A 57,671-nucleotide genomic window follows, 5' to 3' on the forward strand; every position below is an offset into this window, starting at 1 on the left:
AGTAATAAGTCCATAAGAATAATTTGGTTCAGCTTCAATTAAATCAACACAGAACTCCTGGGCCTGGGCAAAACGATCATAGGGTTTTTTATTCGTAATAGGATGGGCAAAGGTGTCACCGGCTACCATACTCGAAGAACCATCAATAAGTAGAACAATATTACCCTTTATCGTATCAATTTTATAAACAGAAGGAAGCATTGGACCTGTGGCTGCAATAAGTAGGAAAATGCCCATCAGGTATAAAAGCAGAAGATGAGATACTATGGAACGTTTATCTTTGTAACGAGTAAGGGTTTCTAAAAATCGATCGGATATGTTTACCCTAAGCCAGCGAAGAGCTGATTCCTGCACTCCATAAAGAAAGAAAAATAAAATAGTCCAGGGAAGTATCAGAAGAAACATATAAGGAAAAGCAAATTGAATCATCTCATGGGTCTCCTGATAAAAAAGCCATCAAGAATTAGCCAGATAGAAAATAATAAAAATATTCCAATAGAAATATGGGGAACGTAACTAATCTTATCACTGAGCTTTTTTATCTCTATAGGTGTTCTTTCCATTCGGCTTAATTCATCAAATATTTGTTCCAGGACTTTGGAATTCTTTGCTCTATAGAACTTTCCTCCGGCTTCTCTTGCTATCGTTTTTAATTGGGTATCATCTAAAGATGTTATAAGGGTTTCACCGGAAGGAGTCAGATAAGGAGAGCCATCTACATAGACCGGAACCGGCTCTTCTCCTGCTACTCCGACTACATAAAGACGAATATTTTTAGATTTCGCATAGTGCGCAGCGAGAAGAGGATCTACACCGTGAGAATTTTCTCCATCTGTTATTATAATTAGAACCTGATCTCTGCCTTCTTTTTTATTTTTGATAAGAGAATCACTGGCAGCGAGGATTGCATCTCCGATGGCGGTTCCTCCGCTTTCATTATGATCAATTACCGCAAAACCAATCCCTTTAATCAAATCCTGCAAAATACTATGATCAGTTGTCAGGGGAGTTTGGGAAAACACATCTCTTGCAAAGATAAAAACGCCGATTCGACTTGTATTATTTCTTTCAATAAAGGATGAGCTGATCTTTTTCAGAAATTCCAGTCGATTCGGTGGAAAATCGGCTGCCTGCATACTGGCCGAGACGTCCAGTGCCATGACTATATCCAGACCACGATCTATAACCATATTTCTTTCGAGAAGTTTATGAGGTTCTGTTAATGCAAGAAATACAGCAAAAAGAACCAGGGCTTCTATAAACAATTTTACATGCCGGAGGGGAAAGCGTATTCTTGCGGGTTTCTTGTATTGTAGAGGAGCATATGGAACTGCGTCATTTTTCTTGAATCGAAACCTGTAATAAACATACAGAAGCAATGCAGGGCTTAAAAACAACCAGTATATAGTATCAAACTTTATCATGACTTACTTTTAGAACGATTAAATTTTTTAAGCGAATCAATTGAATTCTGAACCTGATGATTAAATTCATTTTCATCAGGTTGTTGTATACCGAATTGTACAGATCCCATTCCTCGAAATAGTGATCCGAGTTCCTTACTTTTCAACCTCTCTTCGATTTCTTTTGAAGTCATTTCCTCGACCTGCATACCACTTTTCGTTTCAAGATAAGATCTTAATGCAGAAGAAAGTTCATGAAGTCCTTCCCTGTATTCCTTCGATTTATGATATTTTTGTTTGAGTATATTAATTTCATCGTATATACTCCTACTCTTGGAACGTGCCGGAAATTTTGTTGGTTTGGGAATATAGCCGGGAATTTCTTCACTCTTCTTTACAAGCTTATACATGATGTAAGATACGACTAAAGATACTAATAAACTTATAAGAGCATATTTTAATGAATTAAAAAACCAGGGAGGGATTAAGTCGAGAGGAGGAATTACTTCTCCCGGTAAACTCTGGAGTAAGAATATACTCATACAAGACTTTTCCTTTTATTGTGAAATAACTCTCTTAAACACCTATCTACAGGCTCTTTTGTGCTAAAACTTCCAAAACTCAATCTAAACCTCTTGCATTCATCATCCAGGTATTTACGAATAGATTCCAGACTATCCGGTTCTCCCGGATAAATAGAATAATCTCTTCTTTCTCCCTCCGGAGCATAGGCATCAAAAAATACTTCTTTAGAATAGGTATATTCAAAAGGATCATAAATGTGGAGAAGGTTTAAGTCATGAACCGCCCGTATGTATTTCAAATCATCCGGCACATCCTGATCAATAAAATCAGATAAGATAAAGATAATGAATCGTTTCCCCTGAAACTGCTGTACTCCGTGAATCGCTGCACGTATATCGGATTGTTCACAGAAAGGTGCTTCTTCCATTTCTGAGTATTTTAAAAATGCTTTCAAAGCTCTAAAAAGTTGTATTTTTCCTGCCTGAGGGCGAACTACCTCAAGAGTCTTATCATTAAAAATAATAAAGCCCAGTTTATCTCTGGATTGGATGGTGGATACGGCAAGGGTAGCTGCCATTTCAATAGCATACTCCAGCTTTGTTTTTTCCTGCCAACCGGAATACATAGAAGGACTTACATCTAAACAAACAAAAACTTCTCTTTCTCTTTCATCCTGAAAAACTTTAACATAAGGTTCTCCAAGTCTGGCTGTCATATTCCAGTCTATCATACGTATGGGCTCTCCCAATACATATTTTCTCGCTTCATGAAATAGAAGTCCTTTACCCGGAAGTGTTGTCACATATTCTCCGGAGAGAAGAGAATACGCATTTTTCCTGGCTACCAGTTCCAGTTCTTTTACACTTTTTAATAGTCCGGCTAAATCACTCATAATTATGGAACTTTAACTTTTCCGAGAATTTCCTTAATAATTCCTTCAGGCCGAATTCCTTCTGCATCTGCATAATAAGTCAGAATCACTCTGTGTCGTAATACATCATAAGCGATATCCTTAATATCTTCCGGAATAACATTTTTCCTGCCTTCCATGACAGCTTTGGCTCTAGCTACCATAGCTAAAGAAATAGAAGCCCTGGGTGAAGCTCCTATCTGGATAATGTTTTTCATATCGAGATTATACTTTTCCGGTTCTCTCGTAGCAAAAACAATGTCGGTAATATATTTTATGATTTTATCTTCAATAAAAACTTTTCTGGCTTCATCCTGTAAATGAAGTATATCTTCTGCTTTTAAGAGACAACGCATATCCGGAAGTTTGGTTTCCTGCATAACCATTTTTACGACCTGTTGCTCTTCTTCAGGACTGGGATAATGAACAATTAACTTCATCATGAAACGATCCAATTGAGCTTCCGGTAAAGGATAGGTTCCTTCCTGTTCAACCGGGTTCATGGTTGCAAAAACAAAAAAAGGTTTGGGAAGTTTATGGGTCTCATCTCCAATCGTTACCTGCTTCTCCTGCATGGTTTCTAATAGAGCAGACTGAACCTTTGCCGGTGCCCGGTTAATTTCATCTGCAATAATAAAATTTGCGAAAATGGGTCCGAGACTGGTTTCAAAACTTGCCGTATTCTGGTTGTAAATCCTCGTTCCGATAATATCAGCCGGTAATAAATCAGGGGTAAACTGTAATCTCTTAAAACTCACCTCACAAATATTGGCCAGAAGATTTACCGCTCTTGTTTTAGCAAGACCCGGCACTCCTTCAATCAGTAAATGCCCACCTGCAATAAGCCCGAGGAGAAGCCCGTCCACCAGCCTCTCCTGTCCTACAATTCCTTTTTTAATTTCCTGCTTTATACTTTTGATGATAGTTTCAGAACTTCCTGCCATTCAAGTCCTCCAGAATAATTTTACAATAATAGGCCTTTTTAGTATTTCAAGTTTTTTCTTTATTATGCAAAAAAAACCAGCTACAGAACCCTGAAAATTTCAATCGCAAAGAAATAATTCTTGAATATTTTTCTTATTATTCCATCTTGCTAACCATGTTTTATCAAACTTTTGCAAATAAAGCAGAACTTCTCCTAAATACCAAAGATATAAGAAATTGTCCCAGGGAAATCTTGCATTTTTTAGAAGAAATGGCTTATAGTGCGAAGAATAATTCCGAAAAAAACCTCGATTTCTTTCAGCAAATGCTTTTTTATCTGGAAAATGTTCAGGATATAATTTTATGGATAGATAAAAGAGGGCAAATTATTTATTCAAACTCCTCGGCAAATACCATTCTAGGTTACCACGCAGAGGAACTAAGGAAGCTTTTTATTTGGAATATTGAATCTAAACAGAGTCCTAAAAAATGGAGAAACCTTTTTTATGAATTGAGAGAAAAACAAGATCAAACAAAAGAGGTGTATTTTAAAACATGGGATGGCTCTTATCAACCGCTTGAACTCAGTATAGTCCTTTATCAGAATCATTCTGAAGAATACATTTTTTATTCAGCCAGGGATAATAGTCAGAGAAAAAAAATTGAAGAAGAACTCAGGCAATCTCTTACCCAACAAAAAATCATATTAGAAAATGTGGCTTTAGGAATATGTTTTATTCGAAATCGAAAAATAATCTGGATGAATCACAACTTTGAAGAAATATTAGGATATAATTTATTAGAATTAAATTCTCTTCTGATAAGCCATCCCGGAAAATCAGAAAGTCCCCTATCTGAAATAATCCTCGAAATGGAAAAAAAAGTTCGAGTAGAAAACTATTTTAATCGTGATGCCTATTTGCTCAAAAAAAATTCCTCCCGCATCTGGTGTAATATAACCGCTAAAGCGATTGATTCTCATGATTTGGGTGCAGGAATTATTTGGATAATAAAAGATATATCTCCAAGAAAGCGATACGAAGAAGAATTAGAAAGAGCAAAAATGGAAGCAGAAGATGCAAATCGGGCAAAAAGTTTATTCCTGGCCAATGTCAGTCATGAAATTCGAACTCCCATGAATTCCATTATTGGTTTTACCCAGCTTTTAGAAAGACAGGTTTTTGATGAAAAATCGGAACGGTATATATCCCTGATAAAGTCCAGTAGTCACACTTTATTGAATCTGATTAATAACATTCTTGAACTTTCCAGAATAGAATCAGGTAAATTAGATATTACTAAAAAACTAATAAATCTAAATAAATTACTTTTAGAAATTCAAAATCTTTACCAAAAACAAGCCAAAGAAAAAGGCCTTTCTTTTAGTATACAATACGATGACAAGCTACCCCAATATATTGTACTCGATAAAAATCGTCTTCGACAAATTTTAATTAACCTTCTAAGTAATGCAATTAAATTCACCCAGAATGGCTCCGTTCAACTCATAATTCACTTTGAAGAGGAAAATGTTGAGAAGCTAAAACTTCTTCAATTTCGGGTAGTTGATACAGGACCCGGAATTCCTGATGAGGAGTGTAAATATATATTTGATAGTTTCAATCATAGAAAAATATCGGGTTCGATAGGACTGGGCCTTGCAATTTGTAAAAAAATAGTTGAAAAAATGGGAGGCCAGATTTATCTCGAATCTATCGAGGGAAAAGGAAGCACGTTCATTATAGATCTTTTTGACATCCCCGTCCAATACGGAAACGTCAGAAATGATTCCGGAAACCCTCCTACAAATATAGAATTACTTTCGGAAACAACCAGAAACGATGCAGACAATATATCTGAGGACAAAAGGAAAAAGCTTATATCTATTTTAAACTCAGATATGTATGAGAAATGGAAGAGAATTAATAGAGGTTTACATTTTTCGGCTATAGAATCCTTTATAAGGGAACTATCCGAAATCTTACTTGAATATGACGTACCTATATTAAGAAACTATGTAACATCTTTTCAAAAAGCTTTTAAAGCTTATGACATTAAAGATTTATCCGGTTTGATTTCACAATATCCGGTAATAATTAAGAAATTAGCAGGTAAGGAAAGTAATTAAGAATAATGTCAAATACTAAAATACTGGTAATAGACGATAATCCAAAAAATGTGCAACTCCTCGTAGAAATACTACTTAAAAATGAATATGATATTATGGCTTGCATGAGTGGTGAAGAAGCATTAGAAGTGCTTCATGATTTCCAACCTGAACTTATCTTACTTGATATAATGATGCCCGAGCTGGATGGTTTTGAAGTATGTAAAATTCTAAAGAAGCAAGAGGATACAAAAGAAATCCCTATAATTTTCATTACAGCGAAAAATGAGATCGATGATATTATTGAGGGATTTAAACTCGGAGCAGTTGATTATATTACAAAACCTTTTAATACAGAAGAACTTCTTGTTAGAATACAAACCCAAATAAAAATTTTAAAACAGCAGGATAAAATTCAAAAAATAAGCCAGGAAAGGGAAAGTTTGCTTCAGATTCTTTCTCATGATCTGGTGAATCCACTGGGAACCGTTAGAAATTTTTTAGGTTTGTTAGAGACTGGAAAAATACAGTTTAATCCCAGAATCTTGAAGGCGATGTCAGATGCAATTAATAATGCCTACGATACAATTGAGCTGGTAAGACAACAAAGAGCTATTGCATCAGGGAAATTTAGTCTTAACTTAAAACCGGTTTACTTAAAAGATATGCTGACTAAATCTCTGAATCTTTTAAAAGAGCAAATTGATCATAAAAAACTGTATGTTAAAGTTGATGTAGAACCAAATTTACTCATTAAAGTAGATGAAACAAGTTTTGTAAATACGGTATTAAACAATCTCCTGACTAATGCAATAAAGTTTTCTTATGAAAGTGGAGATATAGAAATCAGAACCAGTAAAGGAAACAAACCCAATAAACTTTTACTGGAATTAAAAGATTATGGTATTGGAATTCCTCAAAAACTGCTTCAGGATATATTCGATCCAACAAAAAAAACTCACAGACCCGGGACCTGGCAAGAAAAAGGCACAGGTTTTGGAATGCCCCTGGTAAAAAATTTAATGGAGGCATACGGAGGAGAAGTACAGTTAGATTCCAGATCAATCGAAGAACATCCGGAATCACACGGTACCAGCGTTTTTCTTCATTTAGAAGTGGACTCGCTCTATAAGTAAGGTATAAGCTTATATTATTCTTTTATTTGTAGAACTTAATTCTTAATCAAATCGCTCTCGGCTGAATTTTCTAAATACAAGAATACTTAATATAGAAAGTAGTAAAATGGTGAGTAGAGTTAATTTACCTCTATCTCCAGAATCACTGAGATAAGCTAAGAGCTGGCTCTCTTTACCAGTCCTATTTTCCGGTCTATAGAAAAGCTCAGTCCTTGTTATTTTTATTTTTGAAGTATCTTCATTGCTCAAATCTTTATTGTCTTTTGACGACAAAACTCGAAAAACTAAATAGGTTTTCTGGAAATTATAAAATGTGTTTTGTGAACGGGATATAAATAGGTCTTCTGAGGTCATAGTCCAACCTTCAGCTTTGTATTCCAGGCCGGAAATCGGGTTAAAAGGCGGATTTATACTTCTCTGGTAGTATAATTCACATTCTCTACCCGGTATGTCATAAACTCCAAATGCTTGCTGGAGTATATATTTTGTATCGGAAACTGTCTTTTGGAATTCAAGATGAAAATTAGAGGATGATTTATGATTCCAGGAGAGTAATACCACATTACCCCACTCGCTGTCCTTAATTAGAGTCTCCTGTATAGAAAGATTTAACACCTCACCCGGATTTTTAGCCTGCAAGACTTTTACTTTCTGCAAATTATGGTCTTTGCATAAATCACGAGCTGCAAAAAAAAGATGAGCTGAAAAAATCTCATTCCCTTTGCAATCCTTAAAAGCAAAACGATAGGCTTCTTTTGGATCAGGAGAAATTTGAGGGATGAAAACATAATTTTTCTTCCCTGTTTCTTCGAGTAATAATGATTCTTTTAGTGGAATCTCTTTTCCATTTAGACTTTGCAATTCCGCATATCCATATAGTGCGTTTTTTTCCTCAACTTTTACTAGCTCAGGATACGACTGATGTAAATCAGAAGCAGAAATACTGATAAGCCCCTTTCTTACTTTTAATATAGGATGCTCACTTAAACCTTCCGGTCCTTTTTGCTCATCCCAAAAATTTGTATGTTTTTTTTTCTCTGTGGATTGGATTTTATTCTTACCGCAAACCAGAAACTCTTTAGCCGGTTTTGAAGCAATGATTGAATTATCATGAGAAATATCATATGTTAGATTCTGAATATACTTATAGGGATTTTTATGATTTTTTAAAAAAAATGGATTCTTTGATTTTTTTTCTACACTTTTCCCTTTATAAGGAGTATTATTTATAGTTGAAGGAGCCTTTCCGGAAAAAAAGAAGGAAAAAAAAGCTGCTTTATCTCTACAGGACTGCAAAGATAAAACCATAAAAAAAGTAGTTACAATTAGTACAATTATCCGAGCCATTTTCATCTCCCCTATTTCTTTCAAAAAAGATACATTTCGCTTACTATATAAGACGAAATCATATTCCCAAAAATACTTATGTATAGTATTTAGACTACAAAAAATTCTAAAAAAAAAGGGAGCATCTGATTCGATGTCCCCTTTTTTACAGGAAAACGGCTCTATTCTTTTATTAATAATTTTTCAAATTATAAAATTCCTTTCAAAACAGTCTTCGCGTCAGAACTTATATACTGAAATATTGAGAATTCTTCCGGCTTCTCTGTTGCTTCCATTGAATATTGCTTTCGAATTCCTTCTCTGAGACTGGAAAGAAATGCGTTCAAATCACTTTCCAGTTCTTTGTTTCTTAGAGAAGCCAACTCTTCCTGTAATAGGTATACTTTGTTTTGGTACAAACTATCTACAATTTCTTTCAAACGATTTATACGTGTATCTTTTTCTTTTCCTAATAATAAATAAGAACCTACACCCATTAAATCTACATAGAAATTTACAATCTGAGTAGCCATGATTTCATTCTTTAGAGGATGCTTAAATAGCATATTCCTGTATTTCTCACCGAGTTTTTTTGGAAAATAGGATAGAAACATTTCCGGATAATCTTCTGCTTTAAAAAGCTGATATTTTAGAGACTCTGAATATAAGTCCATCTTTACGTATCCAAAAAGTACACAAAGAGCGGGTCTTGGAATCGCATTTCCTTTTGCCTTCCATTCCTGCCACTCAGACTCAGAACCCGGGATTGTTTCATTTTGTGGATTTAGTATTTTTTTGGATATAAGATGATCAGCTGTATCTGTGAATAAACGCCATCCTTTTTTTATCGATTCATAAGAATCAACGTTTACGGAGAGACTTTGAGAGGCATTATGCAAAAGGACTTTTTTTACAACATCTGCTACAATATCTTTCATGATTTCATCTCTTTCATCTTCACCCCGGATAAGTCCCTCTTCAATAAGGAGATTAAAGAAAAGTTTTAAATTTACTTCGTGATCGGATAAATCAACACCACCCGAATTGTCCATAGCATCCGTAAAAATAAAGCCACCATTTCTATCAAACTCTATTCGGCCTTTCTGAGTCAGACCCAAATTACCTCCTTCTGTAATTACCTTTGCTCGAACTTCTTTTCCATTTATACGCAATTCATTGTTAGAAGGATCCCCTACTTCATTATTATCTTCTGTACTCGCTTTGATGTAGGTACCAATTCCTCCATTATATAACATATCTATCGGAGCTTTTAAAATTGCGCGAATTAATTCTGTCCCGGATAAGGAATCGGCTGTAATCCCCAGTGCTTCCTTAACTTCTGCTGAAATAGTAATAGCCTTTTCCGTTTTATCAAAAATCCCACCACCTTTCGATATCAGGTCTTTATTATAAAAGTCCCAACCGGAATCTTTTGAGAAGAAAAGTCGTTTTCTTTCTTCATAACTTTTATTGGAATCCGGATTTGGATCTAAAAATATATGCTTATGGTTAAAAGCTGCGATTAATTGAAAATGCTGACTTTCTAATAAACCATTGCCAAATACATCTCCTCCCATATCACCAATTCCTACCAATCGAATTGATTCTGTTCTGAAATCGACTTTGAGGTTTCGAAATAATCTATCTCCGGTAACGAGAGCACCCTTTGCTGTAATGCCAAGTTCCTTATGGGAATATCCTCTCGAACCACCTGAGGCGAAAGCATCTCCCAGCCAGAAGCCCCTTTCAATCGAAAGTGAATTTGCAGTATCTGAAAGTTGAGCTGTTCCTTTATCCGCAGCCACAACGAGATAGGGATCCGCATCATCATAAGCATAGGGTCCGGAAGTTTCTGCAAAGGGAATTAGCTCACCTTTTTTACGATTATCCGTAAGGGCTAAAAGGGAATTAATGTATTTCTTATAAGCTTCTACCATCGCTAGAGGAGTCTTGGAATATATATTTTCAGATAGAATAAAACCTCCTTTGGAACCCACAGGAACAATAAGAGCATTTTTTACCATCTGGGTTTTCATAAGAGAAAGAATTTCGGTTCGATAATCCAAATTTCTATCGGAAAAACGAAGACCTCCGCGGGCCACCGGACCTCCTCTTAAATGAATTCCCTGGAACTCAGAAGAATAAACAAATATTTCCCGATAAGGCCTCGGAGAAGGAAGATATGCGGGTATAGAACTATCTATTTTAAAAGCAATAGAACCTCTATCCAAACCTTTAACTCCTTTTTTATTACTGATAATCTCTTTACTTCCCAGACTAAAAAAATTAGTTCGAAGTATAGACAAAACAGAAGTACGAAATGCCGTTAGTGATTCATCTTCTTTGATGGTTTTGGTTTTATCTGCCAGTTCTTTCATTCGATTCACCTGAGGTATATTACCTTTTTCAAATTTATCACAAAAGTATTCCCAGGTAGACACACAAAATTCGGGATAGGTTAATAAAGCACTATTAAATACCGGGATATGAAAAGCCGGATTAGATTGTAAGCAATAATCTCGAATCGCCTTCAAAAAGAAAAGTCCATGAGCATCCAGATTTGTATGTAAAAGTAATGAGGAAAGTTTATCAGAAGGGAGAAGGCCTTTCATGGTAAAGGTAAAAGCAGTTTTTAGTCTTTGATACAAATCATTTCTGTCCTCCATCTCTTCGAGGAAAAACTCAGATTTTGCATATAGAACATTTTCATAATAAAACCGATATACCCTCTGTGAAATCGGAGAAAGTCCGAAATTCGCCAGGGCCTGAACCCACAGAGACAAAGAAAACTCCCGATCTCTTGTAATGGCTTCTATTATAGTAGCCTCATTTCTGGATACAACATTACAAATAAGCCTCTCATGCCCCATCTTTAGAAGAAGATCCAGATCATGTATGGCCATTTCCGGACTATGAGTCGCAGAATAATCTTTACGAAATAAAATACTTTCAGGGTATGGAATATCTTTGTATCTATCTTCCCATTTATATCGAAGGTTGTCGTCCCAGGTACGAAAACTAAATTCTATTCGAGAAGCTACTTCAAATAGTTGTTGCTTACCAATATTTTTTCCGCGTATAATATGATATCCTTCAATATGTCTATCTTTTAAAACATGATAAGCCTTGAAATTTTTTGGAGAAAGAAACTCTTCTACAATTTTATCGGTTCCTTCCCATACTTCCTCCGACCAATTTTTCTCAGGAATAAAGGATATAATCAGAGAAATATCCTCTGTTATTTGCATTCCGGTTACACCTAAATTTGTTTTGAGAGATTGATCCATAATCGCTGTATAGATAGGGTGATATGCATTAAAAGGAATTATAAACAGTAATTCGGTTGGAATAAAGTTAAACGTCATTCGAACGGTTCTTCCGAGGCCGGAAAATTCCTGAATTTTTTCTGTTACATATAATTTATCTAAATTAGCTTTTAAAATCGGTAAATCTTTTAAACCGGAGTAACGGGCTACCTCATTTAAAGAACCGCTCAGTAAAAGCCTATTTTTTCCAGTAATGAAAGCAAAATAAAATAATTCACCATCGGCTAAAAATGCAGTATCTTTACTTTCCAGGGCAAAAAAGCGTTCCTCATCAGACTCAGGAAGAGACAAAAACCAGTCTTTCGCACCGACCCAATCATCTACTTCACCATATAGTGTTTCTCTCGCCTCTATAAGCTGCAAACTTCCTTCCCACACATAACTCTTGTCTAAAAGCCATTCAATCAGAGGTGCATGTTTAGGCCAGAGTCCTGACCATTCGGCTCTTTTTACTTTAGAAAAGGTGTTAAAATCAGCGGTTAATTTTAGAATTCGATAATAAAACTGCTCTAAGTCCCGGATGGCTTTTTCTATAATCTCTCTTTGGACTTTATGTATTTCAATATAATACAATTCTTCCGTTTCGGATGGATGAAAATGCAGGCTACGATTAATAGATAAATCTTTACTATTCTTAATATACCTTCGAATCGTTGCAGTAAAAAAAGGAAGAGAATTGCAGGTAATTATTATACAATCCAATCTCAATCTTAGCAATTCATCATTTTCTCCTGGTATAAAATAAGAAACATGGATTCCTTTATTTTCAGGTTTTTCTTTATATTTACTTTTTAACTCATCAATTAAAAGAGTGATTTCTTTTTCTGAATAAAAGTCTTTATATAAATCCCCCAGAGACCTTAAGAAAGATTCTTTAAAAAAAGCTTCGTCTAATGCTGTCATTCCATAACTCCCAATAAGAAGGGTTTCGCTTTTTTTAAGATACGTCAAAGAAAAAATAGATTTTTCCGTATAGAAAAATCTTTTAAATTTAATCAAAAAATTTCCGAAAATGCTTGACGAAAAAATGAGCCGGCCTCAAAGAATCTCCTTAATATTTTCCTAATAAGGAGCTTTACACGAATGAAAAATGTTTTAAAAAGCCTGCTGATCCTTTTTACAGCCTTAACCTTCTCCTTTGGCCTTTTAGCTGATAAAAAAGCTGAGCCTGCCGACAAAAAAGCCGCTGCTGCCGCAGAAAAAAAAGCTAAGGCTGACGAAGCTAAGAAAAAAAGAGAAGAAGCTCAGAAGAAAAGAGACGAAGACAAGAAAAAAAGGGACGAAGAAAGAAAAGCTAAGGCTGAAGAACAAAAAAAGAAGCAAGCTGAAGCAAAAGCAAAAAGAGAAGCTGCTGCAAAATGTAACAAGGACTGCGGTCAGAAACTTAATGCTTGTAATAAAGAAACCGGTAAAATCGATAAAAAAGATACAAAAGCAAGAAAGGATGCCCACAATAAATGCCAGGCAGACCACAAATCTTGTAAAACCGCATGTAGTAAATAATGCTTAAGGCCTATTTGTAAAGCCTGCTAATTCAAGGGCGAGTTACCAAACCCGCCCTTGGTCTTCGACTTCTAAGAATCAAACATAATCCGGAAAGAGAGTTTTTATTTTCTCTACCTGTTCAGGGTTTCGCTTATCGGGAGCTGTAATAATAGCCCCTTTCATACTTCCCTTCAGGCTTTTATCTTCTCCCTTGCCCAGTAAGGGTAACATAGCTTTAATTAATTTTTTTGCATTTCCTGCATTTTGATTTAGATTGGCAATTACCATTTCCACGGTTACCGGTTTCTCGTGTTCCAACCAGGAATCATAATCCGTTGACATACAGACCATCTGATAGGCAATTTCTGCTTCACGAGCTAATTTAGCTTCCGGTAAGACAGACATATTAATAATGTCTCCTCCGAGCATCCTGTACATATTGGATTCGGCACGGGTGGAAAATAAAGGCCCTTCCATACAAATCAAAGTTTTATCTGTATGCATCTTCAGACCCTCTATCTTTGCAGAAGCTTCCCTGATTCGATTGGAAAGAACTGTGGAAAAAGGAATTCCAAAAGTTGCATGAGCTACCAGACCATTTCCAAAAAATGTAGATTCTCGAATTCCTTTTGTCCTATCAATAATCTGGGAAGGAAGCACAAAATCACAGGGAGCAATTTCCTGCCGTAAGCTACCTACTGAACTAAAAGCTACTATTTCCTCTACACCAAGGGCTTTTAAAGCAGCGATATTGGCAAGATTCGGAATTTCGGAAGGAGAAATGAAGTGCCCCCTGCCATGTCTGGGTAAAAAAGCTACCTTTCTTCCTTCATAGCGGGCAATCGAAATCACATCAGAAGGTTTTCCCCAGGCTGTATCCGGAAATACCTCTTCCAGTAATTCCATTCCCTCTACATTATAAAGACCGGTTCCACCAATGATCCCAATTTTAACATCAGAAGCTGACATCAGGCCTCCCACCTTTTTAACTCTTTTTCCAGATTCTCGGATATGCTCTGGAAGGCTTTTGCAATGACTCCCTGTTTATCCTTTTCGACCACAGGAATCCCTTCCTCACCCGCTTTCATTAAATCCATCGTTAAAGGAACCTGTCCCAGAAGCACTGATTGAAAGGTTTGAGATAACTTATCTCCTCCACCGGAGGAGAAAATCTGGCTGCCCTTTCCGCAATGCGGACAAATGAACTCGCTCATGTTCTCCACAACGCCAAGGATAGGAACTTTCACCTGCTGAAACATAGCCGCAGCCCTACTGGCATCCAGAATGGCAATATTTTGGGGAGTAGTTACAATAACCGCCCCGTCGAGGTTAATAAGTTGAGACAATGAAAGCTGAACATCTCCCGTTCCCGGAGGTAAGTCTACCAGGAGAAAATCCAGTTCTCCCCAGACGATATCATAAAGAAATTGTTCAATAGCTTTTCCCAGCATGGGGCCCCGCCAGACTACCGGTTGATCCTCATTCAAAAGAAAGGAAAAGGACATGATCTTAAGCTTGTTTTTTTCCAGAGGCCAGATTCTTTCTTCGTCCGCCTGTAAAGGAACCCTTCCCTGCACTCCGAACATTTTTCCCACAGAAGGTCCGTAGATATCTGCATCCAGGATACCGACCCGGTATCCTCGTTCTTTCAGTTGTGTGGCAAGGTTCACAGTAATCGTGGATTTTCCCACCCCACCCTTTCCGGAACCAATCGCAATAACCTTTTTTACACCGGGAATCCGGTTTTCATCTGCGGCCTCTAAAGAAGGGTCTACTTCAAATTTAATGATTAATTTTCCGGGAAATAAGCCTTTGAGTTGCTGACGAACCTGTGCTTCAAGTCCTATTTGTAGTTTTCTATCATTAACCGGTGTTTTTAAAAGAAGGGTTATTTTCCCTTCTTCCTGTTTAATTTCCCCTATCATCCCGAGACTCACTATGTCTCTTTTATTTTCCGGATGTTTGACTTTAGCTAATTCTTTACGAATAAATTCTTCCTGAACCACTTAAATTATTCCTTTTTGTAGGTCTTCTACCAGTTTATGGATACGAGCCACACCTTTATCAATGTCTCCCTGGGATAAAGCATAAGAAAGACGAATTCCATCATCATCTCCAAAAGCAGAACCCGGAACCACAGCTACTTCGTATTTTGATAAAAGATGGTCACAGAAAATTTTACTTTTAGAAGTTTCTTTTGTATTTTGTAAAAGCTTTTGGAATCCATCCAACTCATAAACCTTCTGAATATACGGAAACACATAAAACGCTCCCTGGGGAGTATTACAGTCCACACCGGGAATTGCGTTCAAAAGGCTCACAATGGATTTTCTGCGCTTATCAAAAGCCTGACGCATTTCTTCCACGCATTCCTGACTTCCATTTAGAGCTTCTTCTGCTGCATATTGAGCAATGGAAGTTGCGTTAGAAGTAGATTGACTCTGCATGGTGGAAATATTATTAATGATAGTTTCATTTCCGGCTCCGTAACCAATCCTCCAACCGGTCATAGAATAGGTTTTAGAAACTCCATTGGCTATAAAAGTTCTTTCCTTTAATTCAGCCGAAAGCATAGCCGGGTTGAAAAACTCAAAGCCATCGTAAATAATTTTTTCGTAGATATCATCTGTAAAAATTAGGATTTCCTTCTGAAGTAGAACTTCGCAAAGCTTTTCCTGCTGGGCCTTTGAATAGGCAGCCCCGGTTGGATTGGAAGGAGAATTAAACAAAAATACTTTTGTTCTGGGAGTAATAGCCTGCTTCAATTCTTCCGGAGTAATTAAAAAATTATTTTCTGCCTTTGTTTTCACAATAACAGGAACACCCTCGGCCAACTTCACTATATCTGCATAACTTACCCAGTAGGGAGCCGGGATAATCACCTCATCTCCCGGATTTAAAGTGGCCAGAAAAAAGTTATAAATAACCTGCTTTCCACCTACTCCTACTATAATATTATTTCTTCCATACTTAAGCTGGTTGTCTCTCTCGAACTTTCGGATAATGGCATCCTTGAGAGAAACCGTTCCGGCTACCGGAGTATATTTCGTTTTTCCGGCCTCCATAGCCCGAATGGCTGCCTTCTTAATATGTTCCGGAGTATCAAAATCGGGCTCTCCGGCTCCGAATCCGATTACATCCTTACCTTCCGCTTTTAAAGCATTGGCTTTGGCAGTAATTGCCAGTGTGGGGGAGGGTTCAATAACATCTAAACGTTTGGCTTGAAGAATCATGCTTTCTCCTATACTTTCGCTATTTCTTTTTCCTGAAGCTCTTCTTCGACCATTTCTCTAAACTGGTCGTAAGTGTAAATCGAATACTCATATCCCTGCTCGGTCAAGAAAAGCTGACGATTCTGGCCGAATCTCTCCTCGCTGGTATCACGAGAAATAAGGGAATAAAAAATCGCTGTATTATCATTCTGCTTGGGACGAAGCACTCGACCCAGCCTCTGGGCCTCTTCCTGCCTCGAACCAAAAGTTCCGGAAACCTGGATAGCAATATTAGCATCCGGAAGGTCAATCGAGAAATTGGCTACCTTACTCACGACCAGTGAGTTAATTTTACCGGTTCGAAAAGCATTATACAGTTCCTGCCTTTCACTGAGTGGTGTTTTTCCTGTAATTAGAGGAATTTTAAACTTTTTCGAAATCGTTTCTAACTGATCGATATACTGTCCGATGATAAGCAAATTGGAATTCGGATGTCGTCTGATTAAAAGATCAATAGCTTTGAGTTTTTCCTGATTTTCGGAAGCAATACGAAATTTTTCCCTATCATCAGAAACAGAGTATTTCAGGCGGAGATCATCTTCCATAGAAACCCGAATTTCAATACACCTTGCTTCGGCAATCCAGGACTTGGTTTCCAGCTCTTTCCAGGGAACATCGTATTTCTTGGGCCCTATCAGGCTGAATACATCCTCTTCGAGACCGTCTTCCCGAACCAGGGTTGCTGTGAGACCGAGACGACGTTTGGCCTGAAGCTCGGAAGTCATCCGAAAAACAGGTGCCGGAAGGAGATGAACCTCGTCATAGACAATGAGTCCCCAGTTATTAGCCGAGAAAATATGAAAGTGGGTAAAATCGTTTCCCTTTTTCTTTCTGTGGGTTAGAATGTTATAAGTTGCAATGGTAATGGGCTTAATCTCTTTTTTTTCACCGGAGTATTCACCAATATCTTCTTCCGGAATGTCGGTTTTATCGAGGATCTCATTTTTCCACTGACGGATAGAGAGGGTGTTTGTAACAAGAATCAGGGTTTCTGCCCCGATAATCTGCATCACTCCAATTCCTACGATTGTTTTTCCGGCACCGCAGGGAAGAACGACTACTCCTGAACCACCCTCGTTGGTGCCACCGGCATGGAATACTTCTACAGAAGCTCTCTGATAGTCCCTCATGCCAAATTTATTCCCACCTACGGTTTCCGGTCGCAGGTTGAAGGGGAATTTATTACCTTCATCATAGCCGGCAAGGTCTTCTACAGGAAAACCTATTTTTATCAGGGCCTGCTTAATGTGTCCCCTGTACTCTTTCTTTACATGAATCTTATCGGGTCCTATTCTTTCCTGTATATAGGGTTGAATGGAACGATGAGCCCCTATTTCCTGGATAAAACCTTTTTCATTAGAAATAATGGCCAGCTCGCCGGTTTCATCTTTCACCAGCTTTACCTTACCGTAGCGACTGATTTGCTCCTGAATTTCATTGATCACGTTTTTGGGAACGGAATAACGGGCATACTTATGAAGGGCTTCTACAATTTCTTCCGCAGACATGCGGGTAGAAGCAGCATTCCAGAGAGAAAGAGAAGAAATTCTATAGGTATGAAGGTATTCCGGACTCTTTTCGAGCTCGGCAAAACGGGATATCACATTACGACATTCTTCGAACTCCTGGTTATCCACTTCCAGAAGCATAGTTTTATCACTCTGTACGATTAAAGGTTTACTCATCTATACGGTTCTCCCCATTAAAAAAAGCAAGGATAGATTGCTAAACAATTTCGTATTGTCAAGTAGAAAACTACTTCCAGTTCGAGAGAAAACGAGTAAGGCTTATAAGAGCCTGTCCGAAAATGAAGCTACAGGCTCTTGCAGCTTGCTTTTCTTGAATAGATAAGCCTATTTTAAGACAGGCTGTAGGCGAATCTTTAATTTAAAGAAGAGGAGGCAGTGTCGGTAAGAATTCGAATTTTTCTGCTTCCCTCAATCACAATCTCTTTACCCTCAATAAAGATGGCGTTCTCCCTTTCTTTATAAAGATCCTGGAGTTGGGCTTCTAAATTACGGTAGATAGATACAATCTCCATGCAATCGGAGGTACCCAGGCCTTCTTCCAGCCTTTCCTTGTCTCTATAAAGCCCGATAAGCGTTTGTTCGAGGGCTTCTATTATCTTCTTTTCGTCCATTTTATTTCCAGTTCACAAAAATCCAGTTGCTAGAAGAAGGATTATCTCTATAAAGATGAATAATCACGGAGGTGGGTTTCATTTTGTAGGTAAAAGTATAGGGAAAAATGAGATCCAGATTTCTCTCCTGCACTCCATTGGAAAAACTTCCTTTAAAAATTCCATTATTGGTGCAGGGAGCGACTTCTGTGAAAAAATTCTTTCCTTCCGCTTCCTGGGGGGACACTTTGGCCTTCACTGACTCATAGCGATTATAGAGAAGAATTTGACCCTTATCATCCACTTTGACCACTCCGATATCGAGACGGTCAATTTCAGAACGGGGCATAACCACAATAGATTTCAGACGGTCCTCGTCTAAGAACCTCATGCCTGATTTTGCCCACATTTCTCCCTGTTTTTGGATTCGTTTTAGTAATTCAGAACTCATATCACTTCCTTATCCTTGTTTTATATAAACGGTTTTGGGTCCAAGAATCTGAATAGCTTTCGCCTGAACCACCCTGTATTCTTCTTTTTGTCTGTATAAATCGACCAGTTGTTCTTCCATATTTTTAATTAAAAGTAAAAGTTCTTCCGGTTCGGAAGTTCCGATCTCGGATTTTAAAAATTCTTTCTCCAAATCCAGAGCTTCGATCTGGACTTTTAGCTGTTCAATCATGTCCGGTGCTTCTTCCATTTTTCTATCCTAAAAACTAAAAAGAATCTAGATAATCTAAAATTTGGCAAGATTTTTATTTCCTTTTTGTATCGTGTGTATCCCGGTGAAATCTGCCACTTCACAGAGAAAAGAAAAGCAGAAAATGCTCGTTCCAGTAATCTTTTTCAAAGCGAACATGGCGAGGGCTGCATATAGTCAAAAAGACTATATGCCTTTGCAGGTACAAGCTATTTTTAATGAAAAAGCCTCCTCAGAGTTTCCATTAAAATTGATCCATAGATTGATTTGTGCCATACTTTGATACTTTAAGCATCCGGTATATTTGGTTCTACTAATCTTTTTAGTTTGTCTAATGATTCTTGCCAGCCTAAATAACACATTTCAGCAGGTATGACATCAGGTATGCCTTCTTGCAAAGCGAAAAGCTCTGTACCACAAATAACTTTTTTAAATTTGATAGTGGTAATCATCTGTCCTGGCATATTTGGGTCGTCAAATTGGTCTGTATATTTTAGTAATTCATTTTGTAGAATTTCTAAATATTGACCTTGAAAGGAATGACCGTTGCCTGTGGTAAAATTTATAAAAGACATTTTGTATGTGCCTCCAACTTTAAAGTCAAGACTATGTACTTTACAAACAAACCCATAAGGCGGAAACCAGGACGCCATTGCATCAGCATCTGTGAAGGCCTTAAATACTTTTTCTACCGGTGCCGCAAAAACTCTGTGAAGTGTAACGCTGTTATTTGACATATTTCTCCTCTTATGATTGCTAAATTTAAAAGTTCTTTTCTATACACTATGTTTTGACTTTACACACTGCAATTCTCGTATAACACCCCGAGTGCAAGTGATTTGCATATTAGCCCATTTTGTGTATTAGTGTTTAGATATTAGGGATTAGTAAGGAACGGTCGCGACCGTTCCATGTCAGACCTTTCCCCTGTGAACTTGTTTTCCTTTTGGAAAGCCAGCTTTTCAAGAAAAGTCACTAATTCCAAACCTCTAATTTCTAATCCCCAAACGCTTTCCGAAAAAACCTCTCCAAATAAGCTTCCGGGAGTTCTGTAATACGGGATATGAATTTTAACTCAGCTCCTTCTTTCTTCAAATTTATCGCAGTCCTGAGGGCTTTTTTATGCTCGGCTCGTTTTTCACGAATACTCGCAAGGCGTTGTGTCTTCTCTATCTCTTCCTGGGCCAGAAGGCGTTCTTGTTCTCTGCCTTTTTCTATTCCTTTCTCTATTCCTGCTTCAAAACCGCTCTTCCTCCCCTCTTTATACGCATAGTCTTTCATAGCCTCATAATCACGAGCGGCTTTCAGGCGCATTTCATAGTAATTCCGGGTCTTGTTGTCCAGAGAAATATCCTGAAGAGCTTCAACAGCCTCTCGAATTACAGGGTTTTTGATTTTTAAATCGCTCATCTCTCTTTCCTTTAGCTGTCCCGCTTCTCGTAAAAGGTATACCCAGTTTTCCAGTTCTGTCTCAAGGGTTTCAAGATTCCCTTTAAACCTGGGTAGTTCTATTATATGAATTTCAAGATCCTTCGTCAAGTGTATTTCAGGACTGTCTTTTTCCAGTAGCCGGAAACTGGAGTGGAAATTTCTGGTTTGTTTCATTTGAAAGTTTAAAAACGAGATGGAATACACGGGCTTTAAATCACCGTATTCTTCCCCTTTATCTATCTGCGTCGTGTAAAGCCTGGCCCAGTAGTAAAGGATTCTTTTCCCATAAAAGCTCTGGGAACTGGTTTGCATTTCTACATTGAAATGTTCTTTTTTTTCATTTACCGCGTGTATATCCAGTATGGAAATTTTTTCATCATGAAAATCTCCCGGGATTTCCGGGTTCAAAATCTTTATCTCTTTAATCTTTTCTTCTTTTTCAAAGCCTAAGACTGCATTGAGTAAGTTCATCAATAATTTGGGGTTTTTTATGCAGAATATCTTAAATACTATGTCCACATGCAAAGGCAAAAGCCCCGCTGATTTTTCTGATTCTTCCTGTTTCATTTTATGATCTCCTACTATAAAGGGTTTGAAAATGCACAGAAGGAACAAAAATTTTCTATAGAAGGAAAACTAAAACTGGACTTTTGGGATAATTTTTGGAACTTTTTTTCAATCCTCCTATTCTACATTCATTCTTCTTTCACTCACCATTCACGTTCAGAACAGGGTACGGAACATTGCTTTCTACGACCTCTTCTTTCGGAAAAGGTGAAACAAAGGTGAATGAGGAGGTGAATGCAAAGGTGAATCCAAACCTCAATCCAAAGGTGAAAGATGACTGAGAGGAGAATAATAACAGTTTTGGAGCAAATCTTCTGTTAGTTTTTGCCTGTGGCCGAAAGATTACCGATTGACTCACAATAAATACCGAAATAACCTGTTTACTTATGGATTTTCCCCTATCCGATAGAATCAAAGGTTTAGATACATCTCCCATTCGTAAGGCTTTCGAAGCCGCCAACAAGCTCACCGATCCGATAAATTTATCCATCGGTCAGCCCCATTTTGCCTGTCCGCCGAACATTATTGAGGCCCTGACCAAAGCAGCCAGGGACGGTAAAACGGCCTATACCCTGACAGGTGGAATCCCGGAATTAAAAGAAGCCATGATAGAGAAGTATGAGAAAGTCAATGGCATTCACTATGCAAAACCGGAACGGGTTTTAATTACTTCAGGGGTAAGCTCGGCTTTCATCCTGCTTTTCAATGCACTCATAAACCCCGGCGATGAATGTCTGGTTGTTTCTCCGTATTTTCTCATGTATCCATCCATGCTTAAATTTAATGGAGCGAGGATCCATACTATATCGGAAAAATTTGGAGAAGAAGAAATTAAACCTCTTTTGAATAAGAAATTTAAAATTATTATATTCTCCACCCCCTCAAACCCAACCGGCTATATCTTAAAACGAAAACAACTCGAATTGCTGGCGGATTTAGCAGAGAAAACAGGGGCCTACCTTGTTTCGGATGAAATTTATGAACTTTTCGACTACGACAAAACCTTTTTGTCTCCGGGTTCGTTTTATGAGAAAACCATAACTCTTTCCGGTTTTTCTAAAACATATAGTATGACAGGCTTACGCCTCGCTTCTATACTCGCACCGGCTCCCGTCTGCCAGGCACTTACCACCCTGCAACAATATACCCTGGTCTGTGCTCCTTCGATTACGCAGTATGCCGGGATAGAAGCACTCAAGACAGATATGTCGGAATATATCAGCGACTATAAAACAAAAAGAGACTATGTATACTCCGAGTTAAAAGATGTTTTTGAATTAGAGAAAAGTGCAGGTGCTTTTTACTTCTTCATCAAGATAAAGGGTGATGATAGAGAGTTCGTACAAAAAGCTATAGAAGAAAAGAAACTTATCCTCGTTCCCGGCTTTATCTTCAACAATTCACATAGCTATATCCGCATCAGTTTTGCCTCTACCCGGGAGAATCTGGAAAAAGGAATGAAAGCCCTAAAAGAACTGGCCACTTAATGCCCGAAACCCTTAGAGAGTTTAATTTCTATTTTTTTGGTTTTTTAATTTCTCTCTCCCTCGGAAGCTTTTATGTTACCCTGGCAGAGAGAATCCTCCAAATTTTTTATTCCCCGGAAAGAAAACGCTATTCCAACACTCAAAAATGGAAAGAACTCTTAACAAAACCCAGCTCCTGTAATCACTGCGGGAAGCGAATCCCTATCAACTCTCTCGTTCCTGTTTTCGGCTATTTTTATTCCTTGAAGCAATGTCGCTATTGTCATTACCAAATCCCTTTTCATTATCCGCTCACAGAACTCGGCTTCGGCCTCTTCTTTCTTCTTACATTTTACTTATCCAGAAGTTTTTTCTTCGGACTCAGTTGCACCCTTCTATTAGGACATCTGTATATTAGCATGTACACCGATTGGAAAAAATTTTCTTTGGATTATGAAAACCTTCCCTTTATTTTCCTTTTCGGAACAATAGCAAATTATTTTTTTGGAGAGGAACCCTTTGGCCTTCTTAGAGTCTATGTTTTTGCCGGATTTCTTATATTCTTTCTTGCCCTGTATCTTTTGTATCCAAAAGGAATCGGACTGGGCGATGTTATCTTTGCCCCCGTCTTCGCCTATCTCGCCGGACATCCCTGGTGGATGCTTTTTCTGAATGCTTCCTATATCACTGCCCTCCTTGTCTCATTTGTTCTCAGGGACAAAACAAAAGTCTTTCGAAAAACAGCTATCCCTATGGGCTTTTATTTCTCCCTTGCCCTTATCCTCGTATACATAGCCAAATCAGCTTACTCTTACAATCTCCTTCCCACGTTGCTTTTACCATAAAATACCTATCCTTCCCCATGCTTTAGCGTGGGGAAGGGGAAATGGGGAAGGAAAAAGAAGCTTATGTTTTAGGTACCGTTTTAGAAATTTCTTCTATCTGTTGAAGTTCCTTTTTCCATACTTCCAAATCTTTTTTAGCCAGTTCTGCCTGATCTCCCAACAACTTATTAAAACTCATAGCATATTCTACCAATTCAATGCGTGACTTCAGTTCTTTTTGCTTGTAAGAAAAAAAAGCTCTTTGCTCTTCCGGCTTGAATGCTTTTGCTCCGGGATCCTTCGCCAATTCTCCGGGTTTTGCATTTCGAGCCATTAATTCAGAAAGGGAAGCACCGGTAAAAACCGAGAGAAATGTATCATTTTCTTTTCGGGCTTGCTTTTTTTCCTCTTCCGTACTCGGAGCTTTAAAACTCGAAGGAATGTAAATATTGTCCGGATATTTTGCTGAAAACTCGGTCCATTCTTTTTTTACCCGTTCTTTCTTTTCTTTCCAATTGATCTGAATAGCTAAATGTGGCCAAAGATTTTTCACCTGACTTTCCAATCTTGGCTCTTCCTGCTCAGGCTTAGGTGCATCGGTATAGATGCTGGAATAAAAATCATCCCCGGAGTCCGAAGGTAACTTTGGAAGCTTATCCTCTTTTGGGTTGCTTTTCTTAACCGTCTTTATCGAACCATCCGGAATAAAAAAGAAAGCAGCTAATCCTAAAATAACCAATACTGCTAAAGTAATTATAAGTCCTTGTTTATTCTTCATATAATTTCTCCTCTATTTAAGCGAATATACTAATAACCCAGGATAAGAATTGTCCCATCCAGCCATCACTTAAGAAACTCTTCAAATCTACAGGATTCTGGTTCAGGGTATCATAGTACCAGGCTGTATATTCAGATACTTCTGCTATGTTCACACCATATTTGGTATTAATTACTTTTATTAACTCATTGGCCATAACAGAATGTCCGTACATATTGGGATGAACTCCATCCAGACCGAAAACTCCCGGTTTATTTTGCAAAGGCCAATGAGTAGTTGCTGAACCCGGAGAGTAACCGGATGGACTGCTAATAGGTCTTCCATTTTCCTGTATATCATCAAAAATCAAAGCAAAGTCAGCTACAGCAAGACCCATAGCAGCGGCTTTTGTTTTAATCTCAGAATTCAACATATCTGAGAATTCTTTAATTTTCTTAACTTCTGTATCATCCAATACCTGAGAAGGATCGGAAACGGAACTTCTAAAGAAAGCTTTTAAACCACTGTATTCCGGTCTATTTTGAGGGTCCTTATATTTTTCCAAAAATGCAATTGAAGTTACATAAGGAATTGTAAAGATAACTCCTCCCTTAACGGTTCCTATCGCAGAAATACGTCTCATAGCCTCATTGAAATCGGTTTTAAAGCGAGCTTCATCGAGACAGGAAAGATTTGTATGTAGAGCCGTGCACAGGACATGATTGGCAGCTACTGAAGCAAAAATAAAACTTGGCTTCACTTTCTCCATAATTTCTATCTGAGTTCCTGCATCACGAAGACCCAGACTGTGAAACTTATCGGGTTCCTGACAATCGGCGACTTCAACCCAGCGGTAGGTATACCAATACCAGGTTTTCCAATACCATTCTTTTTCCCATTTTTTTGCCCGCGTGTCTTCACAGGCTCCGCTGGTATAAAGTGCATTTGTATAATCCGCACCGGTGATGCCTGCATGAGTAGGTAAAGCAACTGTCCCATCATTTCCACCAATAACTCCGGAAGCTGTACAAAAAACACCACAGTTACCTTTTAGTACATCCTCAAAATTTAAATAGGGTCCTTTTAACTTGTTATAAGATACATTGGAACCCGCCTGCTTGCTAACGAGAACCGGGTAAGCCCAGTTTTGTGTTTTTTGTTCAACCGTTGCCCCATAAAACCCCTGACTTAAAGAATCACCGATAACTGCCGGTCTGGCAAATAACTCGTTAAGCGGGATGGACTGGGCATAAAGACCGGTACCGATAAATGCACTAAACAACATCAGTATGGAAGCGAATAACTTCTGGTTCATAAGAAACTCCTTAAATTCAATGAAATCCTGAGACTTCTCATGACCAGTTTAGAAAGGTTCTATTTTTCTTTACAAGAAAATTTTATAAGCCCTTATTTTTTCTGAGAAGCAGGCGAGTCACCGGTGCCTCGCCCAGGAGTAAAAACTCTCGGCTTTTTACAAAAGCCCGGAAACAAAAACGCTGTATAGCAGGTAGGCAAGAGTAGCTCCCAGAATAATCAAAAGCTTTCGAACCAAATTAGCCGAAATTCCACCTTCCACTTTATCTTCACTGAAAGAATGTAGAAAAAACATAAGATTTATGATGAAGGTTATGTAAACCATATAAACATGAAGTTTTATAGTATCAAAAATTTTGGTTTGAAATAAGTAAACAAATCCAATTATAACAGAGGGAGAAAAGAAAAATATAGCTTTCGTGAGTATTTCTTTTCCTTTAAATATTCTGGCTGCTGTTTTTTTTCCAATAATTTGTTCCAGTTCTACCTGTAGCTTTTCGATTTGCACCGGATTGATGAGAGAAAAATTTCCCTCCGGTGTTAAAAGCAACAAACGAGGATAACCCCGAAAGGAATCTCTCTGCAAACCACTGACCCCTTTCAGATCAATTTCAGTACATATATTATTAATTGTATATTGTCTGAGAACCTTTCCTTCTATTTCTATATAAGTATTTTTCAATATTCGCAACTGGTTTGTATATTTCTTAAATAAAAAAAAGCTTATAATTCCAATTACGCAGGCACTGATAAAAAAGAACTTTTGCGTGGACTCCGGTTCTATACGAGTGTATGCCCAGGTTAAAATGGAAGCATAAAGAATAAAAGTAAGGGAGGAGCTGAAAAGGATTCGTTTTCGAAAGGATTGAATGTCTAAATTATATCGAGTTTTATTTGTTTTTTTCAATAGTCTAATCTTCTAAAAAAGCCGGTTCTCACCGGCTCTTATATTTCTATTTTAAATTATTTTTTGTCTGCGTCTTTTTTGCCTCTGGGGCCTTTTCTGTCGCCACCATCTTTTTTAACGGGAGCTTTTTTATCTCCACCTCTATTTCCTCTTGGACCTTTTCTATCTCCGCCTCTTGGACCTTTTTTGTCATCATCTTTTCTCACTCTCGGTCCACCGCCTTTGCCACGGCAATGTGCTTTTACATTGATATCTTTTCCATTTTTGCCTTTTCTCTTAGAAGCACCAACCCAATTGCAAGCGTTATCCGCTTTACATTTAGACTCATCCAGACCTCTACAGTCACCTTTAGCAGAAACCGGAGAAACAAAAAGAGTTGCAGCAAATAGAGCAGCAACAGAAGAAGAAAGTAGTTTTTTAACCATCATGAACTCCAAAATTGAAGAACTCTAAGTTGTACCTTAGTAGTTCTATTTATCGAATGAAGCTAAAACAGAGTTTTTCGATAAAGTCAATAATTTTTTTTAGCATTTATATGAATTTTTTATTTTATTTTATGATTCGATTTAAAACTTTTTTCATTTAACTATTGACACAGGTGGAATATTTATCACTTTCAATATTAAATATTTTATACGATAGGAAACAGGTTTTATGAATCATAGGCAAATATTTTTGCATTTCTTCCCCATTTTTCTTTTTCTCTCAGCTTGCTCTACCTACATTAAAATACCGGTCGTAGAAACCATGCCTCCTAATTACATGAAAGTAATGAGAGGTCAGAGAAATATTGCTGTGTATCACCAGAGCACATTCCCTCCTGTTGGTGGAGGTAGATACGGGAACTGGTCCAAGACTCTTACTGATTCAGTAGAAAATACTCTCCAGGAATTCAAGTTCTATAAACTTGTAGATGTTAAAAACAGAGAAGATAGGCTGAAAGAAGTCGCCCTGAGTCAGACAGGAATAACAGGTGATATTAAAGATCTGGGCAGACAACTGGCCATAGACGGACTTCTTTACCTCGAAACCCCTGCTCCACCGGTAAGTCAATGTGATGTAAGAGTTTCCACGCATAATAAAAGTATCTGCGTAAGTTATAATAAAGAAGGTAAATGTCTCAGATACAAGCAAATTACGGAAACCAAATATACCGGCTATCGTACTACAACAGTGAATATTAAAGGTCGCTTAATCAATGTAGAAACAGGAGATTCATTGACCTATGCTTATAATCAACCCAATGTAGTCAGCAGCCATTTAGGGAATCCCTCCTGTGTCTCCGAGCAAGAAGGTTTTTCCCAGGCGGTGAGAGTGGCGGCTTTTTCCATTGCCAGTAATATCTCTCCCAAAATGGGAGCCCTTGAAGTGGCTCTTTATGACGATCCGGTAGGAGTAGCCGATGAAAATAAAGACCAGGTAAAAGCCCTTTTAAAAGCCGGTATCAAATGGGCCGACACAGAACCCCCGGATTATGAAGAAGCCTATAAAAATTGGAAAAAAGCCCTGACGATTTCCGGCGACTCAAGCCCCAGTGCTTATTGGAACCTTGCCATTTACCAGTGGTATAAGGGAGACTTAATGGAAGCCGAACAAAACTTTAATGAATCCAAATCTACCGGTGGACCTGATTGGTTAAATTCCAAGAGAATGGAAATCATGGCCAGATTTAAAATTGAAAAAGAAAGAATCCTGATGGGAGAAAAGAAGTAAAACTTCTTTTTACAGCCCTGTGATTCACAGTAAAAATGGGGGTCTTCTCCTCAGGCTCCCAGGATAAAAACAGAAACCACTATAGAAATTTTAAAAACATACTCCCCTATCATCCAGATAAAAGAACTTAATATTAATTGGCTCATTTGGGATTGAATCACTGACTTCCGAAAAATAGAACTGAGAGCCGTAAAGGGACTTAAAAAACCCTTACCCAGTTCATCAAAAAACTTATCTGATGAAGCCCAGTAGGAAAGTACGAGCATATCCGAACAAAGCTCCCTCGCTTTTCTTATATTCTTAATGGAAATGATAAGCGTATAAATCAAAAGCAGAAGTAAGGCAAGTAAAAAGTAAGAAGAAAGATAAGGGTTTTTGATAATAGCTTTTTGTATACTCAGCTTTTTTAGATTTGCACTAAAGACGAGTAAAAACCAGAAGACAGTTAAGGAAGTTATCAGAGCCGATAAAGCTGCAATATTTCCGGTGATATATTTGGCCGACCAACCTTCTTTGAGAGTTCTAAAAAAAGTCTTCAGATGCTTTTTATGCAGGATAATAAAAAAGCCTATGACATAAGAAAGAAGGTTTATCAGAATAGAAAGTAGGAATACAAATTCAGTTAATTGCACTATGGAGAAGGATAAAAGTTTCATTTTTAAATTTTAGATACCTGAAGATAAGAAAAAGAAAAAACCGGCACACAATATGCCGGTTGAAATAAAAAGAGTAGCACTGCTAAATTATTTAACAGGGACTCTACTTCGATAACTCTTTGACTTTTGAGAGAGGGACTGTCCAGAGGTCATGAAGGTTACATTTCACATAAACTTTTACCGTGCTTAAGTCTTCGGGAATATCTTTCAGGGTCAGTTCTGCTTGAGGAACCTGTCCGCGTTTTAAGGCTTTGGAATCAAAATCCCGTTTGTCTCTATCCATGATTCCAATTCGTTCGATATAATGAGAATTGTCGTATCCTTCCGCTTTTAATACAACCTTAATGTTGTTCTGAGACCTCTCTGAGAAATACTCTATCTGAGGCACATGGGTTTCCTTAAACTTTTCCCATTCACCGGGAGCTTCTTCCGTGTATTCACTCATAGGAGTTCTGGGCCCGGTAGGAGTCGGGTTTTGCTTGGATACTTCTAAAAGACTGGGGTCTTTCCCCTTGTCGCCCTTGTCCTTATTGTCTTGCTGCCCGCAGAACAGGGTCAGGGATAATATTATTAATAAAATCAAATATAGTTTCTTCATATAGCACTTAGACATTCTATTTCTCCAAAAAGAATAAAAAAGCCTCCCCCGAAGGGAAGGCTTTCAATGAAAAATTTATTTTCGATTAGGCTCTGGAGCTTCTTACTTTGTTCAGAACAAAGATAACTCCAAGGCTCAAAAGAGCTATAATAGTCAGAGGTAACATCTTGGCTGATTTACCTTTGAGGTAAGCCATTAATGAACTGGTTTTTTGCTTAACCACATCGATAAAGGCTACATCAGGTGTAGTAGCATAACTGGCAGGCAGATCACCCAGAACACAACCTGTAGGTGAACCGGCAGAAGTACCACAGTAGTAAGCTCCGCTATTATTTCCGGCAGTTCCCGGATCGTAAGCTTCACTGGCACTACAGTCAAGACATAAGTGCTTGTTTGGCAAATTCAGGATCTGGTAAGCATTGCTATTGACAATGTTACTTGCCTTATACCAGTCCGGATAGGTATTACCATTACTACTAATCCAATCAATAAACTTTGGATAAGCAGAGGCAGAAGCACTATTCAGGTTGTTACCTTCAATCTGTGGCTTCCAAACACCCGGCACAACAAATCCCCAGGCAAATTTTAAGGCTGTCTCATTAGCCTTGTATTTATCCTTACCTATACAATCTGCATCACTTCCACTAATAGGAGCCTGACTGCAATAAGTCGTTTCACCTGAAGTCCAGACATAGCCAGAACCAGCAACGTGAATTTCTTTTAAACTCGAAGCTGATGTTGATGGTGTCTGATAGAACCTCATATATAAATCATAAGGTGCATTTCCAACCTCATCTCTAGAGGCAGGGGTATTCAACTTAATACTAATTCTACCAATATCTCCAGGGCGAAAAGGTTTATAGGTAGGTTTATAACCTCCCGTACTATGGGTTGCCGGAACACCAGCAGAAGTTAAAAGAACGTCTGTAGCAGCAGCACTCGAAGATTTAGGTAATACTACCAGATTATCTTTTAACTGTGTTGCAGTCGGATTCGTAATAACCAGAGGATTTGTTACTGTTAAATCAGTATCAGCCCCTCCAGAAACAGTCGAAACAGTCCAACTGGATGGCCTTTGCGTTCCGTCATATCTGTAGTATGTTGCTTTATATTCAGATACATCCAAACCACTAAATCTTAATTGTATAGTTTGGCTCTCATACTCATAACGCCCCCGAACAATAACCTCATAATTACCACGGATTTCAACAATCTTGCCAGAGGCATTGGTATCTTCTTCGTTGTAGAACTGAACTGTATAGTCATTCAAGTCCATGTTAGATGGATTTGGCCAGTTGTTCTCAATGTTTAAAGAATAAACCTTATCCTTTAAGCTTGGAAAGCGAGTTTTAAAGGCTTTCGAAGCATCGCTCGGATAAGCGTCATTTGCATCTTCCACACCATCCCCGTCTGTATCAGTAATGGTAATAGTATTCAGGTTAGCAACTGTTGTATCCAGAATAAAGTCTTTGATTAAAAGAGTTATTTTTAAAGTTCCGGATACATCCTTCACAATAACAATATCCTGCATTGTCGAAGTATAGCCACCTTTGTAACCCTGTCCATAGACAGTAATGGAACTGGAATTCATCGGAATGGTTAAGGTTCCTGACACTCTTCCTGAACCATCACTCAGAGCCTGAAAAAGCACATTGCCATTGGTACTGGCATCAAAGATCTTGATCACAACTCCGCTTACAGCCACTCCGTTTTGGTCTTTAACAACCAGATCGATTGGAATGTTGCTGGTAATAGATCCACTAAATGTATCAGTAACGGCTGTTTCATTTTCAGCTTTTACTGTAAGTGTGGCAGTTCCTGTTACCCCTGATTTAGTCGCTGTGATGGTTGTAGCACCTGCGGCAAGAGTTGTAGCCAGACCTTGCGAACCACTGGCATTGCTAATGCTCGCTGCACTAGTTGCACTGGAAGTCCAGGTTACTTGAGAAGTAATATTTACCTTACTACCATCAGAGAAGTTACCCCAGGCAGTGTACTGCTTGGTTGCACCCACTGGATAAGTAGCATTTTCACTGATAGAAATACCTGTCAGAGTAATTGAACTCACTGTTAGAGTAGTTGAATCTGATTTTCCACCATAACTGGCACTGATAGTTGTAGAACCACCGGTTACAGGTGTAGCCAATCCATTGGAACCACTGGCATTGCTGATAGTTGCAACCCCGGTGTTAGAAGAAGACCAGGTTACAGTTGAGGTTAAATCAGCAGTTGTTCCATTGGAGTAAGATCCTGTGGCAGTAAATTGCTTGGTAAAACCGGTTGCAACAGTGTCTCCTTTAGGAGAAATACTGATAGAATTCAGAGTAATTGCCGGATTCACAGTAAGGGTCACCCCGGTAGATGTGACTCCACCCAGAGATGCTGTAATTGTAGCAGTTCCGGCACTGGCTGAAGTTGCAAGACCGTTTGAACCACCCGCATTACTGATAGTTGCCACACTTGTAGCCGAAGAACTCCAGGTTACAGTAGAAGTAAGATCCTGAGTGGTTCCATCGGTATAAGAACCGGTTGCTGTAAATTGCTGAGTTCCTCCAGCAGTTACGGAAGGTGAACCGGGTGTCACCGCTATAGATACTAAAGTAGCAGCAGTAACTGTCAGAGTCGAACTTCCACTTTTACCGTCTTTGGTAGCAGTAACATTGGCAGAACCTACACCAGCACCTGTAGCCAGACCTGTAGAATTCACCGTAACTTTACTGGTATCTGTTGAAGTCCAGGAAGCTGTAGCACTAATATCCTGAGTAGAATTATCGGTCAGAGTGGCAGTAGCTGTATATTGTTTGGTTAAACCTTTTGCTATAGATTGTCCGCTTGGTGTTACAGCAATCGATGCAATGGTAGCTGCACTTACTGTCAAAGTTGTAGTTCCTGTTTTTCCACTATAAACCGCAGAAATTGTAGAACTTCCTGTTGCCAGTGTAGTGGCAAGACCTTCAGAACCACCAGCATTACTGATTGTTGCTTTCGATGTGTCACTGGATGACCAGGTAGCGAGTGCAGTAACATTCTGAGTAGAACTATCTGTCATAGTTGCTGTTGCTGTAAATTGCTGAGTTAAGCCTTTTGCAACAGAAGGATTTGCTGGAGTTACCGCAACCGACGCTACAGTAGCAGCAGTAACATTAAAGGTTACATTGGGTGCAGTAATTGAGTTTAATTGAGCTGAAATGAAAGTTGAACCAATAGCCAGAGTAGTAGCCAGACCATTAGAACCACCCGCATTGCTGATTGTAGCTACTGAAGTGTTAGTAGAAGACCAGGTAACACTTGAAGTAATATCCGCAGTAGAACCATCGGTATAAGTTCCTGTAGCGGTAAACTGTTGAGGTAAGCCTTTCGCAATAGAAGGAGAAGCTGGAGTCACAGCTATAGATACTAAAGTTGCAGCTGTAACTGTCAGAGTTGAGTTTCCACTTTTACCGTCTTTAGTAGCGGTAACATTAGCAGAACCCACACCAGCACCTGTAGCCAGACCTGTAGAATTCACCGTAACTTTATTGGTATCTGTTGAAGTCCAGGAAGCTGAAGAGCTAATATCCTGAGTAGTACCATCGGTCAGAGTAGCAGTAGCTGTATATTGCTTGGTTAAACCTTTTGCGATAGATTGTCCGGTTGGAGTAACGGCAATCGATGCAATGGTAGCAGCACTTACAGTTAAGGTTACATTTCCACTAACACCACCGGTAGTTGCAGTAATTGTAGTGGTTCCGGTAGCCAGTGTAGTGGCAAGTCCTTCCGAACCTCCTGCATTACTTATAGTAGCTTTAGAAGTATCACTGGATGTCCAGGTAACTGCTGAGGTAATATTTGCAGTACTATTATCTGAATAGGTTCCAGTTGCAGTAAACTGTTGAGTTAGTCCTTTTGCAACCGAAGGTGCAGCAGGAGTAATACCAATAGAAACAAGAACAGCATTCGATACATTTAAACCAACACTACCTGTTTTTCCATTCAGTGTAGCTGAAATATTAGCAGAACCGGCACTGACCCCGGTAGCGAGACCTTCCGAACCACCCGCATTGCTAATAGTAGCAACAGATGTCGCATCGGAACTCCAGGTAACTGAAGATGTGATATTTTGTGTAGTTCCATCTGTATAAGTTCCTGTAGCTGTAAACTGTTTGGTATATCCTTTAGCAACAGAATCAGAAGATGGTGTTACAGCAATCGAAGCAAGAGTAGCCGGTGTCACCGTTAAAGTCACTGCTGAAGAAGTGATACCATTAATAGTTGCTGTGATGGAAGAAGTTCCGGTTGAACCAGAAGCAGTAGCCAGACCATTTGTTCCAGAGGCATTACTAATAGCAGCTACAAGACTATCATCTACTCCATCCGAGTTACTATCTGCTTTCCAGGCCACAGAAGAAGTTAAGTTAGCAGTGGTTCCATCGGAATAGGTTCCTGTAACAGTGAACTGTTGAGTAGTTCCCTTGGCAATAGAAGGATTAGCCTGATCAATAGCAATGGATACAAGAACTGCATCTGTAACAGTGAAATTTACGGAAGCTGTTTTTCCATTCATACTGGCTGATACAGAGGTTGCTCCTTTGGCTAAAGTATTCGCACGTCCTTTAACAGATGTATTATCACCACTGGTTGTATTATCAACGGTAGCAACCCCTGTGTTGGAAGAAGACCAGGTAACTTGAGAAGTAATATCCTGGGTAGTTCCATCGCTGTAAATTCCGGTTGCTGTTAACTGTTGCTTATTTCCTTTTGCAACCGAAGGCGCAGCCGGAGTAACTCCGATGGACATAAGAACAGCACTTGTTATAGTTAAATTATTTGATGCACTTACAGAGCCCAGACTGGCTGTAATGTTTGAAGTTCCTACTGCAGTACCAAATACTTTTCCATTAGAACCTGATTCATTACTTACACTTGCATTGGCTGTAGAAGACCAGGTAACCTGACTGGTAATATCCTGGGTAGTTCCATCACTGAAAGTTCCTATTGCAGTGTAGTTCTGACTCAAACCTTTTGCAAGGCTATTGGATGGGGCACTTACTTCTATGGAAAGTAGGGTTGCTTCAGAAATAGTTAATTCTGCAGTTCCACTAATTCCAGCTACTGTAGCTGTTATAGTTGATGTTCCTACATTTAAACCTGTAGCATATCCTTCTGTTCCCACTGATGGACTAATATGCACGGCATCTGTATTGGAAGAAATCCAGGTAACCTGAGAAGTTATATCTTTTGTAGTTCCATCGCTAAATGTTCCCATGGCAGTGAATTGCTTTCCAGTGCCCTTTGCTATAGAGGAAGCAGCTCCTACGGAAATGGAAACCAATCTTACGTCATTTACAGACGCTGGTGCAGAACCGCTCACTCCACTCAATGTTGCTGTAATCGAAGAACTACCTTCTCCACCGGCTGTAACCAAACCTTTTACAGTTGTATCATTGGAAACTTTTGTTACAGATTCGTTGGATGAAGACCAGGTAACAGAACTCGTTACATCCTGGGTGGTTCCATCGGAGAGAGTTGCCACAGCAGTATACTGTGCCTGAGTTCCTATACTTAAAGGATTCGATTGGCTTACAGCTATTGATACGATTGTAACATCCTTAACCTTCAGATCTCCTGTACCGGTTACCCCGCCTAAAGTAGCTTTAATAGGAGCAGTACCTGCAGTTGAAGCCTGTGCAAGACCGGTGGAGTCAACGGTTGCAACACTGGGTGCATCAGTCGTCCAGGTAACCTGATCCGTTACATCTTGCGTAGTACCATCAGAAAGAATCGCAATAGCTTTAAGTTTCTGGTTGGTTCCTTTTGCTATAGGATCCGTATGCGTAACTTCAATCGTTTTAATGGTTGCCGAACTTACCGTAAGGTTTGCATTGCCTGTTACACCATTAAAGTTTGCCGAAATTTTTGAAGTACCGGCAGCAAGACCACTTGCTTTTCCAGCTGTATCAATCGTAGATGTTGTCTTTGTATCGGAATCCCAGGTAACCGTAGAAGTTAAATCCTTATTAGTTCCGTCACTGTAGATACCTGTCGCATAATAAGACAACGTTGTATTTTTGGCTATTGTCTTATTCGCAGGGCTGACTACGATACTTTTCAAACTGCCTCCGGCAGTTCCACTTCCTGTGACCATTTCTTCGTCACCTTTTATACCGCTAAAAAGAGGAATGGGGATCTTCTTTTTTTTAGTACAGTCAGTAAGAAAAAATGAGAAAAACAGGATAAAACCTGAAATCAATTTTAATTTCATCTTATTCCCTCTCATTATATTATTCCTATCACATGAGAAGACTCATATTTTAATAGAATAATAACAGAATGGGAAAAAAAATTTAGTGTCTTTTATCAGGCATGTACCAAGGTACAACTATTTGATTTAGACCAATATTATATGAATTACACATATCAACAAGAACTCGGAAGAAAATATGTCATTCACTCAAATATTTTCTGCCTTTTATAGAGGTTGGAACATCTAATCCAAAAGAATTATACGAGAAATATCGGGAAAAACTTACAGGAAATATACTAATTTCAGGATGTTTGCAAAAAAAGAGTCACTTATTTACTAATGGGCTGCACTAAGGATCCGTAAGCATAGCATTCGAAGAACATCCGGGACATTTTCTGCTTTTCTTTTCTTTGTAAGGTGGAAAAGGCAGTACAGGCGGAAGAACGGGAACGTCAGGCGAAGGAACAGGCATTACAGGCAAAGGAACAGGAACGACTGGCAAAAGAGCAGGCCTTCCAGCAAAACGCGGCCCTACTAGAAGAAATCGAGCGATTGAAAAAGCTAATGGGCCATTAATAATTGACACTGAATATTTTTCAATGGACAAGGGGAGAAACTTCCAATTTTTTCAAAGAGATACTCCGATTCAGTACCTATGGACAAACTAAAACTCATCCGAAACTGCCTGAAAGAAATCCTGCAAACCTATGGAAATGCCAGAATTCAGGACGGCAACCCATTAGACTTTGAAATTATTATAGATTCAGAAAGAGACAAATTTCTGCTGTATCTTACAGGCTGGGAGGGAGAAAAAAGAATTCATGAATGCGTCTTACATTTTTCTGTCTTTAAAGAAAAAATTTATATACAGCAAGATAATACAGGAATCCCGATAGAAGACATACTCTGTGAAAAAGGAATAGCCAGAGAAAATATTGTCTTAGCCTATATCCATCCGGACAGAAGAGAAGACAGCGGATATGCGAAGTCCTGAATCGCTTCTTTACTCATCCAGCTCACAAAAATTCTTTACTCCTTTTGAAAATTTTCTTATAAGCCTTTGCAGTTCTTCCCCGGAATAAGGTTTTGACAGATAATCATCCGCGCCCAATTCCAGAAATTTTTCTCTATCTCCCTGCAAAGCATAGGCCGTCAAAACAATAACAGGCGTATAGAGATTTCGACTCCCTTCCAGTTCTCGAATATGACTCAAGGCCGTTAGTCCATCCATGTCCGGCATACTGATATCCATTAAAATCAAGTTAAATCTTCTCTCTTCCTTTATCAGGCGGACTGCTTCAAGACCGCTACTTACAACCGTTACGCGGTGACCCGATTTATTAAGAATATGTTTACACACGGCCTGGTTTACTGCATTGTCCTCGGCTAAAAGAATATGTAAGTTAGAAGCATCCTCTTCTAAACCTGCAATAATTTGAAAATCATCGATTTTCTTCCTTACAGATAAACTCACGATAAAATGAAAAATACTCCCCCGACCGGGAATGCTATCTACATATATCTTTCCTCCCATTATGTCTGAAATTTTTTTGCAAATACTCAGACCCAAACCGGTTCCACCATATTTCTTTGTAATCGAACTATCTGCCTGAATAAAAGGAGTAAAAATATTGGATATTTGTTTTTTTGATAAACCGATACCGCTATCTTTTACCTGAAAATGTAGGACTACATTTTCTCCTTCTATCTCATCTACTTTCAGGCTTAACATAATATAACCTTTCTCGGTAAATTTGATAGCATTGCTTAAGAAGTTATTCAATACCTGCTTCAAGCGTAGCAAGTCTCCCAAAATATACCTGGGAACATCCGGATGAATTTTGTAAGAAACAGTCAGGGAAGACTTCTTTGATAATTGAACATAAGGAAATACTAATTCCTCCAGAGCATGATGAATATCAAATATGCTTTCATGAAGTTCCATCTTCCCGGCTTCTATCTTTGAATAATCTAAGATATCATTGATAATGCCTAAAAGATTTTTACCGGAACTATGGATCATTTGCAAGTATTTGAGTTGCTCGGAAGAAGGAGCCTCCTGTAAGAGAATTTCAGCTAAACCTAATATACCATTCAGAGGAGTTCGAATTTCATGACTCATATTGGCTAAAAATTCAGACTTTGCCTGAGCTGATTTCTCGGCTTCAAATTGGGCTTCTTTTAGTTGATTCTGCATTTTCTTGATCTCTGTAATCTCTCGACCTTCCGGGAGTAAATAAATCAGATTTCCATCCTCATCAAATACAGGGGCTATAGAAAAATCAACATAGATAAGATTTCCATCTGGTAGTATATGGGTATTTTCAGTTCTATAAAATTCACCTTTACGGGCTTTTTCTACACCAAATTTTATTTTCTCAACTAATTCTTCAGAGGGTGTCCACCAGGGAGTCAACCAGAATTCTTTACCAATTACCTCTTCCCTCTGAATACTAAAAATTTCAAGAGCGGTACGGTTAATTTCTACAAGCCTGCCCTCCGGATCCAGTAAGCCTATAAACTCGAATGTATTATGAAAAATAGCCTGGAGCTTAGTTTTTTCGGCCTCACGCTCCAATTGAACATCTGTAATATTCTCGTGAAAAACAATGAATTTTGATTCTCCATTTCCCGCTAAGGAACTGATCCTCATCCGTAAATAGTAGGCATCCTCTTGTAAATAAGAAAGTTCAAGCTCTTCCTTTTTACCACTCAGAACAGCCCTGAGAGCTTCAAGAATTCCCCGTGCATGAGGAACTTCAATTGTTTTTGAATAAAATTCTAGATAATTCTTACTATTAAGGTTTTTAAGCAGGTAGGGTTCAAACAATGAAATAAAATTTCGCCAGTTATGACACACGGAAAGAATATTTCCTGCTGAGTCAATAAGGGCAAAGCAATCGTTTTTTATATTATGAGTATCATCCATAATATCTCGTTAGCCAGAGTTTTTCAGTTAGAGACTTCCCGGTCAATAGGAAAAAATAACAGGAACTAAATTTACAAAAAAAATATAAAACAGAGGCAAAGAATTAAGTGCCTCTTAAAATTTAGTAAATACTCAAGAAGGAATATACTCCGGTGAATCATAAAGTTTTATATCAGGGTGGTTCCTCTGAAAATAATTCAAATCCCACTCGGTTTCAAACATCAAAGCATAACGACCTTCTCTATCCATGATTTTGGGAATTGTGGAAGAAACGGCAGTCTCATCTTTTTCTTCTATCCATCTACAGGCCTGATATGGAAGGTTGGTAAGGTTGGTACTTACATTATATTCATCCTTTAAGCGTCTCTGGAAAACCTCAAATTGAAGCTGACCCAAAGCCCCGATAATAGGACTTCCCGAACCGATAGTCTTGGAACTAAAGAGATGTAAAATTCCTTCTTCTGAAAGCTGTTCAATTCCTTTGCGAAAACTCTTTTGTGTTGCACTTTCGGGAGAAGAAACGGTAGCAAACATTTCCGGTGCAAACGTGGGTAATGGCTTTAAAGCCGGAGCCTCCTTTCCGGAAAATAGTATATCTCCGATTTTGAATGTTCCCGGATTAATAAGCCCGATAATGTCTCCGGGATAGGCCTCATCTATAGTATTTCGTTCCTGTCCAAAAAAAGCAAAAGAAGAAGAAAGCTTAACCGGTTTATTTAAACGATTATGTGTTACAGTCAAACCTCTCTCAAATTTACCGGAACAAATTCGTACAAAAGCAATACGGTCACGGTGAACCTTGTTCATATTGGCCTGAACCTTGAAAACAAAACAACTAAAGGGAGCCTTTAAGGGATCTAAAAATTTTCCATCTTCGAGAGGAGTATGAACCGGTGCCGGTGCCAGATCCAAAAAGTGTTCTAAGAATAGCTGAATTCCAAAGTTATTCACAGCCGAGCCAAAAAAAACAGGTGACATTTCACCATCTAAAAACCGCTCTTTAGAGAAGGCTTCGATTCCATCTTCAATTAAAGCTACATCTTCCCTGCATTTTTCTAATATTTCTTTTTCTATCTTAGAATCTAAGCCCTCGTCATCTATCCCGGAAACGGAAAAGGGAGCCCGCAAAGCTCCTCCCGGTGTTTTTTCAAACAGGTGAACCTTTTTTTCCTGCCTGTCATACACTCCTTTAAAATCAAAACCCGTTCCTATCGGCCAGACATGGGGAATTGCTGTAATGCCCAATACTTCCTCAATCTCATCGAGAAGCTCAAATAATTCCTTGGTGGGCCTGTCCATTTTATTTACAAAGGTAATGATAGGAATTCCCCTATCCCTACAAACCTTGAAGAGCTTACGGGTCTGGGGCTCCACACCTTTGGCTGCATCCAAAACCATGATGGCCGTATCCGCTGCTATGAGAGTTCGATACGTATCTTCCGAAAAATCTTCGTGTCCCGGAGTATCGAGAAGGTTCAAAACATGATTCTTATATTCAAATTGCAGGGCAGCCGAGGTAATCGAAATTCCTCTCTCTCTTTCCATCGCCATCCAGTCCGAAGTAGCTCCCCTTCTCTCTTTTCGGGCTTTTACAGCCCCGGCCATCTGTATAGCTCCTCCATATAATAAAAGTTTTTCGGTAAGGGTGGTTTTTCCCGCGTCGGGGTGAGCAATAATGGCAAAGGTTCTTCTTTTATCTACTTCCTGTTTCATAAAACGCCGTTCTTTGGGCAGGCCCTCTTTACTTGTATCGGTATACGATTTTTGAAAAGCACCACCTGTCAAGAAGGCTTTAAGGTAGAGATTCTTACTTTTTAATTATTTTTCTTGAAAACAGAATCCCTATAAAAAAAAATCTGATACTGAAATGAGAATTCTAATCATTGATGATGAACCCCCTGCTGCCAGGCGGATAGCGGGCTATTGTGAAGAGGTTTTCGGAAAAGAAATCCAGACTTTAAAAACGTTTCATGCTTTATTTCCGGCGATTTACTATTTAGAAGACAACCCGGTAGACCTTGTTTTTTTAGATATTGACCTGAATGAAGAGAATGGTTTTGACCTACTGCGCCAAATTCCAAATCCTTCTTTCTACACGATCATTACAAGTTCTCATACAGAATACGCTATTGACGCGTTTGAGTTCAGCGTCCTCGATTTTCTTCCGAAACCCTTTCCCTTAGAGCGTTTTGCCAAAGCCATGGTCAGGGTAAGAAACGCAGTCAAAACAAGGGGCATTAAAAAAGATTTTATTCCGGTAAAAAAAGAAGAATCTCTGGAAATGGTCAAACCAGAAACCATAGCCTATCTTGAATCCGACAAGAATTATACCCTGATTTATTTGAAAAACTCTGCTTCGGAAAGAGTTCGAAAAACTATGGATAAAATATCAGAAGATCTTCCTCCCAATTTCATCCGTATCCACCGTTCCTGTATTGTGAACCTTGAAGAAGTAGAAAGAATTCTCTATGGAAAAAATAATACCTTTCAGGTACAGTTGAAAAATAATACCCGGCTCCCTCTGAGCCGTTCGATGTTTTCCCAATTTAAGAAGGCCTTTGAAGCATAAGATAATGAAAGAATATTTACAACCCAGCTATTTTATTGATAGCGATTCGGAAATAGTCAAATCCTATTACCGGCCTATCCTCTCAGGAAATGAAACAGAAATGGAAATGGCTATTAAACTCTTTTACCATGTTCGAGACGGAATCTCTTATGATCCTTACCGTGTTGACCTGCACAGAGAAGCCCTGCGAGCCAGTTCGGTGATTCAAAAAGGATATGGTTTTTGCATTACTAAAGCAATCCTCTTAACCGCGGTCTATCGTTCGGCAGGACTCCCGGCAAGACCGGGCTTTGCGGATGTGAAAAACCATCTAAATTCGAAACGACTTCGAGAAGTAATGAAAACAGATGTGTTTATCTTTCACGGGTATACAGAAGTTTTAATTAATGGGAAATGGTTTAAACTCACTCCCGCTTTTGATAAAAAACTCTGTGAGAAAGCCGGCGTCATTCCTCTGGATTTTGATGGAACGGAAGATGCTATCTTTCACCCCTTCGATGTATCCGGTAAAAAACACATGGAATACATAAGGGAGAGAGGAAGTTTTATTGACCTACCCTATGAAGAAATATTGGATGAATATGAAAAATACTACCCTCATATTCCGGTAAAAATGAACCTTCGCTTTGCTCCGGAGAAGTATAGAGGAAAAAGCTTTGAAGAGGAAGTGGAAAAACACTCTTAAAAAAGGATTTACTTATGTGCTTTTTTGATATAAACGAATTAGAATTTGAAGAGCTTCATGAATCTCTCAGACAAGAAATTCTAAAACTAAAAGAAAAACAGGAAACAAAGAATCGCCTACTGGATTTACTCAAAGAAGCAAAAACAAAAGAAGGATTAGAAGCTATAGAGGAAGAAATAAAGGAGATAAGTTCCAAATGAAGTTCTACACGATTTTTATCTTATTCTCCCTATTATCCTGTTCATCTATTAAAAAACCAGCTCTTATAAATGTAAAAAAGTTCTCTTATGAAGGACAATTAAACTGGCAGGAAGCAAAGAAACGCTGCATGGAAAAACAATTTTCCTTACCGGATCCCCAATCTTTCACTTCAATTGAGAAAATAAAGAAAGACTGGGAGGGAGCTGTGTTCTGGACCTCAGAAGAACTTAATGCAGATGTAGCCAGAGTACACCTTGTCCACTATGGATACAATCTTGAAGTAAAGAAAACTTATTCAACCCATACTCTCTGTGTAAAATAATTCCAAAACCAATTAGTTATGAAATGAAGTGGAGAGAATAAAAAACCCCATCGAGTTGATGGGGTTTTTGGTAATATGGTCAAGTCTCACGGCCTATTAGTACTACTTGGCTGAATGTGTTACCACACTTACACCTGTAGCCTATCAACCGGGTCATCTTCCCGGGGCCTTTAGCCTTGCGGAGGGAGATCTTATCTTTGGAGAGGCTTCCCGCTTATATGCTTTCAGCGGTTATCCCGTCCGGATATAGCTACTCAGCAATGCCACTGGCGTGACAACTGATACACCATGGATCCGTTCACCCCGGTCCTCTCGTACTAGGGGCAACTTCCTTCAAATCTCCTTCGCCTGCGATGGATAGGGACCGAACTGTCTCACGACGTTCTGAACCCAGCTCGCGTACCGCTTTAAATGGCGAACAGCCATACCCTTGGGACCTGCTTCAGCCCCAGGATGCGACGAGCCGACATCGAGGTGCCAAACCGCGTCGTCGATATGAACTCTTGGACGCGATCAGCCTGTTATCCCCGGAGTACCTTTTATCCGTTGAGCGATGGCCCTTCCACTCAGAACCACCGGATCACTAAGCCCTGCTTTCGCATCTGCTCGACTTGTTGGTCTCGCAGTCAAGCTCCCTTCTGCCTTTACACTCTTTGCGCGATTTCCGTCCGCGCTGAGGGAACCTTTGGGCGCCTCCGTTACACTTTGGGAGGCGACCGCCCCAGTCAAACCGCCCGCCTGACAATGTCTTGTGTAATTCACACAGTTAGAACTCGAGTTCACTAAGGGTGGTATTTCAACGATGACTCAACACAAACTAGCGTCCATGTCTCTCAGTCTCCCACCTATCCTACACATAATAAACCAAAGTTCAATGCCAGGTTACAGTAAAGGTTCACGGGGTCTTTCCGTCCTATCGCAGGTAGCCCGCATCTTCACGGGCATTACAATTTCGCCGAGACTCTCGTTGAGACAGTAGGGAGGTCGTTACACCATTCGTGCAGGTCGGAACTTACCCGACAAGGAATTTCGCTACCTTAGGACCGTCATAGTTACGGCCGCCGTTTACCGGGGCTTCGATTCGAAGCTTCGCTTGCGCTAACATCTCCTCTTAACCTTCCGGCACCGGGCAGGTGTCAGTCCCTATACGTCATCTTACGATTTCGCAGAGACCTGTGTTTTTGGTAAACAGTCGCCACCCTCTTTTCACTGCGTCCGACTCGAGCTTCACCGCGGGGCTTCACTCAATTCGGATCCCTTTCTCCCGAAGTTACAGGGACATTTTGCCGAGTTCCTTAACGAAAGTTATCTCGAACACCTTGGAATTCTCTTCCCACCCACCTGTGTCGGTTTGCGGTACGGACATTATGACCTAAACTTAGAAGCTATTTCTTGGCAGCTTGGAATCTTTAGCTTATTCTCATCTCTGAGACTTCCCGATATACCTCCGCTCAAGATGCGGATTTTCCTGCATCTCTCATAGCCTACATATACCAACAGGGTCTACCAACGCCCCGCTCTAAATATCCTTCTGCGTCACTCCTTCGCACAATCATAACGGTGCAGGAATATTAACCTGCTTGCCATCGACTACGCCTCTCGGCCTCGCCTTAGGACCCGACTAACCCCCGGCGGATTTGCCTTCCCGGGGAATCCTTGGGTTTTCGGTGAAGGGGACTCTCACCCCTTTTTACGCTACTCATGCCGGCATTCTCACTTCTTACTCCTCCAATACGCCTCTCGGTATATCTTCATCGGATGAAAGAACGCTCCCCTACCGCGTGCATCACTGCACACCCGTGTCTTCGGTATCATGCTTAGTCCCATACATTTTCGGCGCAGAAACACTCGACCAGTGAGCTATTACGCACTCTTTCAAGGGTGGCTGCTTCTAAGCCAACCTCCTGGTTGTCTCCGTATCTCCACATCCTTTCACACTTAGCATGAATTTTGGGACCTTAGACGACGGTCCGGGCTGTTTCCCTTTTGACCACGAAGCTTATCCCCCGTAGTCTGACTGCCATACTTCAAGTCACAGTATTCGGAGTTTGATAGGGTTTGGTAAGCTTGTGGGCCCCCTAGCCCTGTCAGTAGCTCTACCCCTGTGACTAAACATATGACGCTAGCCCTAAAGCTATTTCGGGGAGAACCAGCTATTGCCAGATTTGGTTGGCCTTTCACCCCTATCCACAGGTCATCCCAAGACTTTTCAACGTCAACGGGTTCGGCCCTCCACTGAGTTTTACCTCACTTTCAGCCTGCCCATGGATAGCTCATCTGGCTTCGGGCTTACTCCATGCTACTTTTCTCGCGCTATTAACACTCGCTTTCGCTTCGCCTCCGACATCTCACTGTCTTAAGCTCGCAACATAGAGTAACTCGCCGGCTCATTCTACAAAAGGCACACCATCACACATCTCAAGTGCTTTGATACCTTGTAAGCATACGGTTTCAGGTTCTATTTCACTCCGGTCCCCCGGTTCTTTTCACCTTTCCCTCACGGTACTCGTCCACTATCGGTCACTGAGGAGTATTTAGCCTTGGAGAGTGGTCCCTCCAGATTCCCACAAAATTACACGTGTTCCGTGGTACTCAGGAATTCCACTAAGAGAGTTGATTATTTCGAATACAGGACTTTCACCTTCTCTGGTCGGCTTTTCCAATACCGTTCCTCTATACTCAACCTTTTTTACTCTTCGTGAGATCATGAACTCTCACTTGTGGCTCCTTCAACACCTCTGCTACAGCGGTCCATGCCTGTAACATAGACAGAGGTTTGGGCTCTTTCGCTTTCGCTCACCGCTACTCACAAAATCGAACTTTCTTTCTTCTCCTCCGGGTACTAAGATGTTTCAATTCCCCGGGTATCGCCCCCACTCGCATGGGTGACAGGCTATCGCCTGCCGGGTTCCCCCATTCGGAAATCAACGGATCAACGCTTGTTTACAACTCCCCGTCGCTTATCGCAGCAAACCACGTCCTTCTTCGCCTCTCAGTGCCCTGGCATCCCCCGTATGCCCTTACTTACTTGACCATATTACTTATCACATAACTTACGTCATGCAATCCTAACGTCTCGCAAGAATGAGCCTGGTTCTTCTTTTCTTCTACTAATTCCAGGTGTCTTCACTAAAATTGTAATTATTAATTAATTTCTTTCTTTTATTGTTTTTGTTCTCAATAAAATAACTTTTTACTATACGACTTGATTCAGTTAATAATGAACTTGCGACTCGCATCATTCTCCAGAACCTTTACCTCGTCCCGAACTACTGCCCCTCGCGTGAAAAACAACTTCCCATACACTCTCCACTACGTCAACACTTTTTTGTATTTATTACTAAGAAAAATTAAAAATTTTTCCCGGACTCCCCCCACTAAACCCTCCCTTCCTAAATAAAATACCAACCTTTACCACATCCAATGATGATAAGTGAAGTGATGCCCTCTCATATTCGTTAAACTCTTCTCAATTCATTCTTATCGGTATGCTCAAAAGTCTTACCGTATATATCCAAATGCACATTCTGGAAATAACTGAGTGTATCTGTAGAAATCCTGAACTCTCTTGTAAAACTATTCGTTTTTGCATTTTGAAGCATAAAAGGAGATTGTAATATACTAAAATCCTGCTTTTCTTTTATAGCTTCTACCTTGATTATAATTTCTTTCTCTGTTTTTGTAAAAGAACCTGTGGCCAATACATTTACTGCTCTTGGGATTGAAAATGTAAGCATAATTGTATTATCTTTCTTATCCCAGATCCAATAACCTGTTTCATCATGAAATACTTCTCCATTTAATTTACGTCGCACTACCTGTAAATAACGGATGGCTACGAGTTCCTGGGTTTCTGCATTTTTTATTTCTCCGACTTCCTCAAAAGTAATTGTTTCAAAATACGGGCTTTCTTCTGTTCCTTCCGGTTCAGGAGCTATATCCAGCCCTTTATCGCCTTTCCAGGTTCCGAGTAATTCTTTTAGAGGTCCAAAATCGGTTACATTCTCTACTGCCATTCATTTCTCCTTTGTAATAAAATATGGAAAAATACTGGAGAACTTGTAAATAAAAAAACTCCCTACCCAGAGAAGCTCTATGGATTTTTGGATTTGGGTTCAAGAAGAACTGTTACAATATAGCCAGGTGGGATATATAACTTTTCTTGAAGGTTTCCATTAAAGTCTTTTTTCCATAATAAAATTTGGTTACTCGAAACATCCTGTTGTACAGACTGTGTTTGGATAAAAGTAGGTTTAGGAAAGTGAATAGGATTGATTTCAGGGAATTTAAGAGAAAGTCCTTTATAAGCCAAATTGTTTTCAGGATACCCATAATAGAGAGGAAGCGAGGATTTATAATCGCTGAGAATAGTGCTAAGACCGTGATTTCTTAAAATATTAGAAAAAGATAAAGCTACACCTGATTGCTTTATTGACTCTTCTATTGCTTCATAAGATAACTTCTTCGAGTTGACAATATCACGCAAAATTTCAGGACCGAAGTGCCGGATTAAAAACGCAGCAAATGACCAGGTCAGGGAGTAATCGGTAAAAACGTCACAATGTGATGGATTTTTATCCCAATCGCTCAAACTACAATCGGAGTGAGTGATATATTTATAAAAACGATTATTCCGTATTAATTCTCCTCCGGAAAGTCGGGAAAGAAATATATCTTCAGCCATTAAAGAACTTAACTCATTGAACCAGATTTCAGAGTTAATTCCCTTTAAAACCTTTCTTCGGTAGAAGTGAATCATATGTTGAAATTCATGAGCAAGGGTCAAAATCGATAGAGTGGGTGCTTCATCACTTTCTTCCCAGCTTGAACCGGATTTGCTGGCAAGAAAAACAGAATCTATAAATAATACAAGAGCCTCATTACTGAACGGAACTTCAGATTTTAAGAAATTATTTGCTGAATTATAATATCCTAAAATACCACTTAATGAATTATCACAGTGTATATCAAAATATACAATATCTATTCCCGGATGTACTCCGGAGATTAAATTTGTATAAGAATGCTCCCCCCATTCTTCTCCGCTAATATTGCGTAAAACAGAGTAAATTCCATCTGTTGATGAAAAATGTTGTACGGCAGATTGAATTTTTTCTTCATTTAATTTCTTATCAGCTTGACCGCTATCTGCCCAGTCTCTATCACCTACCCAAATTCTTAAAGGTACCCCACCGGCTAGTATTCCAGAATAGCGCAACCTGGTTTCTATTTCTCCATATTCTAATGATGTATAGCAACTCCCCTCTACCTTTTGAGTAGCGGTAAGCCAGGTTTTAATATCCGAACCCGGATTACTTACTTTTTTAGGCATAGGTTTCGAAGCATTCTTCCGGGTTTTAAGTTTGGATTTATATAAAAATTCATCTACATAATTTGGATGAATCTGAGATTGAAAAGGAAGAATATTTGTTATAGAAGGCTCTGCATTCCTTATGTTCCTATCCGGAGTTTTTGTATACATGATATAAATATTCGAATACTCTATAGAAGATAAACAAAATCCAACATCCTGCGATTGTGACTTATTGCTTGTATCAAAGGTGAAGATTTTATAATCCTGATTGTTTTGCATATCCTTATGTATCTGGCAAAAACTTTGACCTGTATTTAGCTCAGTGGAAGGATAATAGTCAGGACTTTTATATTCCTTTATTTCTAATAAAAAACCCTCAACAAATAAAATTTGAATATCTTCAAGTAGAAGAATGTTAGCTTCTCCCAGTTCCAGTTCATTCTTTTTTAATTTTAAATTGTATGAACCCGGAGGGAGTTGTATTTCAAAATTTCCATTTTCGTCAGTCTGAACGGTTCGCAATTCCTCATGACTATTTTTCCAGTATAAATCAAGTCCGGGCATCACCAGAAAGGGTTTGTTTAAGCTTCTAACTACACCTTTGACAAATGCCGAATCTGTTTTAGATGCAGGAGGTAAACCCAGAAGTGAATACAGAATACCGGTATCCTTTTTTTTAGCTTGAGAACAAGCACTTAAGAGTAGGAGAAGAAAGAAATAAAAAAATGGCTGAACCGCAGTTCTGAATGGTAATGCTCCAAACCTATAAAATATCATATCCTTTTCTTACCTTCTACAGATTAGATTGTTTTTTTTAGTAGAAAAATACAAAATAATATGCTATGATAAAGAAGGAATGTATTTATAAATAACGATTGTTATAAATAGGAATTGTAAAAATGGATAGAGAATCTATTTTTGAGCTTTATAAGGATGAAAACGGGAACTTTCGCTTTCGGTTACAGGAGAGAATGAAGGATTTTTTTTCCGAAGATCGGATTTTATTACTGGATATTCTTCATAAGCAACAAAATATTAAAAAAAAAGAAGATAAGAATAATGTGGTTGATGTATCTCATCCTAATTAAATCCTTTTATAAATTGTTTTTTTATGAATTTAAACCAGAAATCTAAACTTATAAGAAATCTAACCGGTTGTTTTAGAGACAGGAAGCTCGAACATGAGTATAGAGCCTACAGTTTTAAACGTGAAAGAATACCGGCATTTTTTCTTATTTTAATGATAAACATAGTATCTGCCTCCTTGATTTATAACGACTATCTACTTTTTTTCTCTGACAAAACACTGTTCTATCGCTTAATTTTTTTACGCTTCATTCTTTTAGCTATTTCTATTCTGGTTTTGTATATAATTAAAACCTCAGAAAAATTTATAGTTGTCGATTTAACCTTAGCTTTCTGGTTTGTAGTAATTTTTATCATTGGGGAAAGCATTAACTATACAAGGCCTCTTACCTTTAGTCATATTAGCATATTAAGATTTATTATACTATTTATGCTTTATACCTGGCTTCCTATTCGATTTATTTTTCAGATAGCTCTTGCATTCATTTATTCTCTTACCATGCTGTATATTAATTTTTGTGTATCGACAAACAACTTCCATGGTGTAGAATCAGCATTTCTGATTATTTCCTTAGTCGGAGTGAATATATATGGATTTTATCTTACCAACCAGATTCATAAAATAAAACGAAACGAATACTATAACTGGAAGATGGCAAAGCTTGCAGAAGAAAAAGAAAGAGATACAAATTTCCGTTTACGCCATGCTTTATCCGAATTAGAAACGATTTTTAATAATAATGCAGTGGGTCTTATCTATTTAAAAGATGGAAAAGTAGTGAACCAGGTGAATAAAAGAGGTTTAATGATTACCGGATATTCCAGGGAAGAGTTGATAAATAGAGATCCGGATTTCCTCTACCAGAATTATGATGAAAAGATGCAAAAAATGATACATGATGAATTACTAAAATATGCATCCATTGAAACCGAAATGATAATAAAGAGAAAAAATGCGAAACTTATTCACTGCAAATTTTTTGGTAGTATTATTGAACCCGGAAGAATTGATTCCGGAATTATATGGGCATTTACTGATATATCCAGGCAAAAAAAACTGGAAGAATTTAAGGAAACAATAGATAGAATTTCCAGACATGATTTAAAAAATCCATTATCTGCGATTGTTGGTTTCTCTACAATTATTATGGATAATAATGAGGATCTTGAAGCAGAGGATAAGGAAGCACTACAGTTTATACGCGATTCGGCCTTTGAAATGTTAGAGCAAATTGATAATTCTTTAAATTTATATAAAATTGAAAACGGTACCTATTTCCCCAGATTGGAAACTATTGATTTCATCGATCTATTGCGGCGTCTCTTACACAGACATTTTTTACTGTCCCAGGAAATGAGGGGCATCGCTTATCAGGTAACATTAAATGGAAGAAGTTTAAGACAGGATGATTATTTATTAATAGAAACAGATAAAAATTTATTGTTACCACTTTTAGGTAACCTGATAAAAAATGCAATTGAAGCCTCACATAAGAATGATACGGTATTTATTGAGATAAACACTCTCACAAAAAAAAATATTGAAATACGCGTTATAAATAATGGAGAAATTCCGATACAAATTCAATCTACATTTTTTAATAAATTCTCTACCTATGGGAAGAGCGGAGGAAGTGGTTTGGGTACCTATAGTGCCAAATTAATGACCGATACCCTCGGAGGAGAAATCAGCTTTTCTACAGGGTTCGGAAAAACAATTCTCTTAGTTCGCTTAAAAACTGAGCCAGTCCAACAAGAGTTGTAAGCTCGAAAGCAAGCGAGCCATCGGTGGCTCGCCTGAGATTAAAAATACTAAACTAAGTGGATACTTTTTTAGAAATCTTCGAATTCTTTTTTAGCTTCATCCTTTGCAAACGAGTAGTAACGATTGATATTAAAACCAATTGTCCATTCTCTGTTATTGTAGTTGTAATCAGCACCGTGAAGTAAATGTGTATAGGCAAGAGCTCTCATGTTGGTTACAAAAACTTGGTACATGTGACCCCCTGTCTCATAACTAAGTCCGACACTAAAAGGAACAGAATAGTGAGGAACTTTTTTATTACTTAATACGTTCCTAAAATACACATAGTTCAAATCACTGGCTTTGGAAAGATGGTATCCATCATTTATTTCCTGGGCGGTGAGTTGCTTGGTTGTGTCGATACCATAAACTTCGGAGTCAACTGTATTATAATCTTCTCCTATATAATCTCTTTTATCCATTACAATGGTTTCAAACATGATGGCCCATTCACCGGCAATATGGATTCTTCCTGCCAGATCCAGACCCCAGCGATCATTCGCAATATGGGGTTTTACGAAATTGCGATGAACAAAAAGGGGAGCCACCTGCAAGGAAAACATTTCTCCAAATTTACGATCCATTAAAATGGAACCGAAATACCCTGTTCTATCTTTCACGCTTAGTTTATAGCGGTTAAGATCCCTTTTCAAAACAGTATCAAGGGCGGTAACCCCGGTTGCCTGGGGAATTACGTAGGGACCGTAATCTATAGTTTTTTTCTGGGTATCAAAACCAACGGAACCGGCTATAGCCAGAGTTAGAGGAAAAGAACCCTGCTCAAATAGTGTAAACTTGCTCCTTCCTTCATAGGTTTTATAGGCCGAACTTCTGGCAAAACCAACAGAAAGCTTGTCGGTAATTCCGTAATCGAGAGATAATTGAATATTTGCTCCCTGATCAAGACCTAATAAATCATAGCTTGTGGATTTTGCATTTCCGAAGCGGTGATTGAACCTGAAATCCATAATATCCTTCTGTATGGGTGTAGCAGAAGGAAGATGCAGGATTTGAGGGCCTTTAAAAGCTTTCTGAATGTTTCCATCCTGAGCAAGAAGAGATAAAAAAGGAGAAAATGATAAACATAAAACAACAACTAAGTATCTCATTGAGCTTTCCTTAAATAAATTTTGGCTTTTAGCTCTACTGTTTTATCAACGGTTGCCAGTTTAATGTCAGGGACTTCCATACCAAATTTTGTTAGGTCAACTGTAAAAGCTGATTTAAGTAGATAAGCACTACCCTCTTTGCTTACTTTTCCGTTAAGCGTATAAGGTTTAGTTGTTCCGTGAATGGTTAAGTCACCTGTAACTTTTGCATTACCTGTGGCTGGATCATAGGAGGCAATTTTACCAACGAATCTTGCAGTTGGATACTTACCTGAGTGCAGGTATGTTTCATGCATTCTTGTATTGGCGTATTTGAAACTTCCGGAAAGTTTAAAGTCTTCATCTCTCATAGACAAAGTTATATCCACATCTTTTGTATCCATATTAACGCTGCCACTAAATTTACTGGCAAGACCGTTCATATTGGATTTTTGCCCTAACATGGTTTTGGTTAGAGAAAAGAGCATTTTACTATTAACTGAATCTACGCTAAGTTTTGATTCGGTGATTTCTACAGCATAAATAGAACTGATAGAAAAACATAAGAATACTGTTGTAATAAAAATATTTTTTAATTTTTTCATGGATGGTCTCCTTTTATTGGGTTGCTCCGGCCTGGATCCAGCAATATACAGCTTCTTTTATAGAAGAGTCAGCGTATTTGGACATGGAACCACTCGAAATAGTTTTATATAAATCACTACCGGCTGGATTTTTGGCTACGACCTTGGCGGCAACTGAAGAATAACTTGTCATGTCTACACCCGCAGTTGCGTTTGTAGAACTGTGGCAGCTTGAACACTTAGACGTTACTCCGGCTGAACCAAGGCTGGAAAAGGTAGCGGCAGATGAACAGGACGTGCCTGATTTCCCCGCTCCTACTAAAATTCCCAGAGTTATTTTTTCCTGTTCTACATCAGATGATTTGTTATAGGTACAGTTCCAAATAAAACTGAGAAATAATGAGAATATCATTATCGTTGTTGTTTTACTTAAAAAGTTTATCATTCTTTCCTCTTTCTCATTAGACCGATAAAAATAAAAATTTCTTAACGAATAAAAGTTTAGAGTCCAGGGTATAATGTAATGGGTATATTAGTAAATAGAACATTATACCTAATGAAACTCTTTTCCTTCATTCATAATGTATCATACCTTGATTTAAGGCCTACTCGGACAGGTGATTACACTTGCAGTTGCTACTTTCTTTAGCTCAGCGCAGGAATCCACCAGTAACTGTGTCGCATAACGTGTATTATGCACTCCAAAGCTTTTATCCTCTAAAACAAACATAAAGTTCCAGTAGGCTCTGGCGAACTTCATTTCGTTTGAGTCGGCGTTTGCAGACGGATTACTAATAGAGCTTAAGCTAGAAACAGAACACCTCGGTACTACGGTAGTTCCATCCGCAAAGGTCTCCCATTTAAGTGTGTAGGTTTTCCCATTTGCAGCAGCGATTACAGCCAGGGCTTCGGATAACAAACCTGTGCAATTAGTATCCGGATTCGCAAGAGCCACCAGTGCTGTATTTAAAGTAGCAAAATAATCTGTGACAATAGTTGTATCCTGATCTATATAAGCATCTCCTTTTCTTATATAACCATTATCTGCTGTCGCTTTTTTTGCAGATGGACTTGTATGACAGCCGGAAGTTTTACAACCAATCTCAATAGCAGTTGGTACTTCGTGTACGATTCCTGTAACGGCAAAGGAATGCCCTCCAACTCCGGCAGAAAGTCCATATCTGGTTGCTGTAGACGCATCACTATCATAGACCTGGTGACAGGTAACACAGTTAGCATTATCCTGATTGGTATGAGCCGAATTGCTGTAGCTATAGCCCGGATACTCAGCTCCACCCTTTCCCATAAGCATATCTGCCTGGGGGCCGTGGTGAGCGGTGGTCCTCAGCCCAGCTCCGCTGCCCTGTACGCTGGCCAGGATATACGCTTCAACGGTCTGACCGGAACTGGGTCCTCTGACCTGGTGGCAGGAAGCACAGAGGTTTCCCTTGGCCTTACTATAGGTAGTGCCAATATTCGTAACAATCTTGGTTCCATTGGCTACAATTGTTTTAAAGCTTCCATTTTCATGAGGGCCGTGGCAGGTAAAACAACCTATATTAGAAGGCCATTTTACAGCTGATGTGCCGATACTTGCATCATAGTTTGCTGCGTTTAAAGCATAGGTTCCCACAAATTCTCGGAAGCCTTCGTGAGTATGGCAGCGCTGACAACCACCACCATTGGAGTAAAACGCATCCGAACCGTGCCACTCATAACCCACTACTGTCCAGTCGGAAGCATTACCGGCCGTACCGGTTTTAGCATACATAGGAGCTTTATATCCGTTTTTATGTACGGATTCCTCCCAGCCTTCTTGTGCCCACTGAATTTTCTTTCCAGTACTACTGGTTTCCGAGTGACATCCCGAACAGTTTTCAAGAGCATTCAGCGAATTGGCGGCACTTACGACACTGGAAGCTAATGCCAGGTCTATGGCCGAATTTGTATTTCTTTCTTTATTTACTTCGTTCTGGGTTTTTTGACAGGAGAAGAAAATTAAGATAGAAAGGAAAAATAAAAATTTTACATTCTTTTTCATAGTTGATTCATCTTTGTATTCTAATATTCTATAATACTAAAAGGCAGGAAATACTTCCTGCCTTTTCTTTAATTTGCGGGTCAAAATGTTAATTAAGGTCTTGTTCCACAACTGGTTGTTGTATCCGAAAGAATTTTTTTCAAATCTTCACAGGAGTCGTATAGAAGTTCACTTAGATATTTATAGTTGTGCACTCCCTTACTCTTATCCTCTTTAACAAGCATAAAGTTCCAGTATGCCCGTGCAAATCTAGTAGAATTTGAGTCATTACCTGCAGAGCTATCTTTCAGGGTTGTTAAAGAAGAAGGATCACACCTTGGATCTATGGTGACTCCGTCCGCAAGTGTTGCCCAGGTAATTTTAGTCCCTGCAGCAGTAGCTGCTTTAGAGAGTAAGCCGGTACAACCTGTATTTGAACCTGATACATCATCCGGATTAGCTAAAGCCTTGAAAGTGGTGTTCAATTGTGTATAGTAAGCAGAACTACCGGTTTGAAGGTAAGCATCTCCTTTCCTTATCATGCCATCGTCTGTAGTTGCTTTTTTGGCAAAACTAGAGTTTGCTGTTGATCCAGTAGGAACGGTATGGCAACCTGATGTAGCGCAACCAATTGCAATTGCAGATTCTGCTCCGTGTACAATTCCGGTAACCGCAAAAGCATGACCACCCACAGCTGCGGAAAGACCGTAACGTTCTGCTGTTGAAGTGTTACTATCATAAACCTGGTGGCAGGTGATACAATCTGCACCGGTCTCAGTTGTATGTCTTGAATTGGAATAAGCTCCGTAGGTACTGCTAGGTTCTTGAGCTCCCCCTTTTCCCATTAATACGTCTGCCTGAGGGCCGTGGTGAGCGGTGGATCTGGTGCTTATTCCACTTCCTTTGAGTGCAGCAATCAGGTAATCGTTTACTGTTTGAGTGGAGGATGGACCGCGAATCTGGTGACAGGAAGCACAGAGACTACCTTTGGCTTTGTTATAAGTAGTTCCAATGTTAGTTGTAACTGTAGTTCCATTTTTTACCAGAAGGTCAAAAGATCCGTTTGTATGAGGGCTGTGGCAGGTAAAACAACCAATATTAGAAGGCCATTTTACGGCTGCTGTACCGATAGCTGCATCATAATTTGTTGTATTCAAATTATAGGTTTCCACAAATTCCCGGAAGCCTTCGTGGGTATGACAGCGCTGACAACCACCTCCATTGGAATAAAAGGCGTCGGAGCCATGCCATTCATAACCAATAACAGACCAGTCATTAAAAGTAGGTTTTGTTCCATCTGTACAGGTCCAGGCTTTGGTTGTAGAATTGTACGAACAATTAGAGCCTGTTTTTGTCCAGAGAGCACCTTTGTATCCGTTTTTGTGAACCGACTCGTCCCAGCCTTCTTTGGCCCAGAGGATTTTTCTTCCGAGTTCGGAGGTTTCTGAGTGGCAGTTTTTACAGGTTGCAGAGGCATTTGTAGCTGCACTGGACTGTGCCATGGCTACGAGCCCATAAGTTCGTGCTGTTTTATCTTCAGCATCTTCGTTCTTGCAGTATCCGAAAAATGCACATAGTATCAAAGCAATTAAAGTATTCTTAAAAAGCATTACGATCTCCTTGTTATAAGTGAACCTAGCAGGTTTTAGGATAAATTCAACTAAAATTAATTTTTAAACCCTTCCTAAGAATAAATATGTTAGCTTTTTTGAATTATCTAAAACAGTGAATTACTAAAAAGCTATAGGCTGCTTTCTTTTAATAAAAATTATAATAAAACTTAATACTTGGACAGCAATTCCCGCTTTAGAGTACAAGGCTTCTTTAAGCCTGTTTTTTAATCCATAACTTCCGGATTTCCTTCGAGGAAAAGAACCCAAAATACTTATGTATAGTAAAAATTGAGCTAAAATCATAGTAAAATTAGTACAAGGAAAAATGAATGAATAGCTCCTTCAGAAAATTTTTCACTGTTTTTAAAAATCTCGCTATGATGAATTTTCTCCTATAGAAATATTTGCTTTCAAAACTCCAGCGTGGCAATAGCCTGGAATAGTTGTGTCCATAGATGAAAATTAAATATTTCAAACAAGTTTCTTATCTTTTGCCAGGAACAATCTTTTGTATGAAAAGTTCAAGTGCTTTTCGAAATAATCTCACAGCTTGATTGATGGTGCCTTATTGTGCATCTACAAGAAAAGCAAGTATCCCTTAAGAGTTGCAAAAGTTATTAGACAAATTCTTATGCCAAAACAAAAAATGATTGTGTTCAAACGTGATAACCCTGATTTTTCAGAGTATTGAAGGTTCATTTTCTATCTTCCATCGTGCTTTGTAGAGGATTCTCTGTTCAATTCAAAAGCATTTTCTTTTGTAATTTTCAATATCTGGAAAGAGCTAAAGCAATCATATGCTCTTTTTATCAACCTGCTTATACTCAAGAACATTGACTTTGAGTTCTGAAGTCTCATTTAAAAAGAAATTTGGTTTGTAAAAAGAAAAGTAATGAGAAAATCTATCTTTCTATACAGAATTGCTCTGTCTTTTTTAATTCCTGTAGCTTATCAAGTTGATTGTAAAGGTGTTTGTGATTTTTTCTTTTGCACCTATGATAAAGGATAGATTCTTCTTTTCAGTAATTCAATGTGGGGAGCATTTGAAAACAGAGAATCCTCTACAAATATTGTTTTAAATGAGGATGCTCTCTTCTAAAATCTTCAATAAACCGTTTAGAGGCGTTGAACTCACAGTCATTTTTTGTTTTTCCCATCTTCGTTTGTAATAGCAGTTCAAAAACATAAGAGGGATAACTTCTTTCTTATCCGGATGCACAATACAGGCACCATACATCATATGCTGGTAGAGAGTTCCACTTTTCTTATTCTTTACAAGACAGGATTTACAATGAATTTTTCTCTGAGGAGAAGAAGATCGAGTTCCGTCTCCGGAAAAGAATATAATAATCATCAAGGACACGATAAGATTCGAGAACCTTGCCACGCTGGAAGTTTTGAAAAAAATATTTTATATATTTTCCTGAAAGCTCCTGTTGAAACTTCATCAACAATTTCTCTCATTTGAGTGTCAGAGGGTATCTCTTGAATCTTGTATATACTTTGAAGATTTTTATTCTTCACTTTTTCTCTTTCAAACTCAAGAAGCGATGCGTTCTTTTGAGAAAAGATAGCAAAGGCTGACATCAAAGCATCTGTTAGGGAAATCGAAGGATTGACTCTGTGGTCCGGGATTTTAGAAAATTCTTCCCGAATTGTTTGATAAAGTCCATCTGCTGATAAATCTACCCGTGCGTGTAACTCGTTTTTGGCTGGCATATAGTCAAAAAGACTATATCCCTGCACAGGTACAAGCGATTTTTGATG

General features: G+C 38.8%; 46 protein-coding genes, 1 rRNA gene and 2 pseudogenes (1 of these 49 only partly in view). 14 read left to right on the forward strand and 35 right to left on the reverse strand.

Annotation, left to right across the window (positions count from 1 at the left end; translation table 11 throughout):
* The 5 genes in view from H7A25_19315 to H7A25_19335 are tightly spaced (at most 2 nt apart) and all read right to left on the reverse strand, a layout consistent with a single transcriptional unit that may run on beyond the window.
* Positions 1-429, reverse strand: the beginning of a protein-coding gene (locus H7A25_19315; GenBank protein MCP5502058.1) for a VWA domain-containing protein. It extends 1,974 nt beyond the left edge of the window; the window shows 429 of its 2,403 coding nt (coding positions 1-429); it begins with the start codon at positions 427-429; its stop codon lies off the left edge, out of view.
* Positions 426-1,424: a VWA domain-containing protein gene (locus H7A25_19320; GenBank protein ID MCP5502059.1), complete on the reverse strand. Its 999-nt coding sequence runs from the start codon at positions 1,422-1,424 to the stop codon at positions 426-428. The genes H7A25_19315 and H7A25_19320 overlap by 4 nt, the downstream gene beginning before the upstream one ends.
* A complete protein-coding gene (locus H7A25_19325; GenBank protein ID MCP5502060.1) occupies positions 1,421-1,945 on the reverse strand; it encodes a hypothetical protein in 525 nt (174 codons plus the stop codon). The genes H7A25_19320 and H7A25_19325 overlap by 4 nt, the downstream gene beginning before the upstream one ends.
* On the reverse strand, positions 1,942-2,820 hold the full coding sequence (locus H7A25_19330; GenBank protein MCP5502061.1) for a DUF58 domain-containing protein: 879 nt from the start codon (positions 2,818-2,820) through the stop codon (positions 1,942-1,944). The genes H7A25_19325 and H7A25_19330 overlap by 4 nt, the downstream gene beginning before the upstream one ends.
* Positions 2,821-2,822: 2 nt before the next feature.
* Positions 2,823-3,782, reverse strand: a complete 960-nt coding sequence (locus H7A25_19335) for an AAA family ATPase (GenBank protein ID MCP5502062.1) — start codon at positions 3,780-3,782, stop codon at positions 2,823-2,825.
* A gap of 155 nt (positions 3,783-3,937) precedes the next feature.
* On the opposite strand from H7A25_19335, the gene H7A25_19340 reads away from it, so the two are divergent.
* Together H7A25_19340 and H7A25_19345 are read left to right on the forward strand one after the other, a co-directional pair.
* Positions 3,938-5,890: a PAS domain S-box protein gene (locus H7A25_19340; protein MCP5502063.1), complete on the forward strand. Its 1,953-nt coding sequence runs from the start codon at positions 3,938-3,940 to the stop codon at positions 5,888-5,890.
* Between the two features lie 5 nt (positions 5,891-5,895).
* Positions 5,896-7,005, forward strand: a complete 1,110-nt coding sequence (locus tag H7A25_19345) for a hybrid sensor histidine kinase/response regulator (protein MCP5502064.1) — start codon at positions 5,896-5,898, stop codon at positions 7,003-7,005.
* A gap of 42 nt (positions 7,006-7,047) precedes the next feature.
* Here H7A25_19345 and H7A25_19350 read toward each other — a convergent pair whose 3' ends face one another.
* Positions 7,048-8,352, reverse strand: a complete 1,305-nt coding sequence (locus H7A25_19350; GenBank protein MCP5502065.1) for a hypothetical protein — start codon at positions 8,350-8,352, stop codon at positions 7,048-7,050.
* A 188-nt stretch (positions 8,353-8,540) separates the two neighbouring features.
* Entirely contained in the window at positions 8,541-12,560 is a 4,020-nt protein-coding gene (locus tag H7A25_19355) for an NAD-glutamate dehydrogenase (GenBank protein MCP5502066.1), read from the reverse strand.
* A 180-nt stretch (positions 12,561-12,740) separates the two neighbouring features.
* Between H7A25_19355 and H7A25_19360 the strand changes: the two genes are divergently transcribed.
* Positions 12,741-13,160: a hypothetical protein gene (locus H7A25_19360; GenBank protein ID MCP5502067.1), complete on the forward strand. Its 420-nt coding sequence runs from the start codon at positions 12,741-12,743 to the stop codon at positions 13,158-13,160.
* 78 nt (positions 13,161-13,238) lie between these two features.
* On the opposite strand, the gene mtnP is transcribed toward H7A25_19360, so the two are convergent.
* The 9 genes and pseudogenes from mtnP to H7A25_19405 all read right to left on the reverse strand — a co-directional run bounded on the left by mtnP (position 13,239) and on the right by H7A25_19405 (position 21,231).
* Complete coding sequence (gene mtnP, locus H7A25_19365; GenBank protein ID MCP5502068.1) at positions 13,239-14,111, reverse strand: S-methyl-5'-thioadenosine phosphorylase; 873 nt, start codon at positions 14,109-14,111, stop codon at positions 13,239-13,241.
* Positions 14,111-15,130, reverse strand: a pseudogene (locus tag H7A25_19370) (Mrp/NBP35 family ATP-binding protein). The gene mtnP and the pseudogene H7A25_19370 overlap by 1 nt, the downstream one beginning before the upstream one ends.
* An 18-nt stretch (positions 15,131-15,148) precedes the next feature.
* On the reverse strand, positions 15,149-16,375 hold the full coding sequence (locus H7A25_19375) for a pyridoxal phosphate-dependent aminotransferase (GenBank protein ID MCP5502069.1): 1,227 nt from the start codon (positions 16,373-16,375) through the stop codon (positions 15,149-15,151).
* Positions 16,376-16,383: 8 nt separating this feature from the next.
* Positions 16,384-18,099 (reverse strand): DEAD/DEAH box helicase, encoded by a 1,716-nt coding sequence (locus tag H7A25_19380; protein MCP5502070.1) that lies wholly within the window; start codon positions 18,097-18,099, stop codon positions 16,384-16,386.
* Between the two features lie 197 nt (positions 18,100-18,296).
* Positions 18,297-18,554: a hypothetical protein gene (locus H7A25_19385; protein ID MCP5502071.1), complete on the reverse strand. Its 258-nt coding sequence runs from the start codon at positions 18,552-18,554 to the stop codon at positions 18,297-18,299.
* A gap of 1 nt (position 18,555) precedes the next feature.
* Entirely contained in the window at positions 18,556-18,924 is a 369-nt protein-coding gene (locus tag H7A25_19390) for a photoactive yellow protein (protein MCP5502072.1), read from the reverse strand.
* Between the two features lie 69 nt (positions 18,925-18,993).
* Complete coding sequence (locus H7A25_19395) at positions 18,994-19,233, reverse strand: hypothetical protein (protein MCP5502073.1); 240 nt, start codon at positions 19,231-19,233, stop codon at positions 18,994-18,996.
* Positions 19,234-19,520: 287 nt separating this feature from the next.
* Complete coding sequence (locus tag H7A25_19400; GenBank protein MCP5502074.1) at positions 19,521-19,970, reverse strand: SRPBCC family protein; 450 nt, start codon at positions 19,968-19,970, stop codon at positions 19,521-19,523.
* Positions 19,971-20,229: 259 nt separating this feature from the next.
* Entirely contained in the window at positions 20,230-21,231 is a 1,002-nt protein-coding gene (locus H7A25_19405; GenBank protein MCP5502075.1) for an Rpn family recombination-promoting nuclease/putative transposase, read from the reverse strand.
* Between the two features lie 386 nt (positions 21,232-21,617).
* Here H7A25_19405 and H7A25_19410 point away from each other — a divergent pair, with 386 nt between their 5' ends.
* Both H7A25_19410 and H7A25_19415 read left to right on the forward strand, forming a co-directional pair.
* Complete coding sequence (locus H7A25_19410) at positions 21,618-22,718, forward strand: aminotransferase class I/II-fold pyridoxal phosphate-dependent enzyme (GenBank protein ID MCP5502076.1); 1,101 nt, start codon at positions 21,618-21,620, stop codon at positions 22,716-22,718.
* Complete coding sequence (locus H7A25_19415; GenBank protein MCP5502077.1) at positions 22,718-23,542, forward strand: prepilin peptidase; 825 nt, start codon at positions 22,718-22,720, stop codon at positions 23,540-23,542. The genes H7A25_19410 and H7A25_19415 overlap by 1 nt, the downstream gene beginning before the upstream one ends.
* 61 nt (positions 23,543-23,603) lie before the next feature.
* Here H7A25_19415 and H7A25_19420 read toward each other — a convergent pair whose 3' ends face one another.
* The 4 genes from H7A25_19420 to H7A25_19435 all read right to left on the reverse strand — a co-directional run bounded on the left by H7A25_19420 (position 23,604) and on the right by H7A25_19435 (position 26,924).
* On the reverse strand, positions 23,604-24,299 hold the full coding sequence (locus tag H7A25_19420; GenBank protein ID MCP5502078.1) for a hypothetical protein: 696 nt from the start codon (positions 24,297-24,299) through the stop codon (positions 23,604-23,606).
* A 16-nt stretch (positions 24,300-24,315) separates the two neighbouring features.
* Positions 24,316-25,593, reverse strand: coding sequence for a hypothetical protein (locus H7A25_19425; protein MCP5502079.1), 1,278 nt, complete (start codon positions 25,591-25,593; stop codon positions 24,316-24,318).
* A 156-nt stretch (positions 25,594-25,749) separates the two neighbouring features.
* Positions 25,750-26,499 carry a hypothetical protein gene (locus H7A25_19430; GenBank protein MCP5502080.1) on the reverse strand — a complete coding sequence of 250 codons (750 nt, stop codon included), beginning with the start codon at positions 26,497-26,499 and terminating at the stop codon, positions 25,750-25,752.
* Between the two features lie 56 nt (positions 26,500-26,555).
* Positions 26,556-26,924: a hypothetical protein gene (locus H7A25_19435; protein ID MCP5502081.1), complete on the reverse strand. Its 369-nt coding sequence runs from the start codon at positions 26,922-26,924 to the stop codon at positions 26,556-26,558.
* A 229-nt stretch (positions 26,925-27,153) separates the two neighbouring features.
* Between H7A25_19435 and H7A25_19440 the strand changes: the two genes are divergently transcribed.
* Entirely contained in the window at positions 27,154-28,212 is a 1,059-nt protein-coding gene (locus H7A25_19440; GenBank protein MCP5502082.1) for a hypothetical protein, read from the forward strand.
* A 50-nt stretch (positions 28,213-28,262) separates the two neighbouring features.
* Here H7A25_19440 and H7A25_19445 read toward each other — a convergent pair whose 3' ends face one another.
* The 3 genes from H7A25_19445 to H7A25_19455 all read right to left on the reverse strand — a co-directional run bounded on the left by H7A25_19445 (position 28,263) and on the right by H7A25_19455 (position 35,707).
* Positions 28,263-28,868, reverse strand: a complete 606-nt coding sequence (locus H7A25_19445; protein MCP5502083.1) for a hypothetical protein — start codon at positions 28,866-28,868, stop codon at positions 28,263-28,265.
* Positions 28,869-28,971: 103 nt separating this feature from the next.
* Positions 28,972-29,466: a hypothetical protein gene (locus H7A25_19450; GenBank protein MCP5502084.1), complete on the reverse strand. Its 495-nt coding sequence runs from the start codon at positions 29,464-29,466 to the stop codon at positions 28,972-28,974.
* Between the two features lie 85 nt (positions 29,467-29,551).
* Entirely contained in the window at positions 29,552-35,707 is a 6,156-nt protein-coding gene (locus H7A25_19455; GenBank protein ID MCP5502085.1) for an Ig-like domain-containing protein, read from the reverse strand.
* 414 nt (positions 35,708-36,121) lie between these two features.
* Between H7A25_19455 and H7A25_19460 the strand changes: the two are divergent.
* Together H7A25_19460 and H7A25_19465 are read left to right on the forward strand one after the other, a co-directional pair.
* Positions 36,122-36,202, forward strand: a pseudogene (locus tag H7A25_19460) (Uma2 family endonuclease).
* A 142-nt stretch (positions 36,203-36,344) separates the two neighbouring features.
* Positions 36,345-36,683, forward strand: coding sequence for a XisI protein (locus tag H7A25_19465; protein MCP5502086.1), 339 nt, complete (start codon positions 36,345-36,347; stop codon positions 36,681-36,683).
* A gap of 9 nt (positions 36,684-36,692) precedes the next feature.
* Here H7A25_19465 and H7A25_19470 read toward each other — a convergent pair whose 3' ends face one another.
* Together H7A25_19470 and H7A25_19475 are read right to left on the reverse strand one after the other, a co-directional pair.
* Positions 36,693-38,618, reverse strand: coding sequence for a response regulator (locus tag H7A25_19470; protein MCP5502087.1), 1,926 nt, complete (start codon positions 38,616-38,618; stop codon positions 36,693-36,695).
* 132 nt (positions 38,619-38,750) lie between these two features.
* Positions 38,751-40,331, reverse strand: coding sequence for a peptide chain release factor 3 (locus tag H7A25_19475; GenBank protein MCP5502088.1), 1,581 nt, complete (start codon positions 40,329-40,331; stop codon positions 38,751-38,753).
* Between the two features lie 154 nt (positions 40,332-40,485).
* On the opposite strand from H7A25_19475, the gene H7A25_19480 reads away from it, so the two are divergent.
* The 4 genes from H7A25_19480 to H7A25_19495 are packed head-to-tail and all read left to right on the forward strand — an operon-like array spanning position 40,486 to position 42,395.
* Positions 40,486-41,187, forward strand: coding sequence for a response regulator transcription factor (locus tag H7A25_19480; GenBank protein ID MCP5502089.1), 702 nt, complete (start codon positions 40,486-40,488; stop codon positions 41,185-41,187).
* Positions 41,177-41,872, forward strand: a complete 696-nt coding sequence (locus H7A25_19485) for a transglutaminase domain-containing protein (GenBank protein MCP5502090.1) — start codon at positions 41,177-41,179, stop codon at positions 41,870-41,872. The genes H7A25_19480 and H7A25_19485 overlap by 11 nt, the downstream gene beginning before the upstream one ends.
* A 14-nt stretch (positions 41,873-41,886) precedes the next feature.
* Positions 41,887-42,072 carry a hypothetical protein gene (locus H7A25_19490; GenBank protein ID MCP5502091.1) on the forward strand — a complete coding sequence of 62 codons (186 nt, stop codon included), beginning with the start codon at positions 41,887-41,889 and terminating at the stop codon, positions 42,070-42,072.
* Entirely contained in the window at positions 42,069-42,395 is a 327-nt protein-coding gene (locus H7A25_19495) for a hypothetical protein (GenBank protein ID MCP5502092.1), read from the forward strand. Before H7A25_19490 ends, H7A25_19495 begins: the two co-directional genes overlap by 4 nt.
* A gap of 69 nt (positions 42,396-42,464) precedes the next feature.
* On the opposite strand, the gene H7A25_19500 is transcribed toward H7A25_19495, so the two are convergent.
* The 3 genes from H7A25_19500 to H7A25_19510 all read right to left on the reverse strand — a co-directional run bounded on the left by H7A25_19500 (position 42,465) and on the right by H7A25_19510 (position 48,486).
* Positions 42,465-45,433: ribosomal RNA gene (locus tag H7A25_19500) — 23S ribosomal RNA — on the reverse strand.
* Positions 45,434-45,853: 420 nt separating this feature from the next.
* The gene (locus H7A25_19505) at positions 45,854-46,411 is read right to left on the reverse strand and encodes an FABP family protein (protein MCP5502093.1); all 558 of its coding nucleotides are present in this window, start codon (positions 46,409-46,411) and stop codon (positions 45,854-45,856) included.
* Positions 46,412-46,488: 77 nt separating this feature from the next.
* On the reverse strand, positions 46,489-48,486 hold the full coding sequence (locus tag H7A25_19510) for a hypothetical protein (protein MCP5502094.1): 1,998 nt from the start codon (positions 48,484-48,486) through the stop codon (positions 46,489-46,491).
* Positions 48,487-48,608: 122 nt separating this feature from the next.
* Here H7A25_19510 and H7A25_19515 point away from each other — a divergent pair, with 122 nt between their 5' ends.
* On the forward strand, positions 48,609-48,797 hold the full coding sequence (locus H7A25_19515) for a hypothetical protein (protein MCP5502095.1): 189 nt from the start codon (positions 48,609-48,611) through the stop codon (positions 48,795-48,797).
* 23 nt (positions 48,798-48,820) lie between these two features.
* Positions 48,821-50,560, forward strand: a complete 1,740-nt coding sequence (locus H7A25_19520) for a PAS domain S-box protein (protein MCP5502096.1) — start codon at positions 48,821-48,823, stop codon at positions 50,558-50,560.
* A 68-nt stretch (positions 50,561-50,628) separates the two neighbouring features.
* Here the strand turns inward: H7A25_19520 and H7A25_19525 are convergent, their stop codons facing one another.
* From H7A25_19525 to H7A25_19555, 7 genes are all read right to left on the reverse strand, one after another.
* Positions 50,629-51,609 (reverse strand): hypothetical protein, encoded by a 981-nt coding sequence (locus tag H7A25_19525; protein ID MCP5502097.1) that lies wholly within the window; start codon positions 51,607-51,609, stop codon positions 50,629-50,631.
* A gap of 95 nt (positions 51,610-51,704) precedes the next feature.
* Positions 51,705-52,292, reverse strand: coding sequence for a YceI family protein (locus H7A25_19530; protein ID MCP5502098.1), 588 nt, complete (start codon positions 52,290-52,292; stop codon positions 51,705-51,707).
* Positions 52,293-52,305: 13 nt separating this feature from the next.
* Positions 52,306-52,716 carry a hypothetical protein gene (locus H7A25_19535; GenBank protein MCP5502099.1) on the reverse strand — a complete coding sequence of 137 codons (411 nt, stop codon included), beginning with the start codon at positions 52,714-52,716 and terminating at the stop codon, positions 52,306-52,308.
* Between the two features lie 153 nt (positions 52,717-52,869).
* A complete protein-coding gene (locus tag H7A25_19540) occupies positions 52,870-54,312 on the reverse strand; it encodes a hypothetical protein (protein ID MCP5502100.1) in 1,443 nt (480 codons plus the stop codon).
* Positions 54,313-54,404: 92 nt separating this feature from the next.
* The gene (locus H7A25_19545; GenBank protein MCP5502101.1) at positions 54,405-55,901 is read right to left on the reverse strand and encodes a hypothetical protein; all 1,497 of its coding nucleotides are present in this window, start codon (positions 55,899-55,901) and stop codon (positions 54,405-54,407) included.
* Positions 55,902-56,979: 1,078 nt separating this feature from the next.
* Positions 56,980-57,261, reverse strand: a complete 282-nt coding sequence (locus H7A25_19550) for a hypothetical protein (protein ID MCP5502102.1) — start codon at positions 57,259-57,261, stop codon at positions 56,980-56,982.
* Complete coding sequence (locus H7A25_19555; GenBank protein MCP5502103.1) at positions 57,258-57,623, reverse strand: hypothetical protein; 366 nt, start codon at positions 57,621-57,623, stop codon at positions 57,258-57,260. Before H7A25_19555 ends, H7A25_19550 begins: the two co-directional genes overlap by 4 nt.
* Between the last annotated feature and the right edge of the window lie 48 nt (positions 57,624-57,671).

The organism is Leptospiraceae bacterium (assembly GCA_024233835.1).
Classification (GTDB): Bacteria; Spirochaetota; Leptospiria; order Leptospirales; family Leptospiraceae; genus JACKPC01.

Excerpts from the sequence above, each read along its gene's own strand:
- H7A25_19540 (MCP5502100.1), bottom strand. The coding sequence starts at position 54,312 with ATGAAAAAGAATGTAAAATTTTTATTTTTCCTTTCTATCTTAATTTTC.
- H7A25_19490 (MCP5502091.1), top strand. The coding sequence starts at position 41,887 with ATGTGCTTTTTTGATATAAACGAATTAGAATTTGAAGAGCTTCATGAA.
- H7A25_19515 (MCP5502095.1), top strand. The coding sequence starts at position 48,609 with ATGGATAGAGAATCTATTTTTGAGCTTTATAAGGATGAAAACGGGAAC.
- H7A25_19320 (MCP5502059.1), bottom strand. The coding sequence starts at position 1,424 with ATGATAAAGTTTGATACTATATACTGGTTGTTTTTAAGCCCTGCATTG.
- H7A25_19450 (MCP5502084.1), bottom strand. The coding sequence starts at position 29,466 with ATGAAGAAACTATATTTGATTTTATTAATAATATTATCCCTGACCCTG.
- H7A25_19520 (MCP5502096.1), top strand. The coding sequence starts at position 48,821 with ATGAATTTAAACCAGAAATCTAAACTTATAAGAAATCTAACCGGTTGT.
- H7A25_19390 (MCP5502072.1), bottom strand. The coding sequence starts at position 18,924 with ATGAGGTTCTTAGACGAGGACCGTCTGAAATCTATTGTGGTTATGCCC.
- H7A25_19425 (MCP5502079.1), bottom strand. The coding sequence starts at position 25,593 with ATGAACCAGAAGTTATTCGCTTCCATACTGATGTTGTTTAGTGCATTT.
- H7A25_19420 (MCP5502078.1), bottom strand. The coding sequence starts at position 24,299 with ATGAAGAATAAACAAGGACTTATAATTACTTTAGCAGTATTGGTTATT.
- H7A25_19335 (MCP5502062.1), bottom strand. The coding sequence starts at position 3,782 with ATGGCAGGAAGTTCTGAAACTATCATCAAAAGTATAAAGCAGGAAATT.
- H7A25_19350 (MCP5502065.1), bottom strand. The coding sequence starts at position 8,352 with ATGGCTCGGATAATTGTACTAATTGTAACTACTTTTTTTATGGTTTTA.
- H7A25_19470 (MCP5502087.1), bottom strand. The coding sequence starts at position 38,618 with ATGGATGATACTCATAATATAAAAAACGATTGCTTTGCCCTTATTGAC.
- H7A25_19510 (MCP5502094.1), bottom strand. The coding sequence starts at position 48,486 with ATGATATTTTATAGGTTTGGAGCATTACCATTCAGAACTGCGGTTCAG.
- mtnP (MCP5502068.1), bottom strand. The coding sequence starts at position 14,111 with ATGTCAGCTTCTGATGTTAAAATTGGGATCATTGGTGGAACCGGTCTT.
- H7A25_19410 (MCP5502076.1), top strand. The coding sequence starts at position 21,618 with ATGGATTTTCCCCTATCCGATAGAATCAAAGGTTTAGATACATCTCCC.
- H7A25_19395 (MCP5502073.1), bottom strand. The coding sequence starts at position 19,233 with ATGGAAGAAGCACCGGACATGATTGAACAGCTAAAAGTCCAGATCGAA.
- H7A25_19535 (MCP5502099.1), bottom strand. The coding sequence starts at position 52,716 with ATGATAAACTTTTTAAGTAAAACAACAACGATAATGATATTCTCATTA.
- H7A25_19495 (MCP5502092.1), top strand. The coding sequence starts at position 42,069 with ATGAAGTTCTACACGATTTTTATCTTATTCTCCCTATTATCCTGTTCA.
- H7A25_19355 (MCP5502066.1), bottom strand. The coding sequence starts at position 12,560 with ATGACAGCATTAGACGAAGCTTTTTTTAAAGAATCTTTCTTAAGGTCT.
- H7A25_19455 (MCP5502085.1), bottom strand. The coding sequence starts at position 35,707 with ATGAAATTAAAATTGATTTCAGGTTTTATCCTGTTTTTCTCATTTTTT.
- H7A25_19435 (MCP5502081.1), bottom strand. The coding sequence starts at position 26,924 with ATGGTTAAAAAACTACTTTCTTCTTCTGTTGCTGCTCTATTTGCTGCA.
- H7A25_19445 (MCP5502083.1), bottom strand. The coding sequence starts at position 28,868 with ATGAAACTTTTATCCTTCTCCATAGTGCAATTAACTGAATTTGTATTC.
- H7A25_19545 (MCP5502101.1), bottom strand. The coding sequence starts at position 55,901 with ATGCTTTTTAAGAATACTTTAATTGCTTTGATACTATGTGCATTTTTC.
- H7A25_19555 (MCP5502103.1), bottom strand. The coding sequence starts at position 57,623 with ATGCCAGCCAAAAACGAGTTACACGCACGGGTAGATTTATCAGCAGAT.
- H7A25_19375 (MCP5502069.1), bottom strand. The coding sequence starts at position 16,375 with ATGATTCTTCAAGCCAAACGTTTAGATGTTATTGAACCCTCCCCCACA.
- H7A25_19475 (MCP5502088.1), bottom strand. The coding sequence starts at position 40,331 with ATGAAACAGGAAGTAGATAAAAGAAGAACCTTTGCCATTATTGCTCAC.
- H7A25_19415 (MCP5502077.1), top strand. The coding sequence starts at position 22,718 with ATGCCCGAAACCCTTAGAGAGTTTAATTTCTATTTTTTTGGTTTTTTA.
- H7A25_19405 (MCP5502075.1), bottom strand. The coding sequence starts at position 21,231 with ATGAAACAGGAAGAATCAGAAAAATCAGCGGGGCTTTTGCCTTTGCAT.
- H7A25_19345 (MCP5502064.1), top strand. The coding sequence starts at position 5,896 with ATGTCAAATACTAAAATACTGGTAATAGACGATAATCCAAAAAATGTG.
- H7A25_19325 (MCP5502060.1), bottom strand. The coding sequence starts at position 1,945 with ATGAGTATATTCTTACTCCAGAGTTTACCGGGAGAAGTAATTCCTCCT.
- H7A25_19465 (MCP5502086.1), top strand. The coding sequence starts at position 36,345 with ATGGACAAACTAAAACTCATCCGAAACTGCCTGAAAGAAATCCTGCAA.
- H7A25_19380 (MCP5502070.1), bottom strand. The coding sequence starts at position 18,099 with ATGAGTAAACCTTTAATCGTACAGAGTGATAAAACTATGCTTCTGGAA.
- H7A25_19330 (MCP5502061.1), bottom strand. The coding sequence starts at position 2,820 with ATGAGTGATTTAGCCGGACTATTAAAAAGTGTAAAAGAACTGGAACTG.
- H7A25_19360 (MCP5502067.1), top strand. The coding sequence starts at position 12,741 with ATGAAAAATGTTTTAAAAAGCCTGCTGATCCTTTTTACAGCCTTAACC.
- H7A25_19530 (MCP5502098.1), bottom strand. The coding sequence starts at position 52,292 with ATGAAAAAATTAAAAAATATTTTTATTACAACAGTATTCTTATGTTTT.
- H7A25_19400 (MCP5502074.1), bottom strand. The coding sequence starts at position 19,970 with ATGTCAAATAACAGCGTTACACTTCACAGAGTTTTTGCGGCACCGGTA.
- H7A25_19480 (MCP5502089.1), top strand. The coding sequence starts at position 40,486 with ATGAGAATTCTAATCATTGATGATGAACCCCCTGCTGCCAGGCGGATA.
- H7A25_19385 (MCP5502071.1), bottom strand. The coding sequence starts at position 18,554 with ATGGACGAAAAGAAGATAATAGAAGCCCTCGAACAAACGCTTATCGGG.
- H7A25_19440 (MCP5502082.1), top strand. The coding sequence starts at position 27,154 with ATGAATCATAGGCAAATATTTTTGCATTTCTTCCCCATTTTTCTTTTT.
- H7A25_19505 (MCP5502093.1), bottom strand. The coding sequence starts at position 46,411 with ATGGCAGTAGAGAATGTAACCGATTTTGGACCTCTAAAAGAATTACTC.
- H7A25_19340 (MCP5502063.1), top strand. The coding sequence starts at position 3,938 with ATGTTTTATCAAACTTTTGCAAATAAAGCAGAACTTCTCCTAAATACC.